The sequence below is a fragment of the Streptomyces sp. MS191 genome (assembly GCF_008042125.1).
Lineage (GTDB): Bacteria > Actinomycetota > Actinomycetes > Streptomycetales > Streptomycetaceae > Streptomyces.
The window spans coordinates 3,886-57,795 of record NZ_RDBI01000058.1; the positions used below are offsets into that span (position 1 = coordinate 3,886).

At 74.3% G+C, this 53,910-nt stretch carries 46 protein-coding genes and 1 pseudogene; 32 read left to right on the top strand and 15 right to left on the bottom strand.

The window, feature by feature from the left end; all coding sequences use genetic code 11:
* Positions 1-1,135: xylose isomerase (xylA, locus tag EAO71_RS25975; RefSeq protein ID WP_147980294.1), on the top strand; the 1,135-nt coding region annotated here is incomplete at its 5' end.
* A 188-nt stretch (positions 1,136-1,323) separates the two neighbouring features.
* Here xylA and EAO71_RS25980 read toward each other — a convergent pair.
* Positions 1,324-2,349: pseudogene (locus EAO71_RS25980) on the bottom strand (LacI family DNA-binding transcriptional regulator); the annotation flags it as partial.
* 114 nt (positions 2,350-2,463) lie between these two features.
* On the bottom strand, positions 2,464-2,796 hold the full coding sequence (locus tag EAO71_RS25985; RefSeq protein ID WP_147980249.1) for a putative quinol monooxygenase: 333 nt from the start codon (positions 2,794-2,796) through the stop codon (positions 2,464-2,466).
* A 247-nt stretch (positions 2,797-3,043) separates the two neighbouring features.
* Here EAO71_RS25985 and EAO71_RS25990 point away from each other — a divergent pair, with 247 nt between their 5' ends.
* On the top strand, positions 3,044-4,711 hold the full coding sequence (locus EAO71_RS25990) for a VanW family protein (RefSeq protein ID WP_147980295.1): 1,668 nt from the start codon (positions 3,044-3,046) through the stop codon (positions 4,709-4,711).
* On the opposite strand, the gene EAO71_RS25995 is transcribed toward EAO71_RS25990, so the two are convergent.
* Complete coding sequence (locus tag EAO71_RS25995; protein ID WP_147980250.1) at positions 4,698-5,552, bottom strand: class II fructose-bisphosphate aldolase; 855 nt, start codon at positions 5,550-5,552, stop codon at positions 4,698-4,700. The two genes, EAO71_RS25990 and EAO71_RS25995, sit on opposite strands and share 14 nt — an antisense overlap.
* On the bottom strand, positions 5,552-6,553 hold the full coding sequence (locus tag EAO71_RS26000) for an SIS domain-containing protein (RefSeq protein WP_261992361.1): 1,002 nt from the start codon (positions 6,551-6,553) through the stop codon (positions 5,552-5,554). Before EAO71_RS26000 ends, EAO71_RS25995 begins: the two co-directional genes overlap by 1 nt.
* A gap of 314 nt (positions 6,554-6,867) precedes the next feature.
* On the opposite strand from EAO71_RS26000, the gene EAO71_RS26005 reads away from it, so the two are divergent.
* Complete coding sequence (locus EAO71_RS26005) at positions 6,868-7,671, top strand: DeoR/GlpR family DNA-binding transcription regulator (RefSeq protein ID WP_147980252.1); 804 nt, start codon at positions 6,868-6,870, stop codon at positions 7,669-7,671.
* 165 nt (positions 7,672-7,836) lie between these two features.
* On the opposite strand, the gene EAO71_RS26010 is transcribed toward EAO71_RS26005, so the two are convergent.
* On the bottom strand, positions 7,837-9,900 hold the full coding sequence (locus EAO71_RS26010) for a phosphocholine-specific phospholipase C (protein ID WP_147980253.1): 2,064 nt from the start codon (positions 9,898-9,900) through the stop codon (positions 7,837-7,839).
* Positions 9,901-10,276: 376 nt separating this feature from the next.
* Between EAO71_RS26010 and EAO71_RS26015 the strand changes: the two genes are divergently transcribed.
* Together EAO71_RS26015 and EAO71_RS26020 are read left to right on the top strand one after the other, a co-directional pair.
* Entirely contained in the window at positions 10,277-11,926 is a 1,650-nt protein-coding gene (locus tag EAO71_RS26015; RefSeq protein ID WP_147980254.1) for a serine/threonine-protein kinase, read from the top strand.
* Positions 11,923-12,681 carry a hypothetical protein gene (locus tag EAO71_RS26020; protein WP_187282829.1) on the top strand — a complete coding sequence of 253 codons (759 nt, stop codon included), beginning with the start codon at positions 11,923-11,925 and terminating at the stop codon, positions 12,679-12,681. Before EAO71_RS26015 ends, EAO71_RS26020 begins: the two co-directional genes overlap by 4 nt.
* Positions 12,682-12,731: 50 nt before the next feature.
* Here the strand turns inward: EAO71_RS26020 and EAO71_RS26025 are convergent, their stop codons facing one another.
* The 5 genes from EAO71_RS26025 to EAO71_RS26045 form a co-directional block, all read right to left on the bottom strand.
* Positions 12,732-13,286, bottom strand: a complete 555-nt coding sequence (locus EAO71_RS26025; RefSeq protein ID WP_147980255.1) for a DUF4262 domain-containing protein — start codon at positions 13,284-13,286, stop codon at positions 12,732-12,734.
* Positions 13,287-13,407: 121 nt separating this feature from the next.
* Entirely contained in the window at positions 13,408-14,847 is a 1,440-nt protein-coding gene (locus tag EAO71_RS26030) for a DEAD/DEAH box helicase (RefSeq protein WP_147980256.1), read from the bottom strand.
* 268 nt (positions 14,848-15,115) lie between these two features.
* Positions 15,116-15,319 carry a cold-shock protein gene (locus EAO71_RS26035; RefSeq protein ID WP_147980257.1) on the bottom strand — a complete coding sequence of 68 codons (204 nt, stop codon included), beginning with the start codon at positions 15,317-15,319 and terminating at the stop codon, positions 15,116-15,118.
* A 298-nt stretch (positions 15,320-15,617) separates the two neighbouring features.
* Positions 15,618-16,193, bottom strand: coding sequence for a hypothetical protein (locus EAO71_RS26040; RefSeq protein ID WP_147980258.1), 576 nt, complete (start codon positions 16,191-16,193; stop codon positions 15,618-15,620).
* Complete coding sequence (locus tag EAO71_RS26045; protein ID WP_147980259.1) at positions 16,159-16,569, bottom strand: PadR family transcriptional regulator; 411 nt, start codon at positions 16,567-16,569, stop codon at positions 16,159-16,161. Before EAO71_RS26045 ends, EAO71_RS26040 begins: the two co-directional genes overlap by 35 nt.
* Before the next feature lie 170 nt (positions 16,570-16,739).
* Here EAO71_RS26045 and EAO71_RS26050 point away from each other — a divergent pair, with 170 nt between their 5' ends.
* The 10 genes from EAO71_RS26050 (at position 16,740) to EAO71_RS26095 (ending at position 26,826) form a co-directional block, all read left to right on the top strand.
* On the top strand, positions 16,740-17,258 hold the full coding sequence (locus EAO71_RS26050; RefSeq protein ID WP_147980260.1) for a nucleotide triphosphate diphosphatase NUDT15: 519 nt from the start codon (positions 16,740-16,742) through the stop codon (positions 17,256-17,258).
* Between the two features lie 246 nt (positions 17,259-17,504).
* Entirely contained in the window at positions 17,505-18,053 is a 549-nt protein-coding gene (locus EAO71_RS26055) for a DUF1062 domain-containing protein (protein WP_147980261.1), read from the top strand.
* A 127-nt stretch (positions 18,054-18,180) separates the two neighbouring features.
* Complete coding sequence (locus EAO71_RS26060) at positions 18,181-19,725, top strand: glycoside hydrolase family 53 protein (protein WP_147980262.1); 1,545 nt, start codon at positions 18,181-18,183, stop codon at positions 19,723-19,725.
* A 209-nt stretch (positions 19,726-19,934) separates the two neighbouring features.
* Complete coding sequence (locus tag EAO71_RS26065; protein ID WP_187282830.1) at positions 19,935-20,531, top strand: DUF4328 domain-containing protein; 597 nt, start codon at positions 19,935-19,937, stop codon at positions 20,529-20,531.
* Positions 20,532-20,826: 295 nt separating this feature from the next.
* Positions 20,827-21,285, top strand: a complete 459-nt coding sequence (locus tag EAO71_RS26070; protein WP_147980264.1) for a cobalamin B12-binding domain-containing protein — start codon at positions 20,827-20,829, stop codon at positions 21,283-21,285.
* A complete protein-coding gene (locus tag EAO71_RS26075) occupies positions 21,282-22,595 on the top strand; it encodes a methylaspartate mutase (protein WP_147980265.1) in 1,314 nt (437 codons plus the stop codon). The genes EAO71_RS26070 and EAO71_RS26075 overlap by 4 nt, the downstream gene beginning before the upstream one ends.
* Positions 22,592-23,533: a transporter substrate-binding domain-containing protein gene (locus tag EAO71_RS26080; protein WP_261992362.1), complete on the top strand. Its 942-nt coding sequence runs from the start codon at positions 22,592-22,594 to the stop codon at positions 23,531-23,533. The genes EAO71_RS26075 and EAO71_RS26080 overlap by 4 nt, the downstream gene beginning before the upstream one ends.
* Before the next feature lie 76 nt (positions 23,534-23,609).
* Complete coding sequence (locus tag EAO71_RS26085) at positions 23,610-24,650, top strand: aspartate-semialdehyde dehydrogenase (protein WP_147980266.1); 1,041 nt, start codon at positions 23,610-23,612, stop codon at positions 24,648-24,650.
* The gene (locus tag EAO71_RS26090) at positions 24,647-25,780 is read left to right on the top strand and encodes an amino acid kinase family protein (protein ID WP_147980267.1); all 1,134 of its coding nucleotides are present in this window, start codon (positions 24,647-24,649) and stop codon (positions 25,778-25,780) included. The genes EAO71_RS26085 and EAO71_RS26090 overlap by 4 nt, the downstream gene beginning before the upstream one ends.
* A 5-nt stretch (positions 25,781-25,785) precedes the next feature.
* A complete protein-coding gene (locus tag EAO71_RS26095; protein WP_222723584.1) occupies positions 25,786-26,826 on the top strand; it encodes a Fe(II)-2OG oxygenase family protein in 1,041 nt (346 codons plus the stop codon).
* 7 nt (positions 26,827-26,833) lie between these two features.
* Here EAO71_RS26095 and EAO71_RS26100 read toward each other — a convergent pair whose 3' ends face one another.
* Together EAO71_RS26100 and EAO71_RS26105 are read right to left on the bottom strand one after the other, a co-directional pair.
* The gene (locus EAO71_RS26100) at positions 26,834-27,742 is read right to left on the bottom strand and encodes a LysR family transcriptional regulator (RefSeq protein ID WP_147980268.1); all 909 of its coding nucleotides are present in this window, start codon (positions 27,740-27,742) and stop codon (positions 26,834-26,836) included.
* A 63-nt stretch (positions 27,743-27,805) separates the two neighbouring features.
* Entirely contained in the window at positions 27,806-28,039 is a 234-nt protein-coding gene (locus EAO71_RS26105) for a hypothetical protein (protein WP_147980269.1), read from the bottom strand.
* A 363-nt stretch (positions 28,040-28,402) separates the two neighbouring features.
* On the opposite strand from EAO71_RS26105, the gene EAO71_RS26110 reads away from it, so the two are divergent.
* Positions 28,403-29,407 (top strand): helix-turn-helix domain-containing protein, encoded by a 1,005-nt coding sequence (locus tag EAO71_RS26110; RefSeq protein WP_147980270.1) that lies wholly within the window; start codon positions 28,403-28,405, stop codon positions 29,405-29,407.
* Here the strand turns inward: EAO71_RS26110 and EAO71_RS26115 are convergent.
* Positions 29,395-29,976, bottom strand: coding sequence for a flavin reductase family protein (locus EAO71_RS26115; protein ID WP_147980271.1), 582 nt, complete (start codon positions 29,974-29,976; stop codon positions 29,395-29,397). The genes EAO71_RS26110 and EAO71_RS26115 overlap by 13 nt on opposite strands.
* Entirely contained in the window at positions 29,973-35,273 is a 5,301-nt protein-coding gene (locus tag EAO71_RS26120; protein ID WP_147980272.1) for a MupA/Atu3671 family FMN-dependent luciferase-like monooxygenase, read from the bottom strand. The genes EAO71_RS26115 and EAO71_RS26120 overlap by 4 nt, the downstream gene beginning before the upstream one ends.
* Positions 35,274-35,437: 164 nt before the next feature.
* On the opposite strand from EAO71_RS26120, the gene EAO71_RS26125 reads away from it, so the two are divergent.
* Genes EAO71_RS26125 through EAO71_RS26155 form a run of 7 tightly spaced genes read left to right on the top strand, consistent with a single transcriptional unit; the run spans position 35,438 to position 41,893 of the window.
* Entirely contained in the window at positions 35,438-36,220 is a 783-nt protein-coding gene (locus tag EAO71_RS26125) for a 2OG-Fe dioxygenase family protein (protein ID WP_187282831.1), read from the top strand.
* A gap of 8 nt (positions 36,221-36,228) precedes the next feature.
* Positions 36,229-37,359 carry a M20/M25/M40 family metallo-hydrolase gene (locus tag EAO71_RS26130; RefSeq protein ID WP_147980274.1) on the top strand — a complete coding sequence of 377 codons (1,131 nt, stop codon included), beginning with the start codon at positions 36,229-36,231 and terminating at the stop codon, positions 37,357-37,359.
* Entirely contained in the window at positions 37,356-38,228 is an 873-nt protein-coding gene (lysX, locus tag EAO71_RS26135) for a lysine biosynthesis protein LysX (protein ID WP_222723585.1), read from the top strand. Before EAO71_RS26130 ends, lysX begins: the two co-directional genes overlap by 4 nt.
* Positions 38,225-38,620: a hypothetical protein gene (locus tag EAO71_RS26140; RefSeq protein ID WP_147980275.1), complete on the top strand. Its 396-nt coding sequence runs from the start codon at positions 38,225-38,227 to the stop codon at positions 38,618-38,620. The genes lysX and EAO71_RS26140 overlap by 4 nt, the downstream gene beginning before the upstream one ends.
* Positions 38,617-39,969, top strand: coding sequence for a DegT/DnrJ/EryC1/StrS family aminotransferase (locus tag EAO71_RS26145; protein WP_147980276.1), 1,353 nt, complete (start codon positions 38,617-38,619; stop codon positions 39,967-39,969). The genes EAO71_RS26140 and EAO71_RS26145 overlap by 4 nt, the downstream gene beginning before the upstream one ends.
* The gene (locus EAO71_RS26150; protein ID WP_261992363.1) at positions 39,966-40,895 is read left to right on the top strand and encodes a transketolase; all 930 of its coding nucleotides are present in this window, start codon (positions 39,966-39,968) and stop codon (positions 40,893-40,895) included. The genes EAO71_RS26145 and EAO71_RS26150 overlap by 4 nt, the downstream gene beginning before the upstream one ends.
* Positions 40,892-41,893 (top strand): transketolase family protein, encoded by a 1,002-nt coding sequence (locus EAO71_RS26155; RefSeq protein ID WP_147980277.1) that lies wholly within the window; start codon positions 40,892-40,894, stop codon positions 41,891-41,893. Before EAO71_RS26150 ends, EAO71_RS26155 begins: the two co-directional genes overlap by 4 nt.
* Positions 41,894-41,933: 40 nt before the next feature.
* Here the strand turns inward: EAO71_RS26155 and EAO71_RS38270 are convergent, their stop codons facing one another.
* Positions 41,934-42,791: a GNAT family N-acetyltransferase gene (locus EAO71_RS38270; protein WP_222723586.1), complete on the bottom strand. Its 858-nt coding sequence runs from the start codon at positions 42,789-42,791 to the stop codon at positions 41,934-41,936.
* Positions 42,792-42,812: 21 nt separating this feature from the next.
* Between EAO71_RS38270 and EAO71_RS38275 the strand changes: the two genes are divergently transcribed.
* From EAO71_RS38275 to EAO71_RS26200, 9 genes are all read left to right on the top strand, one after another.
* Positions 42,813-43,406, top strand: a complete 594-nt coding sequence (locus tag EAO71_RS38275) for a hypothetical protein (protein ID WP_222723587.1) — start codon at positions 42,813-42,815, stop codon at positions 43,404-43,406.
* Positions 43,396-44,412, top strand: coding sequence for a BtrH N-terminal domain-containing protein (locus tag EAO71_RS26165; protein ID WP_147980278.1), 1,017 nt, complete (start codon positions 43,396-43,398; stop codon positions 44,410-44,412). Before EAO71_RS38275 ends, EAO71_RS26165 begins: the two co-directional genes overlap by 11 nt.
* Positions 44,413-44,568: 156 nt before the next feature.
* Positions 44,569-44,739: a lysine biosynthesis protein LysW gene (gene lysW / locus EAO71_RS26170; RefSeq protein WP_147980279.1), complete on the top strand. Its 171-nt coding sequence runs from the start codon at positions 44,569-44,571 to the stop codon at positions 44,737-44,739.
* Positions 44,740-44,742: 3 nt separating this feature from the next.
* Positions 44,743-45,768, top strand: coding sequence for an N-acetyl-gamma-glutamyl-phosphate reductase (gene argC / locus EAO71_RS26175; RefSeq protein ID WP_147980280.1), 1,026 nt, complete (start codon positions 44,743-44,745; stop codon positions 45,766-45,768).
* Positions 45,769-45,856: 88 nt separating this feature from the next.
* On the top strand, positions 45,857-46,729 hold the full coding sequence (locus tag EAO71_RS26180; protein ID WP_147980281.1) for a [LysW]-aminoadipate kinase: 873 nt from the start codon (positions 45,857-45,859) through the stop codon (positions 46,727-46,729).
* A 2-nt stretch (positions 46,730-46,731) separates the two neighbouring features.
* Positions 46,732-50,133 (top strand): non-ribosomal peptide synthetase, encoded by a 3,402-nt coding sequence (locus EAO71_RS26185; RefSeq protein WP_187282832.1) that lies wholly within the window; start codon positions 46,732-46,734, stop codon positions 50,131-50,133.
* On the top strand, positions 50,130-51,359 hold the full coding sequence (locus EAO71_RS26190) for an acyl-CoA dehydrogenase family protein (RefSeq protein WP_147980283.1): 1,230 nt from the start codon (positions 50,130-50,132) through the stop codon (positions 51,357-51,359). Before EAO71_RS26185 ends, EAO71_RS26190 begins: the two co-directional genes overlap by 4 nt.
* On the top strand, positions 51,356-52,441 hold the full coding sequence (locus tag EAO71_RS26195; RefSeq protein WP_147980284.1) for an acyl-CoA dehydrogenase family protein: 1,086 nt from the start codon (positions 51,356-51,358) through the stop codon (positions 52,439-52,441). The genes EAO71_RS26190 and EAO71_RS26195 overlap by 4 nt, the downstream gene beginning before the upstream one ends.
* A 20-nt stretch (positions 52,442-52,461) precedes the next feature.
* Positions 52,462-53,910: M20/M25/M40 family metallo-hydrolase (locus EAO71_RS26200; protein ID WP_147980300.1), on the top strand; the 1,449-nt coding region annotated here is incomplete at its 3' end.

Genomic DNA, 53,910 nt, shown 5'->3' on the forward strand with positions numbered 1-53,910 from the left:
GTTCACCTTCGGACTGTGGACCGTCGGCTGGCAGGGCCGCGACCCCTTCGGCGACGCCACCCGCCCGGCCCTCGACCCCGTCGAGTCGGTGGAGCGCCTGGCCGGCCTCGGCGCGTACGGCGTGACGTTCCACGACGACGACCTGATCCCCTTCGGGGCCTCCGAGGCCGAGCGCGAGACGGCGGTCAAGCGCTTCCGCGCCGCGCTGGAGCGCACCGGCCTGAAGGTGCCGATGGCCACGACCAACCTGTTCACGCACCCCGTCTTCAAGGACGGCGGCTTCACGGCCAACGACCGCGAGGTGCGCCGCTTCGCGCTGCGCAAGACGATCCGCAACATCGACCTGGCCGTCGAACTGGGCGCCACCACCTACGTCGCATGGGGCGGCCGCGAGGGTGCCGAGTCCGGCGCGGCGAAGGACGTCCGGGTCGCCCTCGACCGGATGAAGGAGGCCTTCGACCTGCTCGGCCAGTACGTCACCGAGCAGGGCTACGACCTGCGCTTCGCGATCGAGCCCAAGCCGAACGAGCCGCGCGGCGACATCCTCCTGCCGACGATCGGACACGCCCTCGCCTTCATCGAACGCCTGGAGCGCCCGGAGCTGGTCGGCGTGAACCCGGAGACCGGCCACGAGCAGATGGCCGGCCTCAACTTCCCGCACGGCATCGCGCAGGCGCTGTGGGCGGGCAAGCTGTTCCACATCGACCTCAACGGCCAGTCCGGGATCAAGTACGACCAGGACTTCCGCTTCGGGGCCGGGGACCTGCGGCAGGCGTTCTGGCTGGTCGACCTGCTGGAGTCGGCCGGATACGAGGGTCCGCGGCACTTCGACTTCAAGCCGGTGCGGACCGACGGGTTCGACGGCGTCTGGGAGTCCGCGAAGAACTGCATGCGCAACTACCTGATCCTCAAGGACCGCGCGGCCGCCTTCCGCGCCGACGCCGAGGTCCGGCAGGCACTGGCGGCCTCCCGGCTGCCCGAGCTCGCGGTCCCCACGGCGGCCGACGGGCTCGCCGCCCTCCTCGCGGACCGGTCCGCGTACGAGGACTTCGACGCGACGGCGGCGGCCGAGCGGTCCCTCGCCTTCGAGCGCCTGGACCAGCTGGCCCTGGAGCACCTGCTCGCGGTGCGCTGACCCGTACCCCCCTCAGGGAGGTCCCGCCGATCGGGCCGGCACGCCGGGAGCCCGGCAGGACACCCCCAGGACCGGTCGGGGCGTCGGGTGGATCCCCACCCCGGACGCCCGATCGGGCCGGTGCGACCTCGCTCCGGCCCTGCCCCGGCCCCGCGCCTCGTCCGGACCCTCCCGTCCCGCTGTGGTCKGGACGAGGCGCGGACCACCAGCTCCGTCGGCAGCACGCGGCGGGGCTGCTCGGCGGACTCCTGCGCGATCTCCTGCAGCAGCAGGCGCGCCATGGTGCGGCCCATCTCCTCGATCGGCTGGCGCACGCTCGTCAGCGGCGGGTCCATGTGCCGGGCGACGGCCGAGTCGTCCACCCCGACCAGAGCCACGTCCTCGGGGACCCGGCGCCCGGCCTCCCGCAGCACCGACCGCGCACCGGCCGCCATCACGTCCGAGGCGGCGAACACGGCGTCCAGGTCCGGGCTCCGCTCCAGCAGGTCCCGCATCGCCAGCCGGCCGCCCTCCTCGGTGAAGTCGCCCGTCGCCACCAGCGACTCGTCCGGCGCCAGACCCGCCTCCGTCAGACCGGCCCGGTAGCCGTCGAGACGGCAGCGGGCCACGTACATGTCCAGCGGACCGGTGATGGTCGCGATGCGGCTCCGGCCCCGGCCGGCCAGGTGGGCGACGGCGGAGCGGCCGGCGCCGACGTTGTCGGAGTCGACGAACGCCACCGGCTCCTCCTCGGACCGGCGTCCGTTGAGCACGGCGGGCAGCCCCAGCATCCGCACCTGGTCGGGCAACGGGTCCTCGCGGTGCACGGACACCAGCAGCACGCCGTCGACGCGCTGGGCCGCGAGATAGTGCTCGAAGCGCTGCCGCTCCTTGTCGTCACGGATCAACGTGAGCAGCAACTGCTTGTCGGCATCGGCGAGTTCGACGCTCACGCCGCGGATGATGTCGAGGAAGTACGGCTCGGTGAAGAGTCGGGCCTCGGTCTCGGGGATCACCAGGGCGACCGCGTCGGTACGGCTGCCGGCGAGGGCCCGCGCCGCCCGGTTGGGCACGTACCCGAGCTCGGCGACGGCCCGCTCGACGGCCGTCCTGGCCTGCTCGCTCACCCGGGGCGAGCCGTTGATCACCCGCGAGACCGTGCCCCGGCCCACCCCGGCCCTGGCCGCGACCTCCTCCAGGGTCGGCCTGCCGGTCTGTCGCCCGCTCACCACCATCTGCCGTCTCCCCTCACGTTCCGGTGTGCCGCCGACCCTATCCCTATGGGAGCGCTCCCACGATCTTCTCGCCGCCGGGCCGTCCCGACCCGGCGCGGGCGCCGGGAGCCCTGGTCAGGGGTTGCCCCGCGGCGCGAGTTCGGCCATGGCGCCCCACCCCTGCTGAGGCACCTCGACATTGATGATCTCGGGCGTCGCGGCGATCGCGCCCGCCATGGCGTCGAGGCCCGCCGCGAAGTGGTCGGAGCCGACGTGGGCGGCGCCCGCCTCGGCGTCGGCGAAGGCCTCCAGGAGGACGTACACGTGCGGGTCCTCCACGCTGCGCGACCAGTCGAAGAAGAGGTTCCCCGGCTCCGCGCGGGTGGCCCGGGTGAAGTCGGCCACGAGGTCGAGCCAGGAGTCGGCGACCTCGGGGCGGGCGGTGAAGCGTACGGCGATGAAAATCATGCCTCCAGCCTGGGCCCGCAGGGGCGGCGGGGCCAGTGGACCACCGACGGGACGGTCGGGCAGCGGGATGGGATGACACTCACATTTCCGACAGATCTCACTCCACTGGGCGTATTCTCGTCCGGGTATGTCCCGCCCGTCCCGATCCTCGAACGCAAACGGAGGCCGTGTGCGCCGCCCCTTCAACGACGTCGACACGACCCCCTCGCACCCCTCGGGACGGCGCAGCCGCACACGGATCGCCGTCATGGTCGCCGGGGCCGCCGTCGCCGCCGGCGGCGGTCTGTACGTCGCCGGACTCGTGGCCGCGGGGGACGAGATATCCCAGGGAACGACGGTGGCCGGCGTGGACATCGGGGGGATGAGCCGCGCCGAGGCGCAGTCCAGGCTGGACGCCTCCGCCCCCGACTCCTGGACGCGCGCCATACCGATACGGGTCGGCGAGAGCGCCGGAGCGGTCGCCCCCGGAACCGTCGGCCTGCGGGTCGACACGGCGAAGACCGCCGAGCGGGCCGCCGACCCCTCGCGCGACCCGGTGACGGTGATCGGCCGCCTCTTCTCCTCACGTGAGCGGGTCGTCGAGCCGGTCGTCGCCTTCGACCAGGGACGCGCCGCGGAGGGGCTGACGGCCGCCTCCCGGACGTACGACCGCGAGAAGGCCGAAGGCGCCGTCTCCTTCAAGGCCGGCAAGGCCGTGGTGGCCGAGGCGCGCACCGGGCAGAAGCTGGACACCGCCCGGGCCGTGGACGCGCTGCGGAGCGCCTACCCCTCGACCGGCCGGAGCCCGGTGGCACTGCCGACGGCGGTGTCCCGTCCCACGGTCGGCGAGGCCGAGGTCGCCCGCTTCATGACGGAGTTCGGCACTCCGGCGATGTCGGGTCCGGTGACCCTGACCGTCGACGGCACACCGCTGCGGATCTCCCCCGCGACGCTCTCCGACCACCTGAAGGTGAAGGCGGACGAGCACGGCCGGCTCTCCGCGTCGCTCGACGCGGAGGGGCTCCGGCGCGACCCGGACGTGGCACGTCCGCTCGACGCGCTCGCCACCGGCCCGGTCGAGGCGAAGCTCGGCGTACAGGGCGGCCGCGTGGTGGTGGAGTCCGACGGCCGCGCGGGACACGAGGTGACCGCCGCGGCACTGGGCGACGCCGTCCGCCCTCTGCTGACGAAGACCGGCGACACCGCGCGCACCGCGCCCGTCGCCACCCGGCTGATCCAGCCGGAGCTCACCCGGAAGTCCGTGGCGGAGCTCGGGATCAAGGAGCAGATGTCCAGCTTCACGGTCGAGTTCCCGACCGCGCCCTACCGGACGACCAACATCGGTCGGGCGGTGGAGCTCATCAACGGCTCGGTCGTGAAGCCCGGCGAGGTCTGGAGCTTCAACAAGACCGTCGGCGAACGCACCAAGGCGAACGGCTTCGTGGACGGCACGATGATCCTCGACGGCCAGTACCACTCCGCGCCCGGCGGCGGGGTCTCCGCGGTCGCCACCACGACCTTCAACGCGCTCTTCTTCGCCGGGGTCAAGCCCGTCGAGCACGGTGCGCACTCCTTCTACATCGAGCGGTACCCGGCGGGCCGCGAGGCGACGGTCGCCTGGGGTTCGCTCGACCTGAAGTTCCGCAACGACTCCGGGCACGGCATCTACATCTCGGCCCGCGCCACCGACCACTCGGTGACCGTCAGCTTCCTCGGCACCAAGAAGTACGACCGGGTGGAGGCCGTCGAAGGCCCCCACACCAAGCTCACGAAGCCGGCGGAACGCAAGGGCACGGGCGAGAAGTGCGAGCCGCAGACACCGCTGGAGGGCTTCGACGTCTCCGTGGACCGGGTGTTCCACAAGGGCGGGGCGGAGGTCGGGCGGGAGACCTTCCACACGCACTACACCCCGCGCGACCGCGTCACGTGCGAATGAGCGGCGCCTCCGCCGCCAGTATCCCGAGCAGGTGAGTGACGGCGTCCGCGACGGCCGTACGCGCCGGGCCGAGGTAGCGGCGGGGGTCGACGGTGCCGGCGTGTTCCGCCAGGTGGTCCCGTACGGCCCGGGTGAACGCCTTGTTGAGGTGCGTCGAGACGTTCACCTTCGTCATCCCGGCGTTGACCGCCCAGCTGAGGTCCACGTCCCCGACGCCGGACGAGCCGTGCAGGACGAGGGGCACCGGCACGGTGTCCCGCAGGCGTGAGACGAGGGCGAAGTCGAGGACCGCGTCCCGGGTGAGCATCGCGTGCGAGCTGCCCACCGCCACGGCGAGGGCGTCGACGGCGGTGGCGGCCACGAACTCCCGCGCCTCGCCGGGATCGGTGCGCACACCGGGGGCGTGCGCACCGTCCTTTCCGCCCACCTCGCCCAGTTCGGCCTCCACCCAGACGTCGTGGCCGTGGCAGTACGCGGTCGTCTCGCGGGTGGCCGCGACGTTCTCCTCATACGGGAGCTTCGATGCGTCGAACATGACGGAGCCGAAGCCGAGTCGGACCGCCTCGCGGACGAGCTCGGGCGACTCCGCGTGGTCGAGGTGGACGGCGACCGGGACGCTCGCACGGCGTGCCGTGGCGAGGGTGGCGAGCGCGATCGGTTCCAGGGAGCCGTGGTAGCGGGCGGTGTTCTCGCTGATCTGAAGGATCACCGAGCGGCCGGCCGCCTCGGCGCCGGCGACGATGGCCTGCGCGTGCTCGATCTGGACGACGTTGAAGGCGCCGGCGCCGATCCCGGCCTCGCGGGCCCGGAGGACGATCTCGCCGGTGGGGACGAGCGGCATCAGGCGTCCTCTCCGGCGGACACGGAGAGCACCACGGACCGGGTGAGGTTGCGGGGCCGGTCCGGGTCCTGCCCCTGGGCCTCGGCGAGCAGGACGGCGAGCCGCTGGGCCCGGACGAGGTCGGCGAGCGGATCGAGGGCGGGGGACGCGAACGGGGCACGGCCGCCCCCTCCGGAGCCGGATACCGTCCCCGCGCCCGAATCGGCGACGAGCGTGCCGCCGACGCGGGCGACGTCCTCGGCGAGACCGGCGGGCACGGGCCCGAACACCCAGGCCACCCGGCCGGGTCCGGTGATGCTGATCGGCCCGTGCCGGTACTCCATCGCCGGGTACGCCTCGGTCCAGGKCCCGGCGGCCTCCCGCATCTTCAACCCGGCCTCCAGCGCCAGGCCGTAGGTCCAGCCGGTCCCCAGGAAGGTGAACTGCTCGGCGTCCGTGACCGCGTCGGCCAGGGGTTCGGCGACGGCGCGTTCGGCGTCCTCGGCCGCCCGCGCGACGGTGCGGACGCCGGCCGGGAGCGCGTCCTCGGCCTCCAGGTGCGCGCGGAGCAGGGCGAGCGCGGTGGTGGCGAACCGGGTCTGCACCACCGACTCCTCGTCGGCGAAGTCCAGTACCGCGACGGCGTCGGCGGCCGTCATGACGGGGGTGGCCGGGTCGGCGGTGAGGGCGCCGGTGACGGCGGTGCCCCGGACCTTGGCGAGCAGGTCGAGGACCTCGGTCGTGGTGCCCGAGCGCGTGATGGCCAGGATCCGGTCGTAGCCCCGCCCCAGGGGGAACTCGGAGGCCGCGAAGGCGTCGGTCTCGCCGTGCCCGCCGCTCTCCCGCAGCTGGGCGTAGGCCTGGGCGACGAACCAGGAGGTGCCGCAGCCGACCACGGCGACACGCTCGCCGCGCACGGGAAGAGCGGCGCGGTGACGGGGAAGGGTGTCGGCGGCCTCGCGCCAGCAGGCGGGCTGGGACGCGATCTCGACGGCGGTGCGGGAGGGACCCGTGGTGGGCACGTGCGGCTCCTTCACAGAGTGAGTCATGCTTGCTTGTGCGTGAAACAGCAGACTTTCAAGCACTTCCGAGCATCATGGTGATGCGCAGTATCCATCAGCCAGGGCCCGCGGTCCAGCGTCGCGAACCCGGCGACCGCACGCGTCCGGTGCCCGCGCCCGTACCCTGGCCCTGCTCGCGGGGTGCTCCGGAACTGCTCGGACCCTGCGCGTTCGGTTGGCGCCCCCGGTGCTCGCACGGTGCTCGTTCCGTGCGCGTGCGGCGCTAGACTCGCGATCCCGCACGGCGTGCGGTGCACCGCCCGGAAGGAATCCCGATGTCGAAGCACGAGCGGTGGAACACGCTCCTCGAACTGCTCGCGGCCACCGGCCGGCTGGAGGTCGAGGACGCGGCGGCGACCCTCGGCGTGTCGCCGGCCACGATCCGCCGGGACCTCGACGAGCTCGCCGAGCAGCGGCTGCTCGTCCGCACCCGTGGCGGCGCCGTCCCCCAGGGCGTCTCCTACGAACTTCCGCTGCGCTACAAGTCATCCCGGCACGCCTCCGAGAAGCAGCGGATCGCCGCCGCGGTGGCCGAACTCGTCCACGAGGGCGAGGTGGTGGGTCTCAACGGCGGCACCACGACGACCGAGGTGGCGCGCGCCCTCGCGCTGGGCTTCGGCGCGGGGCGGCCCGAGGCCTCCCCCGGCGCACCCACCGCCCCCGCCCTGACCGTGGTCACCAACGCGCTGAACATCGCCGCCGAACTCGCCGTGCGCCCCCAGATCAAGCTCGTGGTGTCGGGTGGTGTGGCCCGGCCCCAGACGTACGAGCTGGTCGGCCCGCTCGCCGCCGGGGTGCTGGGCGAGGTGGTGCTCGACGTCGTCGTCCTCGGCGTCGACGGCATCGACCCGGGGCTCGGCATCATGGCGCACCACGAGGACGAGGCGGGCATCAGCCGGCTCTTCGCCGAGCGGGCGAGCCGGGTCGTCGTGGTCGCCGACGCCTCGAAGATGGGGCGGCGCGCCTTCGCCCGGATCTGCGGGCTCGACCGGGTGGACGTCCTGGTGACGGACACGGCGATCCCCGCGGAGGCGGTGCGGCAGCTCACGGACGCCGGGGTGAAGGTCGTCACCGTCTGACCGCCTCCACCGTCCGGCCCGGCGTCCGGGCCCACTCCTCGCACCAGCCTCGGGCCCTCCGCTCCCCGCACCCGCGCCCGGGAGGTGTCCCGCCGACCACGCCGATCACGCCGGGCTTCCGGTGACCGGCGCGACCGTCGGGACACTCCCCGGGGACGGCCCCGCTCAGCCGGTGGCGATGCCGGGGTCGCTGACGCCCGCCGCGCCGTTCTCCACGTGGCCCGCGAAGCGGCGCAGGAAGGTGGCGGCGCGGTCGGAGACCACCGACACGTCGTACCAGCGACCGCCGGCGCGCAGGTCGACGGTGTGCCGGACCGTGGCGCCCTTCGCCACCTTGAAGGTCTGCGACCCGCCGCCGTACGCGGCGGCGCGGGTGACGGTCAGGTTGACGTCGACGGCGCCCGGGTTGGTCAGGGTGAGCACCAGGTTGCCGCTGACCGCGTCGTGCCGCGCCGTCACCTCCGGGCCGGCGGTCGTGCCCGGGCCCCGGAAGGTGCGCAGGAATCCGCCGGGGCCGGTCACCGTCAGGTCGTAGACGCCCTTGGAGTACGCGGAGTTCCAGGTGTCCGAGACGGTCCTGCCGGGGCCGGCCGTGTAGGTCCACGGCCCGTCCGTGCGGACCGGCGCCGTGACGTGGAAGAACGCCCCCGCCCTGGCGCCGGCGCCGAACGTGAGGGTGTAGCGGCCGGTGGCGGGGGTGGCCGAGCCGTCGACGACCAGGTCATAGGGCAGCGCCCGGGTGGGCCGCGTGCCGCGCTCCTGCACCGGCAGGGCCGGCTTGGCCGGCGGCTTCGGGACGTAGCTGGGGTGCCGGTCGCCGTCCGGCGGCCGGTAGCCCGCCGTGTCGGGCAGCGCCACCGGGGCGGTGTCCTCGAGCCCGAAGTCGAAGGCCGAGGTCAGGTCGCCGCAGATCGCCCTGCGCCAGGGCGAGATGTGCGGTTCGGCCACACCGAAGCGGCGCTCCATGAAGCGGATGACCGAGGTGTGGTCGAAGACCTCGGAGCAGACGTAACCGCCCCTGCTCCAGGGGGAGACGACGAGCATCGGGACCCGCTGGCCGAGTCCGTACGGTCCGGCGGCGTAGCGGGCGTCGCCGGGGAAGTGGTCCAGGGAGGTGTCGACGGTGGACAGCCCCTGGGCGGCCGAGGCCGGCGGGTAGGGCGGGACGACGTGGTCGAAGTAGCCGTCGTTCTCGTCGTAGGTGATGAACAGGGCGGTCCTGCTCCACACCTCGGGGTCGGAGGTCAGCGCGTCGAGGACCTGGGCGATGTACCAGGCGCCGTAGTTGGCGGGCCAGTTGGGGTGCTCGGAGAAGGCCTCCGGGGCGGCGATCCAGGACACCTGGGGCAGGGTGCCCGCGGCGACGTCGGCGCGCAGGACGTCGAAGAGCCCGTCGCCGTTCCTGGCGTTCGTGCCCGTGCGGGCCTTGTCGTACAGGGGGTCGCCGGGCTGGGCGTTGCGGTAGTTGTCGAAGTACAGCAGCGAGTTGTCGCCGTAGTTGCCGCGGTAGGCGTCCTCGATCCAGCCCCAGGACCCGGCGGCGTCCAGCCCGTCGCCGACGTCCTGGTAGACCTTCCACGAGATCCCGGCCTGCTCCAGGCGTTCGGGGTACGTCGTCCAGCCGTAGCCCGCCTCGTCGTTGCCGAGGACGGGGCCGCCGCCCGTCCGATCGTTGCCCGTGTGGCCGGTCCACAGGTAGTAGCGATTGGGGTCGGTCGCCCCGATGAAGGAGCAGTGGTAGGCGTCGCACACGGTGAACGCGTCGGCCAGCGCGTAGTGGAACGGGATGTCGCCGCGGTCCAGGTACGCCATGGTGCCCGCGGACTTGGCGGGTATCCACTGGTCGTACCGGCCGTTGTTGAAGGCCTTGTGGCCGCCGGCCCAGTCGTGGTTCAGCCCCGCGATGAACTGCATGCCGAGGTCCGCGGCCGCCGGGTGGTAGGGCAGCACCTCCTTGCCGCCGTCGGCCTGGTACCAGACGGGCTTGCCGCTGGGGAGCGTGACGGGGCGGGGGTCGCCGAAGCCGCGGACACCGCGCAGGGTGCCGAAGTAGTGATCGAAGGAACGGTTCTCCTGCATCAGCACGACGATGTGCTCGACGTCGGCGAGAGTGCCGGTGGCGCGCGCGGCGGGGATCGCGGCGGCACGGGCGATGCTGCTGTTCAGAGCCGCGAAACCGGCGGTGGCGCCGGCGATCTGGAGGAAACGGCGCCGATTGAGTTCGGTCATGTGTCTGAGCACCTCTGATGGATTCCGGGGGAACGGTGGTCCGGGCGAGCCCAAGATCAGTGGGGCGGGAGGACGGTGCGTGGCGACGACACGTGGGGGCGCGGTACAGGACGTGAACGGCGGGCCGTGCGGGCGCCCGTACGGCCGGGTTCACCGTAGGGGGACGGCGGTGAGCCGCGGGGGCGGTCGTCGAAGAGTCCATGGAGTCGTACGGGAAGTCCATGCGCGGACAGGTAGGTCCCGGGCGGACCGGATCCCGGACCCGGCCGCGGACCGCGCGTCCCGCGGCTGTACTCCCGGCCGTGGACGGGAACCGCACATGTCCGGAAACTGTCCCCCTAGGGGGCGATCGGCCCGCGACGCCGAGGGGGCGGGGATGAGCACATGGACGGTCCCGGGGTACACCGAGTCCCGGGAGCTGGGATCCGGCGGCAGCGGACGTGTCGTCCTCGCCGTCCACGACGGGACCGGCATTCCGGTGGCGGTGAAGTACCTCAGTGAGCGGATGCGGTCGGACTCCCGCTTCGTCCGCGACTTCCGGGCGGAGGCCCGGCTGCTGGGGGCGCTGCACTCGCCGTACGTCGTCGGACTGTACGAGTACGTGGAGGCGCCGGGCGGCGCGGCGATCGTGATGGAGCTGGTCGACGGCGTCGCGCTGCGCGCGCTGCTGGCGCGGGAGGGCTCGACCGGGCCGGAGGCGGCGCTCGTCGTCCTGAAGGGCTCCCTGCTGGGCCTGGCGGCCGCGCACCGGGCGGGCGTCGTGCACCGCGACTACAAGCCCGAGAACGTGCTGGTCGCGCCGGACGGCTCCTCCAAGCTCGTGGACTTCGGCATCGCCGTGGACCACGGCAGCCGGCCCGGCGTCGCGGGCACGCCCGCCTACATGGCGCCGGAGCAGTGGAACGGCGAGCCCGCCTCGCCCGCCGCCGACGTCTACGCGGCGACGGCGACCTTCTTCGAGTGCCTCACCGGGCGCAAGCCGTACTCGGGCGAGAACTTCGCCGAGCTGGCACTCCAGCACCTCGACGCGCCCGTGCCCGACGACGCCGCGCCCGAGCCGCTGCGCCCGCTGATCCGGCGCGGCCTCGCCAAGCAGCCGGAGGAACGGCCGGGGGACGCCGCGGAGTTCGTCACCGAACTGGAGTCGGCGGCCGCGGCCGCGTACGGACCGGACTGGGAGGAGCGAGGGCAGCGGAAACTGGCCGCGCTCGTCGCCCTGCTGCCGCTGCTCCTGCCGTCCGGCGGAGGGGTGGCGGCCGGCACGACGGCGTTCGCCACGACCCGCTTCCACGACGTCCCCCGGCGCCTCGGCCGGTGGACCCTGCGGGGGCTGCCGGCGGCCGCGGCCGCCCTGGTCCTCGGCCTCCTGATCGCCCTCACCGCGCGCGCCGGCGACGAGGCCCGGGGCGACACCACGGACCGGGCCACGGCCGTCACCACGGCGGTTCCGGTCGCGACACCGGCCGGCACCGGCCCGACGGCCGGGGCACCCGGGACCGCCACCCCGTCGGAGAGTCCGACGGCTCCGGGCGCCGACCCGAGCGCCTCCGGCACCGCGGACACCGGGGCGCCGACTCCCACGGACGCGCCCACGGACACCCCGACGGACGCGCCGACCACCACCGCACCGGGCACGCCGACCGCGACCGCACCGACGGTTCCGACCGCGGAACCCACCTCGTCGAGTCCGAGCCCCCGGCCGGCCGGGGTCCGCTCGGTCGCGGTGACGGGCCTGCGCCAGACCGGCACGAGCACCGCCGAGGCGACGTTCGACGTCACCACCGACGGCACCGGCCCGGTGACGGTGACCGTCGCCTGGTACACCGGCGACGCCAAGGGCGAGCTCGGCGCGCCGGACGGCTCCGCGACCTACCGGCGCAGCGGGGCGACCAGCTACGCCCTCACGCTGACGCACGCCTTCCAGGGCGGCGGCTGCTACTGGGGGGTGCGCGCCACGACGAACCCCGTAGCGGCGAACGGCGGTTCCACCCAGCAGATCCTGATCAGGCGGTGCACGATCCGATGAACGATCCCCGGGTCCCCTACGACTCCGATGAAACGGTCCGCCGGTCGGCGTCCGACCCGGCCGACGGTCCCGCCGAGGGTCCCGCGCCGGGTTCGGCCGCGGGACCGGCGAGCGGGCCCGCGTCCGGCCCGGAGGCGGGCGTCGAGGAGTACAGCGCGACGGTCCTGGGCAGCCACTGGTTCGAGCGCCCGGCGGAGGAGGTCGCGCCGGACCGCGTCGAGGGCGAGGTGCTCCGCTTCGGACCGGGCGTGACCGCCGCGGCGCTCCGGCGCGGGGGCGGTACGTCGACCACGGCCGAGATGATCTGGCACGGCACCCTGCCGGGCGCCGGAGGCGCCGCCCCTCCCCCACCGCGGCGCAGGCCGCGAGCCCTGAGCCGGTACGCGCTCGCCGCGGTCGTCCTGCTCGCGGTGCTCGGCTACCTGGGCTGGCAGCGCCTGGGCCCCACCGTCTCCGTACACCGGGTGACGGTCACCGCCCCACGGGAGACGCTCGGTTGCGACGCGACCGCGGACGTCGTGGCGGTCGTGGCGACCGACGGGCGCCCGGGCACGATCAGCTACCGCTGGGAACGCAGCGACGGGACGACTTCCGGCCCGCTGCGCGAGGTGCTGACCCGAGGTCAGCGGGAGGCGCGGCTGCACCTGCTGTGGACGTTCCACGGGCCGGGCTCCCACCAGGCGACGGCCACCCTGGTGATCACCTCGCCCGCGGGCTCCACGACCACGGGCAGCTTCCGCTACCGCTGCGACTGAGCGGGAGACGACCGGGACCCGCCGCGGCCGTACCGGGGGGCGCCCGGGCGTCAACCGGTGACGAGCGCGGACCAGACTCCCTCGGGATGCTCGGCCGGCCTCAGCCACAGCCGCGGCTGGGACCGCCCGTACGACTCGGCGGTCCCCACCTGCCAGAGGAACCGTCCCTCGGCGTCGGGCCACACCACCTGCAGCACCGGGAACGGAGGGCGCCGGTGGAAGGCGATGGCCCCTCCGAAGAACTCGCGGTACCAGCGGAGATCGGCCGTCCGCAGGGCGACGGGCCGCCCCTCGACGACCTCCTCGTACTCCCGCCCGGGCTCCAGGACCGTCCCGGCCGCGGCCTGGCGGCCGAGGGTGTTCAACAGCACCCGCATCGTCCCGATGTCCAGTCCGAACACGGCCAGCTCCGGCACCCGGTGCGTGTGCCACAGCCCGATCGTGTAGGCGAAACCGGGGCCCTCGGCGTCGGCCGGCACCATCACGACACTCCAGCCGTGGTCCCTGACCTGCTCGATCGTTCGCAGGTCCGTGTGATCGGCCTCGTCGCGGTCGCCGTAGTCGTGGCAGATCACGCAGCGGCAGGCAGGAAGGTCATGCGGCATGCCGACGACCGTACCCCGCCCGGGGCCGGGGCCCTTCGGCCCCTCGGCGGACGCCGCTCACGGCTGCTCGCCGCAGGGCGCGGTCGTCGGGCCCCGCTCCGGCCCCCGGCCGGACCGGAAGTCAGCCGCCGCGGCGGATGCGGGCGGCCTGGCGGGCCTCGGCCGTGCGGCGGGCCTCGGCGGCGCGGCGGGACTCGTTCTTGGCGCGGCCCGGCCGGCCGGGGGTCGTGCCGATGCCGCGGAAGGCGGCGCCGCCGCGCTGGGGGCGTTCCTTCGCGGCCGGGGCGCTGCCGTCGACCGGGACGCCCGAGGGGGCCTGGGCGCCGGTGATGCGGGTGAGTTCGGCCTCGCCCGAGCGGACCTGGGTGATCTGCGGGCGGATCCCGGCGTCCGTCATGACGCGGGCCATGTCCCGGCGCTGGTCGGGCAGGACCAGGGTGACGACGCTGCCGGCCTCCCCCGCCCGGGCCGTCCGGCCGCCGCGGTGCAGGTAGTCCTTGTGGTCGGCGGGCGGGTCGACGTTCACGACCAGGTCGAGGTCGTCGATGTGGAGGCCGCGGGCGGCGACGTTCGTGGCGACCAGCACCGTGATCTCGCCGCGCTTGAAGCGGTCCAGGGTGTGGGTGCGCTGCGGCTGGGACTTCCCGCCGTGCAGGGCGGCGGCCCGGACGCCGCTGCCGAGCAGGTGTCGGGTGAAGCGGTCGACGGCGTGCTTGGTGTCCAGGAACATGATCACCCGCCCGTCGCGGGCGGCGATCTCCGTGGCGGTGGCGAACTTGTCGGCGCCGTGGACGTGGAGCACATGGTGCTCCATGGTGCTGACGGCGCCGGCGGACGGGTCGACGGAGTGGACCACCGGGTCGTCGAGGTACTCGCGCACCAGGTGGTCGACGTTCCGGTCCAGGGTCGCGGAGAACAGCAGGCGCTGGCCGCCCGGGCGGACCTGGTCGAGGAGCGCGGTGACCTGGGGCATGAAGCCCATGTCGGCCATCTGGTCGGCCTCGTCGAGCACGACGGCGTCCACCTGGTCGAGTCGGCAGTCCCGGCGTTCGACGAGGTCCGTCAGCCGGCCCGGGGTGGCGATCAGGACCTCGGCACCGGCGCGCAGCGCGGCGGACTGCCGGCCGATCGACATGCCGCCGACGACGGTCGCCAGCCGCAGCCCGAGCGCGCGGGCGTACGGGGTGAGCGCGTCGGTGACCTGCTGGGCCAGCTCACGGGTGGGGACGAGGACGAGCGCCAGCGGCTTCCTGGCGTCGGCGCGGCGGCCGGCGGTGCGGGTCAGGAGCGCCAGGCCGAAGGCGAGGGTCTTGCCCGAACCGGTGCGGGCGCGGCCCAGGACGTCGCSGCCCGCGAGGGCGTTCGGCAGGGTGGTGGCCTGGATGGGGAAGGGGGTGATCACGCCGAGGTCGGCCAGCGTCGTCCGTACCGCGGCGGGCAGCTCCATGGCGTCGAAGGTCTCGGCCGCCGGAAGTCCGGGCGTGACGGTGACGGGAAGCGCGAACTCCCCCTTCGACGGAACGGGCCGACGGGTGTCGTTCGTGCGGTCCGAGCGGTTCATGGGTGCCTTCCTCGACAGGCCGCGCGTCCCGCGGTTCACGCCGGGAATTCACCGGCTGAATTGCGGGGGCGAGCGGAGGGGTGATGTCCGTGGGAAATCCGTCCGCCGCGCCGCCGCATGACGGGCGGGCGGCAGCGGGAAATGACCGGGCGGACACCGCGGGGAATCCGCGGCCGGTCGATTCCCCGGAGAACGGCGACGAGCCGGCGCCCGCACCCTGAGGGTGGGGGCGCCGGCCTCGGCGCGTGCTTCGGAACGTCGGACGACGTCAGGCGGGGAGGATGTTCTCCGCCTGCAGGCCCTTCTGGCCCTGCGTGACGTCGAAGGTGACCTTCTGGCCCTCGAGCAGCTCCCGGAAACCGGAAGACGCGATGTTCGAGTAGTGGGCGAAGACGTCGGGGCCGCCGCCGTCCTGCTCGATGAAGCCGAAGCCCTTTTCCGAGTTGAACCACTTCACGGTGCCGGTAGCCATGTCTTTTCTCCTTCGGGGCAGTACCCGGGGATTCACACGGTGCGAATCCCGGTGTCGTCGCGATGATTGCCCGTCGGAAAAACACCGAAAAACAAAAATGCCCGGCGGTGTCGCCACCGCCCAGGCACTTGAAGTCATATGGGAACCACAACTGCAACAGATATCGACTGTAGCACAAAACGGACCGACGGCGGGGGCGGAATGCGCCGCCGCCATTTCCGCACCCGCCCGGAATGCCCGGAGGGGGCGTCTTGTCGATCAGGCCGGGAGGCCGGCGGGAGGGGCGGCAGGGCCCCCTCTACCCCGCGGGGGACTCCGCCGCCGGGCGGTTCTTCGCGGCGCGGTGCTCGGCCACGGCGTACACGAGCCCCGGCAGCATCACCAGGACCGTCAGCCACAGCGGCACGCTGAACAGCGTCCCCTCCCCCACCACCCGCTCGGTCAGCACCGCGGCGGGCAGGCCGACGACGAGGCCGACCACCCACGTCCGGCCGAGACCGAGCGATCCGCGACGCAGTTCCAGCAGCACCGTCGCCGCCGCGAGGGCCACCCAGAAGGCCAGCGGGCCGGGGGTGACGTCCACCGCCGGGGACCACCGGCGCAGGTGGACGAGCAGCAGCAGGAGGCCGGCGACCAGCGGGACCAGCGCCGCCATCCGCAGCGCGCGCCGGTACAGGGGGCGGTGGGCCCTCGCCCAGGAGGCGGCGAAGGCCGGCACGTCGTCGCCGACGACGTCCCGCGGGGCGCGGCCGGCCGCCGCGGCGTCCTCGAGGTGGGCGGCCAGCTCCGCCAGCATCTCGCGGACGGCGGCGTCGTCGATCCCCCGGTACTCCCAGTTGCTACGGCAGACGGCGAGTATCCGCTCGTTCGTCATGGTGTCGTTCCCCCGTCGGTGCGTCGGTGTCGGCCAGGATCCGGCCCGTCGCGACGGTGAACTCCCGCCACACGGAACGCCCCCGGTCCAGTGCGGTCCGGCCCTCCTCCGTGAGCCGGTAGTACTTGCGCGGCGCCCCGCCGCTGGAGGACGGGGCGCGGTACGAGGCGACGAGCCCGGCCCGCTCCATCCGTGCCAGCAGCGGATAGATGCTGCCCTCGCTCACCAGCTCCAGGCCGCTCTCGTCGAGGGCCTCCACGAACTCGTAGCCGTACCGCGGACGTTCGGCGATCAGGGAGAGCAGGCAGAGGTCGAGCACGCCGCGCAGGAGCTGGCTCCGCCGTTGGTCGGCGGCGGTCGGCAGCTCCTTTGTCATGCGGTGCACGATAGTGAGGCACTGTCTTGCGCCGCAAGGCAGTGCGGGCGGCCCGGTGGGGTGACCGCCGGGCGGACTCCACCTCGCGCCGCTCACGCCGCCCGCATCATGGTGCGCACCGGGACCCACCCGTCCGCACCGCATCGCATCGCATCGCACGAGGAGACGCCATGACGCCGGCCGAGCAGCCGACCGTGCCCCACCGCAACGTCCAGCCGCCGACGGCGCAGGCCTCCTTCGGCGCGGGCGTGGTCGTGACCGACGAGGCCGGGCGGGTGCTCCTCGGTCTGCACCCGTCGGGGACGTGGGAGCTGCCCGGCGGGAAGGTCGACCCCGGCGAGTCCATCGAGGAGGCGGCGGCGCGCGAGCTGACCGAGGAGACCACGCTCGTGGCGGATCCGGCCGACGTGGAGGTCGTCGCCCTCCTGCTGGACTCCCTCACCTCGAAGGCGCTGACCCGGATGACCGCGGTGGCGGTGGTACGGACGTTCACCGGCACCCCGTCCGTGGCCGAGCCGGACAAGATCGAGCGCTGGGAGTGGACACCGCTCGACCGGCTGCCGCAGCCGCTGTTCCGGCCGTCCGCGCAGGCCCTGAAGGCATGGAACCCCGAACTCCCCCTCGAGGAAGGTCCGTTCCACCACTACCCGTTCGCCGCACGGGCCCGCCCGGCCGGCACCGGGGACTGAGGGGCGTCCCGCCGGGCTCCGGCACCCTCGGCCGGGCGAACCGCCGCGCCCTGGCGTCGACGCCGGTGAAAACCGGTGGAAGGGCGCCGTCGCGTGCCATTACCGTGCCGGCGAACCCAGTCGCCCAGGCAAGGACGTCCCGTTGTACACCCTGTGAGACCTCCCGAGTGCTGATGTGTCGCGCGTCGCGCCTGTGCGCCGCGCTCCTTTCTGCTGCGGACTTCTCACTGGAACCGGTGTGTCTCTGTGCTCGAGAACTGGGTGGTCGCTCCCACCTGCCTGCCCCTCGTCCGCCGACGTTGCCACGCGTGCGCGTCCGATCGCTTCCGGGCGAGCGGCAGGTTTCGCGTCAACGCCCACCACAAGCTCATCGACGTCTGGCTCCTCGTGCTCTGCACGGCCTGCGGGGACACCGCGAAGCTCACGGTCCTGGAGCGGACGAACGTGCGCGCCGTACGGCCTGGGCTGCTGGACCGGCTGCATGACAACGACCTCGGTCTGACGGCCGAGTTGCTTCAGGATCCGGTCGTACGGCGCCGCAATCGCGTCGCCCTCGACTGGGACGGCGCCTGGCGCCTCGACACCGGCGGCTCGGATCACCCGGACCGCGAGGTGGTCGACGTCTCGGTCCGCTTCGCGGCGCCGATACCCGTCCGACCGGTGCGACTGATCGCCGAGGGTTTCGGTCTCCCCCGGGCCGAGGTCGAGAGGATGGTCACGGAGGGGAATCTCGTCGCGGCGGTCCGGCTGGGCGGACGGCTCTCCAGCGACTTCACCTTCACGCTGAAGCGCTGAGCCCTCCTCGGGACCCACGGCCCGTCGCGTGAAGCGCCCGGCGGGCCGTGGGTCCCGGTCCGCGGCAGCCCCGCGTGTCGGTGCGGCGGGGCGGGCCGGGTGAGGGGCCCGGCCCTACCGTGGGGCCATGGTCACCGCCCAGCCGTGGAGGGTCACGCACGCCGGCGCCCCGTCCACGCCGCTTCCCGCGTCCGGCGCCCTTCCGCTCGCCCTGTCGCCCTCCGGCTCCCCCGGTGCGGCGGCCCCGGCGGACCGGTCCGGCTGGTCCGTGGCCGGAGATTGCGGCGCCTCCCTCGTCGAGCGGGGTGGGCGCGACGGGGGCGACGGACTTCGGCTGGCGCACTGGGCGCCCTCCGCGTACCGGGTGGAGACGGGTCGGCAGCTGTCGGGGCTGCCCGACGGGCCGTACACACTGACCGCCTGGGCCCGCTCCGGCGGCGGGCAGCGGGCCGTCCACCTCGTGCTGCGCGACCACGCCGGGGCCGAGCAGCGCACGGACCTGCCGCCGACACCGGCGGGCGAGTGGATCCGCGTGGTCGTCTCCGCCGAGGTGACCGGCGGCCGGTGCACCGTCGCCCTCGGCTCGGACGCCGAGGCGGGCCAGTGGGCGCACCTGTCCGACGTCACGCTGACGCCGGGCACGACCGGGCTTGCGGTGAAGGGCGGCGATCTGTCGAGCCTGCCGCGGAACGAGGAGCGCGGGGCGGTCCACCGGTACGCCGACGGCACCCGCGGCGACGCGCTGGCCGTGCTCGCGGCCGCCGGGATGAACCTGGTCCGGCTGAAGGTCTGGGTGCACCCGGCCGACGGCTACGACGGCACGGCGCGCGTCCTCGCCATGGCGCGGCGGGCCGCGGCCCTGGGCCTGGGGATCCTGCTGGACTTCCACTACTCGGACACCTGGGCCGATCCGCGCAACCAGGTCAAGCCGGCCGCCTGGTCGGCGCGTTCGTACCGCGGGCTCCTCGAGGGGGTGCACGCCCACACGTACGAGGTGCTGAGCGCCCTCGCGGCGCAGGGCACCCCGCCCGGCATCGTCCAGCTCGGGAACGAGATCGACGCGGGACTGCTGTGGGAGGACGGGAGCACCTCGCACTGGGACGGGCTCGCGGGACTGCTGACCGCCGGGGCGCGCGCGGTCGAGGCGGCGTCCCCGGGCACCCGGGTGGCGCTGCACCTCGCGTGCGGCACCGACAACGCGGCGACCCGCCGCTGGTTCGACCGGGCCGTCGCGCACCGGGTGCCGTTCGACGTCGTCGCCCTCTCCTACTACGGCTACTGGCAGTGCGGGCTCGCCGGCCTGCAGGCGAACCTCGACGACGTCGCCGCGCGGTACGGCCGGCCGGTGCTCGTCGTGGAGACGGGCTACCCGCACGCCCCGGGCGACGGCCGCTTCCTGGGGCACCCGGTCGCCGTTCCCGCCGAACCGGTGGCCGGCTATCCGGCGACCCCGGCCGGGCAGGCGGCGCATCTGCGGGACGTGATGAGTGTCGTCGAGGCCGTCCCGGACGGACGTGGTCTGGGCGTCGTCTACTGGGAACCGGCGTGGACGGCGGTCGCGGGCAGCGCCGATCCGGCCGATCCGGCCACGCTCCAAGGCTGGGAGCACCAGGCGCTGTTCGGTCCCGAGGGGCGGCTGCTGGAGGCGGCCCGCTGGTTCCGCCACCGCTGAGCGGCCGGTACCGGTCGACCGGCTGTCCCGCGGTCCGGGGCGGTAGGGCGGCGGGACCGCTGCCGTCGCGTCCCGGGGCTCGTGACCACCGCACGCCGTAGGGACCTTGGACACCGGTACGACGCGTCACTACCATGACGGTGATCACTGCCATGGCGATGATCACCGTCGACGCTCGGACGACGGGGTCCACTCCGGGGGGAGCATCCGTGGATCGGTACGACGTGCCCGTGGGTCCATCGGCCGTACGCGGACCGCGCTACCGGTTCCGCGACCCCGCAGGACCGGCGCTGGTCGCCCAGTGCCTGATCGCCACGTCGGCCCTGGCCGACGTCTTCGTCATCGCCACCGGCGGCGCCGACTCCCCCGCGGTCACGGAGGCCAACGCCCTCCTCGGTGTGCTCCAGATGGCCTGCTGGATCACGTTCCTCTTCTGGTTCCACCGCTGCCGCTGCAACGCCGAGGTGCTCGCCCCGGGCACCCACACGTACGCCCCGGGCTTCGCGCTCGGCGCCTGGATCATCCCGCTCGCCATGTGGTGGCTGCCCCGCCGGATCACCCTCGACATCCGCCGGGCCGGCGGACCGCCGCGGGACGTCGCGCTGATCAACGCCTGGTGGTTCGCCTGGCTCTGCGACGGCCCGGTGTCGGTCGCGGTCCACCTGCTCGTGCTCCATCAGACCGACTACCACACCCCGGTGGACCACGGTCTCGGCATCCTGTCGTCGATCCTGGCGATCGCGGTGATCCGCCGCGTGACGGCGGGCCAGCCGGCAGGTCCTCTGCCGTACTTCAACATGACCTGAGCCCCGGATCCCCCTCGCGGGGAGGCAGCCGCCGTGACCCGGCCGGCCGAGGACGCGCGCCGGACAGGCGGCGGTCCCGGCCGGCCGGAGTCGTCTCCGGCCGGGGTCGTGTCAGGTCCTCCTGCCGGGGGGGCGCGGCTGCCCGCGGGCCGAGGAAGCGGCCTTGCGGGGGCCTCGGTCATCGAAGATTTCGATCGCCGTGATCGAGCATCCCCATCCCCGACGCGTTGAGTGCGGCGCCGGCTGCCGTGAGGATCGGACCACGCCCATCGCGCCTTCCCACACGGGGTGTTCCATGCCGAAGACCAACCGCCGCCCGGGGACGTTCGTCGTCTCCACCGTCTCCTCCGACGCGCACACGTGGAACCTGGTCTTCCTGCAGCTGATGCTGGAGGAGTACGGCCACGAGGTGGTCAACCTGGGGCCCTGCACGCCGGATCAGGAGATCGTCGACGCCTGCCTGGCCACGCGCCCGGACGTGCTGGTGATCAGCACGGTCAACGGGCACGGCCGGCTGGACGGTCTGCGGCTCATCCGCGTCCTGCGCGCCCACCCCGAACTCGCCGCACTGCGCGTGGTCATCGGCGGCAAGCTCGGCGTCGCGGGCGAGGCCGGCCGCGAGGGGCACGGCGACGCGCTGGCCGAGGCCGGCTACGACGCCGTGTTCGACTCCGACGACGCGCTCGACGAGTTCGCCGACTTCCTGGGCGAGTTGCGGCCCCGGCGGCGGGCCCCCGTGGAGTCGGCGGCATGAACGGCACGGTGACGCCCCCCATGGGCCGGTTCTCGCGCCATGTCCGCCGCTCGCGCGAGGCCGGCCGGCTCGTGGTGCAGCCGCGGATGGGCTTCGCGACCCCGGAACGGATGCGCGCGGGACTGGCGGCGGTGCGGGACGTGGCCGTCGGCCCCGCTCCCCGGGCCGTCACGGCGGGCACCGTCACGCTCGACAGCTTCACCCGGGTCGACGACCACCGCGGGGCGCTGCGCGCGCTGCGGTCGGGCGCCGAACTGAACGGCTTTCCCCTGGTGGTCCACGGCCCCGAGGCGACCCGCGCGATGCTCGCCGGGATCGTGGCCGAGGACTTCCCCCTCCAGGTGCGGCACGGTTGCGCCCTGCCGCTGCGGCTCCTGCGGACCATGGCCGCGGCCGGCGTCGACGCCACCGAGGGCGGCCCGGTCTCGTACTGCCTCCCCTACGGCAGGGTGCCGCTGCGGGACTCGGTGCGCGCCTGGGCGCGCTGCTGCGAGCTGATCGCCGCCCAGGACGAGCCGATGCACCTGGAGAGCTTCGGCGGGAGCATGCTCGGGCAGCTGTGCCCGCCGTCGGTGCTGGTCGCCGTGACCGTCCTGGAGGCCCTGTTCTTCCGTGCGCACGGGGTGCCCAGCGTCTCGGTGAGCTATGCCCAGCAGACGCACCCCGGGCAGGATCTGGAGGCGCTGGCCGCACTGCGGCGGCTGGCCGGTGAGCGGCTCACCGGCACGGACTGGCACCTGGTCCTGTACACGTTCATGGGCGTGTTCCCGCGGACGCCGGTCGGCGCCTTCCGGCTGGTCGAGGAGAGCGCCCGGCTCGCCGTGCGGGGCGGCGCGGACCGGCTGGTCGTGAAGACGCCCGCGGAGGCGCACCGGATTCCGACGGTGGCGGAGAACGTCGACGCGCTGGAGTTCGCCGCGGCCGTCGCCGCCGACGAGGCCGGCCGCGCCGCCGCCGACGGGCCGGCGCGCGTCACGGGCGTGTACGAGGAGGCGGCGCTGCTCGTCGACCGCGTGCTGGAGCTCGCCGACGACGTCGGGGAGGCACTGGTGCGCGCGTTCGCGGCCGGACTGCTGGACGTCCCGTACTGCCTTCATCCGGACAACGCCAACCGGGCCCGGGCCCGGGTCGATCCGTACGGGGTGCTGCGCTGGGCGGACCCGGCGGGTGTGCCGGTCGCCGGGGACGCGGTCCCGTCGCGTGAACCCGTCGGCCCCTGGGGGCTGTTGGGCATGCTGAGCTACCACGAGCGGCGCTGCGACGCGGAGGACCTGCTGGGTCGCCGGCCGGCCGAGGGGGTGTCCGCGTGACCCCGCCGACGCTCGCCGCCGTCCGGGCCCGCGGCGCCGTCGGCGCCGTGGTGAGCCGGGACGTGCCGGGGCTCTCGTACCGCACGCCGGAGGGCCGCTGGAGCGGTCTGGACACGGACGTGGCGCGGGCCGTCGCGGCGGCCGCGCTCGGGGATCCGGAGGCGGTGGAGTGGCTGCCCGCCGATCCCGACGCGCGGTTCCGGCCGTTGCTGGCGGGCGCGGCGGAGCTCACCGTCGCCAACGTCACCTGGACCATGGGCCGTGAGGCGGAGTTCCCGGTGCTGTTCGCCGGGGTGACCTGCTACGACGGGGAGGGGTTCCTGGTCCGCGCCGACGACGGCTTCGCGGACGCGTCGGACCTCGCCGGCCGGCCGGTCGCCGTGCAGGCGGGCACGACGAGCGCGGCGAACCTGGCCGCCTGGTTCGGGCACCGCGGCACCGCGGTGCGGACCGTGGTGTCGGACTCGGTGGCCGGCGCGCTCGCCGCCTACGCGGAGGGCCGGTGCGCCGCCCTGGTGCTGGACCGGGTGGCGCTGGCGGGGCAGCGGTCCCGGCTCGCCGCCCCGGAGCGGCACCGGATCCTCGACACGGTCATCTCGCGCGAGCCGATGGCGGCCGCCGTGCGGGACGACGACCCCCACTGGCTGCGGCTGTGCCGGTGGGTGCTGCATCTGCTCCTGGCCGCCGAGCACGAGGTGGCCGAGGCCGGGCCGGACGCGCGGGACCGGGCCCTGACCGGGGCCGCGCGGGCCGCGGGCCGGCACGGGCCGGCCATCGGGCTGGACACCGAGTGGGCGGCGCGGGTGCTCGACGCGGTCGGCACGTACGCCGACGTGTACGAGCGTGCCCTCGGCCCCGGCTCCGGACTCGACGTGCCGCGCGGTCTCAACGCGTTGTGGACCCGCGGCGGCCTGCACCATCCCGTACCCCTGCACTGAACCACCCTGCCCGAGCCGCGCCGCGGGCCCGTACCCCACGGCACCCGGCGGCACCCTCAGATCGGAGACACACCCCATGACACTCGTCAGCGACCCCGCCGCCCCCCGCATCGCCGTCGTGGGGGCGACCGGCGCGGTCGGCGGCACCCTGATCGACCTGGTCGAGGAGCGCGGCCTGCGCTACCGGGAGCTGCACCTGCTGGCCTCGCCCCGGTCGGCCGGGCGCGAGATCTGCGTCCAGGGCCGGTACTACACCGTGCACGACGTGGCGGAGTTCGACTTCGGCTCGGTGGACCTCGCCTTCTTCTCCGCGGGGACGGCCGTCAGCGAGCGCTGGGTCCCGGTGGCGGTGGCCGCGGGCGCCCTGGTCGTCGACAACACCGTCGCGTTCCGGATGGATCCGTCGACACCGCTGGTGGTGCCGCAGGTCAACGCCGGTGCGCTGGACGCGCGTCCGGCGAGCGGGATCGTCGCCAACCCCAACTGCTCGACGATCCCCCTGGTGCGCGTGCTGCGGGACGTGGAGCGCCGCTGGGGGGTGCGCCGGGTGGTCGTCAGCACCTATCAGGCGGCGTCCGGGCTGGGCCACTCCGGGGTGGAGGAGCTCCAGGAGGCGACGGCCCTCGCGCTGCAGGACCCCGGCGCGGAGCCGCTGTCCAAGGAGTTCGTGCCGTCGCTGGCCTTCAACGTGGTGCCCCGGATCGACCGCGTCCTGGACGGCGGCTTCACCCGCGAGGAGGAGAAGCTGCTGCACGAGTCGCGCAAGATCCTCGGGCTGCCGGACCTCGACGTGACCGCGACCTGCGTCCGGGTGCCGGTGATCAACGGCCACTCGGAGGCGGTGTGGGTGGAGTGCGCCGCCGAGGTGGACCGGGGGGAGCTCGTGGCGCTGCTGTCCGGGCTGCCGGAGGTCACCGTGCACGACGGCGGGGGCGGCGCGTTCCCGACGCCTGCGACGCTCGACGACCCGCACCGGGTGCACGTGGGGCGGATCCGTGTGTCGCCGACGGACCCGCGGGGCTTCTGGCTGTGGCTGGTCGCCGACAACCTGCGGATCGGGGCGGCCCTGAACGCGGTGCAGATCGCGGAGGAGCTCGTGGCCAGGGGCACGCTGTGACGGGGCCCGCGGTCCTGAAGTTCGGCGGGTCGAGCTTCCCCTCCCCCGAGGCGTACGACGGCGTGGCGGCGGGTCTGGAGCGGCGGATCGCCCGGGACGGCCGGCCGCTGGTGGTCGTGGTGAGCGCGGGGCCGGGCGAGACGGAGGGGCTGCGGGAGCGGCTGCACCGGATCGATCCGCGGCCGTGCGACGAGAACGCCGCCGGCCTGATCACGCTCGCCGACACCGTGGGTGCCCGGCTTCTCGCGGCGGCCGTGCACCGTCGCGGGCTCGGCGTCGGTGTGCTCACGGGGCACCGGACGGGGCTGGTCTCCGACGAGGTGTTCCTGCGGGCCCGGCTGGCGCGGATCGACCCGTTGCCGCTGCGGGAGGCGGCGGCCCGTCACCATGTGGTGGTCGTACCGGGCGGCCAGGCCGTCGACGGTCACGGCCGGCCGACCTGGCTGGGGAAGAACAGCTCGGACCTGTCGGCGGTGGCGGCAGCGGTGGCGACGGGCGCGGACCGCTGCGAGATCCACTCGGACGTCGACGGCGTGTACACCGGGGATCCGCACCTGGTGCCGGGCGCGCGGCTGGTGCCGAGGATCTCGTACGACGCGGCGGCGCTGATGTCCCGGTACGGGGCGAAGGTGATCCACCGGCGTGCGGTGGAGCTGGCCCGCCGGCACCGGATCGAGCTGGTCCTCCGGGACAACCGGCCCCCGTACGCCGCCGGCACGACCGTCGGGGCCACCGGTGCCCCGGTGGCGTCCGTCGTCCTCGACCGCCGGTCGACGTGCCTGCGCTACGCCTCCGAGCACTCCGCCGACCTGGCGTTCGCGGCACTGCACGCGGCGCACGTCGAGGCGGTGCGGCTGCCGGACGGGCCGCTGGTCGCGGTGGTCGGCGGCTATGTCGACCTGGACGACTTCCACCGCCGGCACGGGCTGCGGCCCGGTGTCCCGGCGGGCGTGCCCGTGACCGTGCTGCGCGGGTCGGCGGGCTCCACCCATCTCGCGGCCGACGGGGACGAGGCGCTGGTCCTCGCCCGCAGGCTGCACGACGAACTCGACGAATCCGGCGGTGCGCCGCGGCGCCTCCGCCCCGCGGGTGCGGGCGCGCCGCGAGCCCTTCGTCTCACGGGAGTGTGAGTCAGATGACCATGACCGTCGCCGACATCCGGGGGGTGCGGCCGGGCAGCGGCTCGGCGCTCGCCGTCCTCGGCCTGTCCGACACCGACCGGGACCGGTTGGGGCGTGAGCTGGCCGGGCTGGCCGACCCGGGGGGCGACGTCGACCGCGTGTCCACCCGCTGCCACCAGGTCTTCGCCGGCCTGCCGCTGGACGTGCTCCAGCGGATCCTGGACTTCGGGCGCCATCCCGACACCCCGGGGGTGGCCCTGATCGGCAACCTGCCCGTCGACCCGGTGCTGCCGCCGACGCCGCGGGACGGGCGTCCGTGCCCGGACAAGCCGGGGTACGTGGCGGAGGGCGTGCTCCTCGGGCTCAGTTCGCTGCTCGGCGAACCGGTCGGGATGCTCTCCGAGAAGGAGGGGCGGATCATCCACGACGTGGTGCCCGTGCCCGGTGGCGAGCGGACCCAGACCAACCAGGGCTCCGAGGCGTCCCTGAACTTCCACAACGACATCGTCCACGACCCGGTGGGCCGCTACGACCTGGCCAACCCGGACTTCCTCGTCCTGGTCTGCCTGCGCGACGACCACGAGCGGCGGGCCGTCACCTCCTACGCGGACGCCCGTGACATCTCCGCGGCGCTCGCCGACGACGTGCTGTCGACGCTGCGCAGCCCGCTGTTCCGGCTGAACGCGCCCGGCAGCTACACCCGGCAGCACGCGGGCGGCGCGGAGGTCCTCTCCGATCCGGTGCCGATCATCAGCGGCAGCCGCGCTTACCCGGAGATCGCCGTGTCGGCCAACGGCGTGCACGCCATGACGAGCCGGGCCGGCGCGGCCCTGGAGCGGCTGCGCGAGACCTGCCGGTCCGTCGCCCAGCCGGTGCGTCTGGAGCCCGGTCAGGCGCTGCTGATCAACAACCGCAAGGGGGTGCACGCCCGTTCGGCGTTCACGCCGCGCTACGACGGGTTCGACCGCTGGCTCCAGCGCACCTACGTGCGGCGCAGCCTGTGGACCATCCGGCACCGGGCCGCCCCGGAGGCGGGTCGACGGATCCATCTCTGAGCCTCCGTCAGGCCGCGACGGGGGTCCGGTAGAACTCGGCCATGCAGCCGACCGCCTGGTCGACGAAGAGCCGCATCTCCCGGGTCAGCCGCTTGCCCCTGCGCCAGGCGATCTGGGTGAACACCTCGAACGGCGGTTCCCAGTCGAGGACGGCCAGGGTGCCGGCGTCGACGGCCTCCGTGACGGTCATGAGCGGGAGCAGCCCCACGCCGAGGCCGGCGGCGACGCCCCGCTTGACGGACTCGATGTTGCCGAACTCCAGGAACGGGGCGGGTTCGCCGGTGCCGTCGGCGAGCTCGGCCTCGAAGAGGTCGCGGTAGGCGCAGCCGGCCTCGGGGGCGAGGACGGGCACCGTGCGCAGGTCGTCGGTCGTCACGTGCCGGGCGTGGGCCAGGTGGTGGCCGGGGGCGGCGACCGCCACCAGCGGCTCCGCTCCGAGGACCACGGACTGCACGCCGGCGTGCTCGGTCTCGGCCTCCATCAGGAAGGCCAGGTCGAAGACGCCCTGGCGCAGCGCGTGGCAGGTCTCGACGCCGAGGCTGGGGCGCAGCACCAGGTGGAGGCGTGGGAAGCGGTGGTGGAAGAGTTCGAGGACCGGCGGCATGCGGTAGGAGGTGAGGCTCTCCATGGTGCCGATCGTCAGGAGTCCGGCGGGGTCGGAGAAGCCGGCGGTGGCGCCCCGGGCCTCGTCGGCCAGGGTCATGATCCGTTCCGCGTAGGGAAGAAGGCGTTCCCCGGCGGGGGTGAGGCGGATCCCTCCCCGGAGGCGTTCGAAGAGCTCGACGCCGAGTGAGCTCTCCAGCCCTTTGATCTGCGCGGTCACGCTGGACTGCGCGTACTTCAGCTCGGAGGCGGCCCGGGTGAAGCTCAGGCGGGTCGCCACCCGATGGAAGGTCGTCAGCTGTCTGATGTCCACGTGGTCTCCGTGAGGTGCCGAGAGGCCGGGGCGGTGCGCGACGGATCGGTGGCGAGCGGCGGGTTACTGCCAGCCCATGTCGTCCTTGGGGCCGTCCGTGGTGGTGCTCGTGCCGCTGGTCTGTCCCGTGGTGGTGCCGGTGGCGCCGTCGGCGAGGACCGTTCCGGCCGCGGTGGAGGCGACGGGGACGAGGAGGGCGGCGGCGAGGGCGGCGGCGGCGGCGGTCGTGGCGATGCGGGCGCGGAACATGACGGATCCCATCCGGTGCTGGTGGAGTGACATGAGGGTGGAGGTCACGTGGCGCGTCCCGCGGTTGACGCGCTCGTTGTCTCCGGGAAGTTCCGGTGGGGCTGCGACCCCGCCGTGCAAGAAGCATCCGCCCGGTCACGGGGCTGAGGAAAGGGAAGACGCCTGGCCCGAAGGGGCCCTGGCCCATAGAGGCCACCGGGCCGCCGACGGCGGGACACCCCGCCGGGGACGCGGGGCGAGGAGCAGCGCGGGCCCCGCGGGCGGCCCCGCGGCGGGGGCCGTCGGGGCGGCGTGGCCGGTTCGGGCCGCGGACGGACGGCACGCGTTCCCGTGATCCCCTCGATCCGCCGTGGCGTCTTTGGCATCATCGACCCGAAGCGATGGCGACGGCGCTTCATATCGGGGGTACGGATGCTGGAATCTCTGGGCCTGGACGGTCCCACCGAAGCCGTGTACCGCTGCATGCTGGCGAATCCGGGGGATGATGCCGCGGCTTTGGCGAAACGTTTGGACCAGGCGGAAGAGGACATCCACCGGGCCTGGGAGCGGCTGACCGAGCTCGATCTCGTGCGCGAGCTCGGGGACGGAACCGGCCTGCGGCACGCCATCAGCCCCGAGCTGGGCCTGGAGTACCTCCTGGCCCGCCAGCAGGCCGAGTTCGCCGAGCACCGCCAGCGCATCGCCGCCTCCCGCGCGGCCGCGTCCCGGCTCATCTCCGAGTACGCGGGACTCCAGCAGCCGGCCACCGGCCACGCCAGCGTCGAGCATCTGAACGGCGTGGACCAGATCCGCGCACGCCTCGCCCAGCTCACCAACGACGTGCAGAGCGAGGTCATGGCCTTCGTCCCGGACGGCGCGCAGACCCGGGAGAACATGGCCGCCTCCCGCCCGCTGAACGAGCGGCTCCTCAAACGCGGCGTGGTGATGCGGACGATCTACGTCGACAGCGTCCGCAACAGCCCCGCCACCGTCGAGCACGCCAACTGGCTGACCAGCCAGGGCGGTCAGGTGCGCACCGTGGCCACGCTGCCCACGCGGATGACGATCATCGACCGGAAGACCGCGCTGATCCCGGTCAACAGCGAGGACAGCAGCGCCGGTGCCGTGGCCCTGACCGGCCACGGCACCCTGACCGCGTTGTGCACCCTCTTCGACACCACCTGGGAGGGAGCCCAGCCGCTCGGCGAGGCGTGCCCGTCACGGGGCGACGACGAACGGCCGAGCCGGCAGGAACTCGCCGCGCTCCGGCTGCTCGCCGAGGGCCACACCGACGAGGGCATCGCCAAGCGGCTCGGGGTCTCGCACCGCACCGCCCGCCGGATCGCGACCGTGCTCATGGAACGCCTGGGCGCGCGGAGCCGGTTCGAGGCCGGCGTCCGCGCGGTCCGCAGCGGCTGGCTGCCCTACGAGCCGTGACCGGCGCGCGGGGCGGCCGGGTCGAGCGGCCGCAGACCGGCGAACCGGCCCGCGTGGTACAGCAGCGGCGGCCTGTCCCCCGGCGGGCAGTCGCCGGTGAGCAGTTCGGCGACGACGATCCGGTGGTCGCCGGCCGGGACTCTTCCGGCCACCCGGCACACCAGCCGCACCGGGCATCCGGTCAGCTGGGGCACGCCCCACGGGCCCGGCTCCCAGTCCGCGCCGCCGAAGCGGTCCGCGCCGCTGCGGGCGAAGAGCGCGGCCAGCGCGCTCTGCCCCTCGTCGAGCAGGTGGACGCCCAGATGGGTGGCGGTGGCGAGCGCGGGCCAGGTCGAGGCGTCGGTGCCGACCGCGAGGGCGAGCATCGGCGGTGCGGCGGACACCGAGACCACCGAGGTCGCGGTGAAGCCGTACGGCCGCCCGTCCCCGCCCCGCACGGTGACGACCGCGACGCCGGCGGGATGGCGCCGGAAGGCCGACCGGAAGAGCCCGTCGAGGGCGGACTGCGGCACGCCGGGGCCGCGGGTGACGGGCTGCCCGGTGGCGCTCGGGGTCGTGGTGATCGTCATCCGACCCGGCTTCCTTCGAGCAGCTCGCCGATCACCTCGGCGAGGGCCGGCGCGCTGCCGGACCGCATGACGCTGAAGTGGTCACCGGGCACGAGCCGGGTGCGCACCGGGCCGTCGCTGTGGCGCGCCCAGCCCTGGGCGAACCAGTCGACGTCGCCGGGCCGGTCCGCGACGAGCAGTTCGACGGGCCCGCGGTAGGGGGTCGCCTTCCATACGGACGCGGCCCTGGTCATGGCGGTGAACATCCGCGCGCGGGCCAGGATCTCGGTCCCCTCCCCGTCCCGTACGAGCCCGGCCTCGGTCATCCGGTCGAGGACCGCCCCGAACTGCGCCTCGGTGTCGAGGGGACGGAGCGCCGCCAGGTCGATCGCGAGCGGCGGCCGGCCCATCGAGAGGGCGAAGCTGTCCGCGAAGGCGCCGACCGACTCGGCGTGCCCGAGCGCTTCGGCGAGTTCGGCCGGGGGCTGGGTGTCGAGGAGCGTGAGCAGTCCGACCGTGTCGCCGTCGGCCTGCAGCCGGGAGGCGACGGCCCAGGCGATGCCGCCGCCGAGGGACCAGCCGAGCAGGTGGTACGGACCCTCGGGCTGGATCTTCCGGATGCTCGCGCAGTAGCGCTCGGCGAGTTCGTCGAGAGACTCCTCGGGTGCGCCCGGCACGATCGGGGCGGCGTCCACGCCGTACACCGGGCGGTCCTCGCCGAGGTGCGCCGCCAGCGGGTAGTACGAGGCGGAGGTGCCGGTGCTGGAGTGCAGGCAGAAGAGCGGCGGGCGGGTGCCCCCGGACCTGATCGGGATCACCGTGGCGCCGGTGGCGGTGACGGCGTTCTCCTCGCCCGCGGACTCGGCGAGTTCGGCGATGGTCTGGTGCTGGAAGAGCTGGCGGGCGGTGATCCGGATGCCGCGCTTGCCGGCGAAGTCGACGGCCCGGATGACGGTGATCGAGTGGCCGCCGAGCTCGAAGAAGTTGTCCCGGATGCCGACGGACTCGATCTCCAGGGCCTGCTTCCAGACCTCGGCGAGCTCCTTCTGCAGCGGGGTGACGGGGGCCTCGGCGGCCTGCGCCGCGTCGCCGGCCGCCGGGTCGGGCAGCCTGAGGCGGTCCACCTTGCCGTTGGCGTTGAGCGGCAGTTCGTCGAGCCGGACGTAGCGGGCCGGGATCATGAACTCGGGGAGCCGGCCGCGCAGATGGGCGCGCAGCTCCTCGGCGTCGGGTGCCCGGTGGTCGGGTGCGGCGACCAGGTAGGCGGCCAGGTACTGGGCGCCGGCGGGGCCGCGGGCGGCGACCACGCACGAGCCGACCGCGGGATGGTCGCGCAGCACGGTCTCCACCTCGCCGAGCTCCACCCGGAAGCCGCGCACCTTGACCTGGTCGTCGCCGCGGCCGAGGAACTCCAGGCGGCCGTCGGGGAGCCACTTGGCGTGGTCGCCCGTGCGGTACATGCGGGCGCCCTCGTGCGGGCTGAACGGGTCGGGCAGGAACCGCTCGCGGGTGAGTCCGGGCTGGTGGAGGTAGCCGCGGGAGACGCCGTCCCCGCCGATGTACAGCTCGCCGGGGACGCCGACGGGAAGGGGTGCGCCGTGGGCGTCGAGCACGTACACCGAGGTGTTGGCCAGGGGGGTGCCGACGGGCACGGTGGGGGCCTCGGTGTCCCGGCCGTCGATGGGTCCGCCGGTGGACCAGACCGTGGTCTCCGTGGGTCCGTACATGTTGTGGAACGCGGCGGCGGTCGCCTCGCGCAGCCGCAGGGCGAGGGCGGTGGGCACCGCCTCGCCGCCGACGAGCAGCACGTCGAGCGCGCCGAGCGCGCGGCGGGCGTCGCCGGTGGGGTCGTCGAGCATCAGCTGGGCGAGCGACGGGGTGCACTGGAGGTGGGTGACGCCGTGCCTGCCGACGAGTTCGGCGAGCGAGGCCTCGGCCGGGGCGTCGTCCGCCGTCGCGCCGTCGGCGCCCGTGGCCTCCTCCCCGGTCCTCTCGTCGACCAGGCGGCGGAGCCGGTCGAGCGAGACGAGTCCGTCGAGGACGTGGTCGGCGTCGATGCCGAAGTCCACCAGGCAGGCCACCTCGTCGACCCCGATCTCGCTGAGCCGGTCCACGAGTTCGAGGCAGTCCTCGGGGGTGCCGAAGAGGCCGCTGGTGTGCACGTAGCGGTCGAAGGAGTGGTTGAGCAGCGCGTCGAGGTCGTCCTCGCCGATGTTGCGCGGGTCGATGTCGACCCCCATCCGCTGGCCGAGCACCCGGACCAGGTCGAGGGAGGTGCGCAGATAGCCGATGAAGGGCTCCCGGACCAGTTCCAGGGCGCGCTCGCGGTCCTCGTCGAGGAACGCGTGCAGCATCAGGGTGACCTTGCCGCCGTCCGTGCCGAACTTCTCCCGCCAGGTGTCGTGGTAGAGCCGGATCGACTCGGCGAGCTGGTCGAGGTCCTGGCCGAGCAGGTGGGTCAGGATGTTGGCGCCCTGCTCGGCGGCCGCCTTGAAGGTGGCGGGGGTGCCGCCGGAGGAGAGCCAGACGGGGAGCTCGGGCTGGATCGGGCGGGGCCGGATGCGGACCTCGACGTCCTTGCCGTTGCCGGCCTTGAGCGTGGCGGACTCGCCGCGCCACAGCGAGCGCACGGTGGCGATGCCGTCGATCATGACCTGCTTGCGGTCGTCGTAGTTCTCGGGCGCGAAGACGAAGTCGTCGTGCAGCCAGCCGGAGGCGAAGGCCATGCCGACACGGCCGCCGGAGAGGTTGTCGACGACCGACCACTCCTCGGCGACGCGCACCGGGTGGTGGAGCGGCAGGACGACGCTGCCGGAGCGGATGGAGACGCGCTCGGTGACCATGGCGAGGGCGGCCGCGGTCACGGACGGGGCCGGGTACAGGCCGCCGAACTCGTGGAAGTGGCGCTCGGGGGTCCAGACGGCCGAGAAGCCGTTGCGGTCGGCGAACTTGGCGCCCTCGATGAGCAGCCGGTACCGGTCGGGGGTGCCGGCTCCCCGCTCGCCGGCGGCCTCCGCGGAGCCGCCGTCGGCTCCGTCCCCGGAGTCGCTGGCGAAGTAGAAGAGGCCGAACTCCATGGGCCGGGTGCGGCGGCGGGGCGCCGTCGGCGCGGAGCGCAGCAGCTCGTGCGGCCGGCCGCTCGCCACGACGACCTTGAAGCCGCGCGTCAGGGTCCAGAACATCTCCACTTCGGACATGTCGAAGGAGATGCTGCTGATGGCGAGCCAGGTGCCGGGCGAGTGCTCGCCCAGCCGCTCGTCGAGGCCCTGGAAGAGGTTGACGAGCTGGGCGTGCTCCACCATGACGCCCTTGGGCCGGCCGGTGGATCCGGAGGTGTACGTGACGTACGCCAGGTCGTGCGGGTCGACGACGGTGTCGGGGGCGGTGTCCGGGACATCCCCGAGGGTGTCCGCGGACAGGTCGACGAGGACCGGGCGCGCCGGCCCGTCGGCGGCCTCGGCGGCGGCGGAGAGCCGCTCCGTGCTGTACGCGTCGACGAGGACGGCGGCGGGGGCCGCGTCGCCGAGGACGTGGGCCAGGCGGGCGGCCGGGTAGTCGGGGTCGAGCGGGACGAACGCGGCGCCGGCCTTGAGGACGCCGAGGAGTCCGGCGGGCATGTCGAGGGAGCGGCCGAGGCAGACGCCGACCAGTGAGCCGCGGCCGACGCCGAGGCCCCGCAGCCGGTGCGCGATGCGGTTGGCGCGCCGGTCGAGCGCCGCGTAGTCGAGCGAGTCGCCGCGGTGGACGACGGCCGTGGCGCCGGGGGTGCGGGCGACCTGCGCCGCGAAGGCGGCGGGGACGCCGCCCGCGTTCTCGACGGGGGTGCGGGTGTCGTTCCAGCGGACGACGGTCTGCTCGCGCTCCTCGGGGGTGAGCAGGGCGAGTTCGCCGAGGCGGGCGTCGGGGTGGTCGACGGCCGATTCCAGGACCCGCCGGTAGTGACCGAGGAGCCGGGAGATGCGGTCGGCGTCGAAGAGCTCGGTGGCGTACTCGGCCATGAGGTCGACGCCGCCCGCGGAGCGCTCGGACAGGCCGATGGTCCAGTCGAACTTGGTGGTGCCCATGTGCAGCGGCAGGCCGGTCATCTCGATGTCGCCCATGCGGACGGTCTCGACCGGGGTGCCGAGCTGGTAGATCGCGTGCTGGAAGAGCGGGTTGCGGCTCTGGTCGCGGTCCGGGCGGAGCTCGCCGACGAGCTGGTCGAAGGGGAGGTCCTGGTGCTTGTGGGCGCCGAAGACCGTGTCGTTGGTCCGGGCGAGCAGTTCGCGGAAGGTCGGGTCGCCGGCGGTGGAGGTGCGCAGCACCACGGTGTTGGCGAAGTAGCCGATGAGCMGCTCGAACTCGGTGCGGGTGCGGCCGGAGAAGACCGAGCCGAGGACGATGTCGTCCTGGCCGGTGTAGCGGGACATCAGGGCGGTGAGTCCGGCCACAGCCACCGGCAGCAGCCGGGTCCGCTCGCTCTCGGCGAGCCGGTTCAGGTCGCGGTGCAGCCCGGGCGGCAGGTGCTCCGCGACGGTGTCCCCGGTCCACCGGGGGTCGGCGGGCCTGGGGCGGTCGCCGGGGAACTGGAGGGCGCTCAGGCCGTCGAGCCGCTCGCGCCAGTACGCCAGCGAACGCCCGCCGTCCGGGCCGGCCAGCCGCTCCCGCTGCCAGACGGCGAAGTCACCGTACTGGATGGGTAGTTCGGGCAGCACCGGGGCCCGGCCGGAGCGGCCCGCGAGGTAGCACTCGGTGAGCTCCTGCACCATGCGGGTGGTCGACCAGCCGTCGGTGGCGATGTGGTGCATGGCGAGGACGAGCACGTGGTCGTCCTCCGCCTGCCGGGCGAGGGTGGCGCGCAGCATCGGCCCGGTGGACAGGTCGATGCGGCGGCGTGCCTCCTCGGCGGCGATGGCCCGGGTCCGCTCCTCCCGCTCGTCCTGCGGCAGGCCGGAGAGGTCGAGGACGCGCAGGGCGGTGTCGCCCTGGGCCGGGTCGACGATCTGGCGGGGCCCGTCCGGGGTGGACGTGTAGCGGGTGCGGAGCGTCTCGTGGCGGGCGGTCACGGTGGTGAGCGCGGCGCGCAGCAGCGGCACGTCGAGCGGACCGCGCATGCGCAGCGCCAGCGGCGTGTTGTAGAAGGCCAGGCCGTCGGACCACTGGTCGAGGAACCACAGGCTCTGCTGGACGTAGGAGAGCGGCAGGGGCTCGGTGCGGTCGGCCACGGGGATGCGGTCGCTGTCTGCCCGGCGCTCGCGGTGGGCGCGCAGCTCCTGGATCAGCGCGGCGCGCTGTTCCGGGCTGAGCCCTGCCAGTCGGTCGTTGACGTTTCGCGGCATACCGGGGCTCCTCGTCGACGTGTGTGTCTCTGCGGCAGCATCCCGGCCGGGCCGCCGGCGGTGGAGTCGGGGGAAATCCGGACTCGGCCGCGCTGCCGCCCGCTGACAGCGTGAGCGCCCGTCAAACGCATCACGTGTGAGGGGCGATCGTGACAACTACGGGAGTGACCGCGACAGCGACCGGCGTACGGCCCGGTCCACCGGTCGACGAGTACGCCGCCGCGTACGGCGTGGGCCGGTACGCCGCGCGGACGGCCCGGGAGGGCTTCGTCGCGCTGCGGCGCGACGCGGTCCGGCCGCTGCTGTCGGACAGCGCGCTGGCGGAGTTCCAGGGCGCCTGGGAGGACCTGGAGCTCGACGCGTGCATTCCTGGCGGCAAGCTGTTCCGCCGGCGCCGCTACGGCCGGATCCGGGTGGACGTCGCGCCCGGCGGTGCCGGCGCGGAGACCACGGTGTCGTTCGCGCCGCTGCCGCACACCGCGTTCCGCCAGGACGTGATCCGCATGTGGCGGGGCGAGGAGCGGGTGTTCGCGCCGATCGCGCCCGAGGTGCTGCTGCACGAGGGCATGCGGGCCCTGGTCGGTCTGGACGCCCGGATCGCGACCGCCGTCTCCGGTGTCACCGCCTGGGAGGTCGGCGTCCACCTCGTACGGATCCTGGCCGAGCCGGGCGGCGAGGGCGAGCCCACGCCGGAGGGCCGGCACCGCGACGGCCACTGCTTCGTCGGCATGCACCTGCTGCGCAGGGAGCGCTGCGGCGGCGGCCTGTCCACCGTCCACCCGGAGGGCGGCGACCCGGTGCGCCTCACCCTGCTGGACCCGCTGGACTCGATGTTCGTCGACGACGCGCGGGTGACGCACGAGGTGTCGCCGATCAGCCCGCTGGGCGGCACCGGCGTCCGCGACATGCTGCTCGTGGACCTCAACCCGGCCCCGGCCGGGGAGTGACGCCGGCGATGGACCGCACAGCGGAGATCGGCCTGCTGCGGGCACTCGTGGACATCCCGTCCGTCTCGGGCACCGAGCGGGAGATCGGCGCGTACCTCGCCGGCTTCATGACGCGGCTCGGCTTCGACACCCGGATCGACGAGGCCGGCAACGTGCACGGCAGCACCGGCGCCGCGACCGGCCCCGAGCTGCTGCTGCTGGGCCACATGGACACGGTGCCGGGCGAGGTGCCCGTCCGCGTGTCGGGCGACGTCCTGTACGGGCGGGGCGCGGTGGACGCGAAGGGACCGCTCGCGGCCATGGTGTGCGCGGCGGCCCGGCTGGCGCACCGCACGGACGCCCGGATCACCGTCGTCGGGGCGGTCGACGAAGAGCGGGCTTCGGCCGGTGCCCGGCACCTGGCCGGCACGCTCCGCCCGGACGCCGTGGTGATCGGTGAACCGAGCGGGGCGCACTGCGTCGGCATCGGCTACAAGGGCGTCTTCCGCTTCCGGATGACGGCCGAGCAGCCGGCCGCCCACACCAGCTCGCCGGAGCCCACGGCCGCCGAACTGGTCGCCGACCTCTGGTTCGCGGTCCGCGAGTGGCTGGCCCTGCGCTACGGTCCGGACGTCCCGGCCGGGGCCCCGTCCGGCCGCGCCTCCGTCCCCCTCTTCGACCAGGCGCTGCCCTCGGTCGTCGGCATGGGGGGCGACCTCACCCGGGCCTGGATCGAGGTGTCCTGCCGGGTGCCGGTGCACTTCGACGCGGCCGCGTTCCGCGCGTTCCTGCAGGAGCGGTCGGCGGGCCGGCCGGTCACGGTGATCGAGCAGGTGCCCGCCGTACGCGCGGCACGCACCGACCCCGTCGTCCGCGCCCTGTCCGCGGCGATCCGGGAGACCGGCGCCCGGCCGGTCCCCAAGCTGAAGCTGGGCACCGCGGACTGGAACGTGGTGGGCCCGGTCTGGGGGGTGCCGACGGCCGCGTACGGCCCCGGTGACTCCCGCCTCTGCCACACCGAGAACGAGCACATCGCTCTGCCGGAATACCTGACCGCCGTCGACGTCCTGACCGCGGCGCTGCCGCGGCTCGCGGCCGCGACGGCGCCCGTCGGCACCGCACCCGGTGCCCTCACTGGAATGGGAGGCGGCACGCCGTGACCACAGTCCGACGACCGCTGGCAGTTCTGACCTCGCGGGTCCGTGTGGAGGAGCGCCTGCTCCTCCAGGAGCTGCGCAGGCGTGACATCGAGTTCGAACAGCTCGACACCCGCCGTCTGACGTTCTCGCTGGACGGACCCGGCCGGCTCCCCTACCGGGGTGCGCTCAGCCGGGAGATCTCGCACACCCGCAACGCCTACGCCAGCCGGCTGCTGGAACACGCCGGGGTCCCGGTGCTGAACAGCTCCCGGATCATCAACCTCTGCGGCGACAAGCTGCTGACCACGCTGGCGCTGCGCGAGGGCGGGCTGCCCACCCCGCGGGCGATGGTCGGCCTGGTGCCGGACGCGGCGCTCGACGAGCTCGACGGCTTCGGCTACCCGGCCGTGGTCAAGCCGCTCACCGGCTCCTGGGGCCGGATGGGGGCCCGGCTGCACGACCACGAGACCGCCGAGGCGATCTTCGAGCACCGCGCCGCGCTGCCGGGCCCGCAGCACCAGATCACGTACGTGCAGGAGTACATCGACAAGCCGGGCCGGGACATCAAGGCGTACGTCCTCGGCGGCGAGGTGGTCGGCGCGATCTACAAGATCTCCGACCACTGGCGCACCAACACCGCGCTGGGCGGCCGCACCGAGGTCTGCCCCCTCACCGACGACCTGGTCAAGCTGCTCACCGCGACGGCGGAGGCGATCGGCGAGGGCGTCCTCGGCGTCGACGTGATCGAGCACCGGGACGGCCGCATGGTCGTCAACGAGGTCAACCACACGCCCGAGTTCCACGGAGCGATCGAGGTCCTGGGCACCGATCTCGTCGGCGCCTACGTCGACTACGTGCTCAAGCGGCTCGCCGTCTGGGACGCCGAGTGAGCACGGACGGGCGCACGAGCGGGGGCCCGGCCGGGGCGCGGACCGCGGACGGCCGGCACGCCCCGGTGCCGCTGGCCGGGCCGCGGGCCCTCGACGGCGGACGGCTGGAGCTGCCGGCCGGCCGGTACGACTGGCTGCACGCGCGGTTCCGCGCCGACGAGGCCGCGACCGTGACGTGGTGGCTGCACTACGCCACCGGCGCGGACCCGGAGACCCTGCACGTGCCGGCCGGGGAGTCGGTGGCGGTACGGGTCCCGGTGGCCCGGCGGGCCGAGCTGCGGGCCGTGGGACTGCCCGAGCACCCGGCGCTCACGCTGCTCGCGGTGACCGCGATACGTCCTCCGGCGACCAGCCGGACCACGCACGAGGCGGACGAGTTGGTGACGACATGACGAAGCTGGCGATGTTCGGCGGGGCGAGGACGCTGCGCCGGCAGGACATGACCAAGGAGCTCACCGGCTGGCCGGTGATCACCGAGGAGGAGCACGCCGCGGTCCGCGGCGTGCTCGAGGGCGGGCTGTTCACCTCCAACGACGCGGGCCGGGGGGAGGTCTCCGCGCTCCAGCGGGACTGGGCCGAGTACACCGGCGTCCGGCACTGCGCCGCCGTGTCCAACGGCACTGCGGCCCTGGAGCTGGCGCTGGCCGCACTGGACCTGGAACCCGGCTCGGAGGTGCTGGTCCCGGCGCTCACGTTCATCGGCACCGCCGTCCCGGTCGTCCAGCGGCTGCTGGTCCCGGTCTTCGTGGACGTCGACCCGGTCACTTTCACCATGGACCCGGAGCGGGCGGCGGCCGCGATCACGCCCCGGACGAAGGCCATCGTCGTGGTCCATCTCCACGGCCTGCCGGCCGACATGACGGCGCTGCGTACGCTGGCGGACCGGCACGGGCTGCGGCTGATCGAGGACGCCGCCCAGGCGCAGGGCGCGCACTACCAGGGCCGCCGGGCGGGTTCGATCGGCGACATCAACGCGACCAGCCTCAACGTGGTGAAGAACCTCCCCACCTGCGGCGAGGGCGGACTGATCACCACCGACGACGACGAGCTGTACGAACGGGTCGTGCTGCGCCGCCAGTTCGGCGAGGACCTGCGGGCCGGCAAGGACCGCGACTACATCTCGCGGATGCTGGCGGGCAACGAGAAGCTGAGCGCCGTCCAGGCCGCCTTCACCCGGCGGCAGCTGGCCCGGCTCGACGAGTACCACCTGCTGCGCGCCAAGAACGTGACGGGCTTCCTGGACCGGATCGGCGGGCTCCCGGGCGTCGTCGCCCCGTACTGCCCGCCGGACCGCACGCACGCCTGGCACATCCTGCGGCTGCGGTTCTCGGCCGCCGCCCTGGGCCACCCGGAGATCTCCGACGGCGCGCTGCGGGCCGTGGTCCAGCGGGCGCTGCGGGCCGAGGGCGTGCCCGTGCAGCCGTACCAGGTCGTGCCGCTGCCCGGCCAGCGGGCGTTCCAGCGGCTGACCGGCCTCGGCGGGTACCCCTGGCGGATCCCGGGGGTGGAGCGTCCGGACCACCGCATCGAGAACTTCCCGGTGTCGCTCGCCGTGATCGACGACTCGCTGACGCTGCAGCGCGTCCACCTCAACCCGGCGGCGGGCCCGGTGCTCGACCGCTGCGCCGAGGCCTTCGAGAAGGTCTGGGCGCGGATCGACGACCTGCTGCCCCTGGCCCGAGCGGCGGAGCACCGGCCTCCGTGGCACGCGGCGATGAACGCCCCCGAGGAGACCCCGTGACCACCGCACTCGACACCGCACCCGCCACGGCGGCCCCGGACGTGACGGGCCCCGTCGACGGCGCGGCGCGTGAGGCCGCCGTGCCCCCCGGTGCCGCCGGACCGGCGGGCCTCGCCGACCTCGCCGACCTCGCCCACGAGGTGCGGGAACTGGTCCTGCGCATGGGGACGAGCCCGCACGGCACCCACGTCGGCGGCAGCCTGTCCTCCGCCGACATCCTGACCGTGCTCTACCACCGGGTGCTGCGGCTGCGGCCGGAGGACCCGGCGTGGGCCGAGCGCGACTGGTTCGTCCTCAGCAAGGGGCACGCGAGCGCCGCCCTGTACGCCGTGCTGGCGCAGCGCGGCTTCATCGACCGCGCGGAACTCGACACGTACAGCAGACCGGGCAGCCGACTGGCCGGCCACCCGCTGCGCCGGCTGCCCGGGGTGGAGTTCCCCACCGGGTCGCTGGGGCACGGGCTGTCCCTGGCGTCGGGTGTGGCGCTCGCCCTGCGCCGCACCGGACGGGCCGGCCGCGCGTTCGCGCTGCTGGGCGACGGCGAGCTGCAGGAGGGTTCGGTGTGGGAGGCGGCGATGACCGCCGGCCACTACGGCCTGGACAACCTGGTGGCGGTCGTGGACCGCAACGGGCTCCAGATCACCGGCTCCACCGAGGACTGCGTCGGCCTCGAACCGCTCGGGGAGCGCTGGCGCTCCTTCGGCTGGGCGACCGTCGAGGTGGACGGGCACGATCTCGCGGCTCTGGACGAGGTGTTCGCCTCGCTGCCGCACACGCCGGGGCGCCCGACGGCCGTCCTCGCGCGGACGGTGAAGGGGCGGGGCGTGCCGCTCTTCGAGGGCAAGAAGAAGTCCCACTCGGTGCAGCTCAGCCCCCGGCTGTTCCAGCGCGCCATGACCGGTCTGAACGCGAGGAGAGCACGATGACGACCCCGACGATCGAGGCGGCGCCTCCCGGCACGGTGCCGGAGCCGGACTGGCAGGAGCGGTACGGGGTCGCCTCCCGCGACGTGTACCGGCGGACGCTCGTGGAGCTGGCCCGGGAGGACCCGCGCGTCTTCTGCGTCGACTCCGACATGGGCGGCCTGGAGACGCTGTTCGGCGAGGAACTGCCCGCGCAGTACGTGAACGTGGGCATCGCCGAGGCCAACCTGATGGGTGTCTCCGCGGGCATGGCGGCCACCGGGCTCCTCCCCTACGCCCACACGATCTCCGGCTTCGCCGCGACACGCGCCTGCGAGCAGCTGAAGGTGGACGTCGCGGGCAACGACCTGCCGGTACGGGTGGTGGTGACCCACGCCGGCCTGTCGGCGGGCCACTACGGTCCCACGCACCACGCGGTGGACGACCTGGCGATCGTGCGGACCCTGCCGAACATGACGGTGGTGGTGCCGGCGGACGCGGTCGAGACCGAGTACGCGGTGCGCGCCACCGCCGATCTGCCGGGGCCGCTGTTCCTGCGCCTGGGCCGGGCGGCGACGCCGCTGGTCCACCACGAGCCGTACGAGTTCCGGCTCGGCGAGGCCCGGCTGCTGCGGGCGGGCGACGACGTCACGCTGGTGGCGACGGGCCCGTACCCGGTCTCGATGGCGCTGGAGGCGCACGAGGCGCTGGCCGGGATGGGGATCTCGGCGCGTGTGCTCAACATGCACACCATCAAGCCGCTGGACCGGGACGCGGTGCTGCGGGCGGCGCGGGAGACGGCCGGCATCGTGACGGTCGAGGACCACCTCGTCGCGGGCGGTCTGGGCGCGGCGGTGGCCGAGGTCGTCACCGAGGAGGCACCCTGCCGCGTGCACCGGATCGGCGTCCCCGACCGCTTCTTCGACCATGTGGCGGACGAGCGCGAGCTGCTGGTCGAGGCGGGTGTGAGTCCGGAGCGGATCATCCGGGCCGCGGCCTCGCTGGTCCGGCCCGCCGGATGACACGGCCGCTCCGGCCGGGGGCGGCGGACCGCCCGGCGGGTCAGCCCCGGGCGGCGGGGCCGCGCCACCAGGCGAGCAGCCCGCCGTGCACCAGCCGGGGCTGGACGAAGGCGGGGACGAGCGCGGCCGGCCGGCCGAAGAACTGCGACCCGTCGTCGTCCACGCGGTCGGCGGCGCGCACCGACTCGCGCTCCAGGAGGGCGCGTTCGGGCTCCGTGGCGGCGGGCAGGCAGTCGACGCCGAGGAGCCCGTCGGCCCCGGCCTCGGGCATGCCGGTCCCGGTCACGCGCCGGGTACCGCCCGGCACGGACCACCAGGTCGCCACCCAGCCGGTGACGTCGCGGTCGTACGCCCCGGCGAACGCGTCGGCGCCGGAGCGGCGTTCGACCGGCTCGCGCGGATCGCGCACCATGTGGACCTCGGAGAGCGGCTTGTCCGGTGCCCCGAAGTGGCGGACCGTGCGGAACCCGACCCGCGCGTAGAACGCGGGATTCCCGCGCTCCACGACCGCGTCGAGCACCACCCGGGCCGCGCCCGCGGTCACGGCGGCGTCCTCGAGCCGGGCCAGGAGGCGGCGTCCGAGCCCTCCGTGCCGCACCCAGGGGGCCACGGCGAGCCGCCGGACCTCCCAGTCGCCGTCGGCCCGGATCGTCGCCCGGACGCTGCCGGCGACGTCGCCGTCGACGGTCGCCACCCACAGCGGCCGACCCGCCGCGAGATCGTCCCGCACGTCCCGGGCGGTCTCCCGCGCCCCGTCGGCCACCGGCAGTCCCGGGACCAGGTCCCCGACCTCGTAGGCCGCGGAGGTCACCGCGGCCACCTGCTCGGCGAGCGGTCCGGAAAGGGATTCGACGTATCGGATTTCGACGGCTTCGGCCGCCGTTTCAGTGGTGAACACAGCCGCAACATACTGGATGTGATGAGATTGGGAAACACCGTCATCGACCTTTCCGCGCACTACGACAACCGCGGAATACAGCCGCCGGACGAGCCCGGTGAATTCGGGTTCAATATCTGGCGCAATACTTTTCCGGCGGAGGAACTTCCGGAGCCGGGATCGCTCGTCGAGGTGGCGGGCACGGCCTTCGTGTTCCCGCCCCGGCCCACCGCCGGGGGCGACAACATCCGCTGCCGCGGCCAGCTGGTCGAGCTCCCGGACGGGGCGGCCGGCGGCCGCTACGACTGGATCGGCCTCGTCGGGGCCGCCGAGCGGCGCACCGAGGACGAGGTCGAACTGCACTACCGCGACGGCTCGGTGAGCCGGGCGTGGCTGCGCATGTCCGACTTCTGGCCCCAGACCGCGGCCTACTTCGACGAGCCCCTGGCCTTCCGCACGGCGAGCATGCGGTACCCGCGCCACACCCACCGCCATCACGCGCCCGCGCTCTGGCAGCAGCGGATCGCGGTGGTCCGCCCCGAGCCGCTGGCCGCGGTCCGGCTTCCGGACAACCCCGCCATGCACGTCTTCGCGATGACCGCCGTAGTGGACGAGGAGAGCCGCCTTGCGCGTTGAACTGGCACCGGTCGGATACTGGCGGCACGAGCTGTCGCACTGCCTGCACACCACCGCCGGGGTCCTGCTGGGGTTCCACGGCCTCGACCCGGTCCACGTCCTGGGCGCGGGCTGGGGCTTCGACTACCGGCCCGGGGACGTCCGCAGCGAGGAGTACTACCTGCCGGGCGCCGCCGAGGACCTCTTCGGCGGGCTCGCCCCGCACCACCGGATCCACTCCCGCTGGCACACCCCCGCAGACGCGGAGGAGGGCCGGCGGCAGGTCCTGGCGGCGCTGGTGGCCGGTACCCCGGTCGCGGTGGCGGCGGACAACTTCCACCTGCCCTTCCGGCCCGCCTACCGCGACGTCCACACCAACCACCTGATGGTGCTCTACGGCTTCGACGACACCACCGGGGACGTGTTCGTGGCCGACCCGGTGCCACCGGCCTTCCAGGGCACCATCCCGCTGGCCGCGCTGACCGCGGCCCGGGACTCGGGCAATCCGGTGGTGCACGACCGGGACATGTTCTTCACCGCGAACCCGATCGGCAACCGCTGGCTGGAGATCGAGGTCGACGAGGACCAGCCCGTCTTCGACCCGCCGTTCGTGCGCGGGGTCGTCACCGCGAACCTGGCGGGCTTCCGCGCGCCGGACACCGCCGGGGCCACCGGGGGCCTCGCGGGGCTGCGCCGCTTCCTCACGGACGCCTTCGACCGGCTGCCGGCCGACCCGGCGGTCGGCGACGAGGTCTTCGTGGTGGTCGGCCCCGTCCTCGCGGTGACCGGGCTGCACGCCGAGTTCCTGCGTGACGCGGGCCGCCGCTTCGGCGACACCCGCCTGCTCGAACTGGCCCGCGAGGTCGACCGGGTGGCGCACCACTGGTCCGCCCTGCGGATCGCGGTGGCCACGGCGGGGCCCGAGCGGGCCTCCTCGGTGCCCGGTCTGCTGCGCCGGACGGCGGCCCTCCTCGACGCGTACGACCACGTCCTCGACGGCCTGGAGCGCTGGTCCCGGACCGCGTAGGGGTTATCCCCGACTGCCTCGCACCGTGGTGTGAGGAGAGGCTCGAACCCGGCGCGGAAAACGAATGCGCCGACCGCACGAAAAGCCCCGGGTGCGGCCCGGGGTCCCGGACGACCACACCGATCCGTTCACCCGTCCCACCGGAAAGGAATTCCCTTGCTCAAGGAAGCGTGCCCCGAATGCGCGGGCGATGTCACCGTGGCCCCCGAGATCGAGCTGAACGAGATCGTGGAATGCGCGGAATGCATGGCCGAGCTCGAGGTCGTCTCGCGCGACCCGTTCATCATGGCCATGGCTCCCGAGGCCGAAGAGGACTGGGGGGAGTAGGAAGTGATCCGCGCCGGAATCGTCGGAGGAGCCGGATACATCGGGGGCGAACTGCTCCGGATGCTGACCGGCCACCCCGAGGTCGAGGTCGTGGCCACCACGTCGACCCGCCTGGCCGGCAGGCGGGTCGACGGCAGCCACCCCAACCTGCGGGGCCGTACCGACCTCAGCTACGTGGCCCCCTCCCAACTCCCCGACTGCGACGTGCTGTTCTTCACGTCCTCCAGCCTGGACGACCTGGCGGGACGGGCCGAGCTGGCCGCCCGTGCCAAGATCGTCTATGACCTGAGTGCCGATCTGCGGCTCAAGGACCCCGCTCTCTACCGCAAGCACTACGGCCGGGAGCACCCCGCGCCGGAGCTGCTTCCCGAGGCGGTCACCGGGCTTCCCGAGACCCATCGCGAGCAGCTGCGCACCGCCGACCTGGTGAGTGTGCCCGGCTGCATGGCCACGGCCTCCATCCTGGCCCTGCGCCCCCTGGCGGCCGAGGGACTGATCGAGTCCACCGTCACCGTCGACGGCCGGGTCGGCTCCAGCGGCTCCGGGGCGTCGGCGGGCGAGATGAACCTGCACTCCGAACGCAGCGGCGTCCTGCGGGTGTTCGCTCCGCTCAACCACCGGCACCAGGCCGAGATCAGCCAGGCGACGGGGCTCGACGCCCTGATGACGGCGACCGGGGTGGACGCGGTCCGCGGCGTGCAGGCGGTCTGCCGGGCCACGGCCCGGCCCGGCGTCACCGAGGCGCAGATCCGGTCGGCGTACCGCGCCCACTACGCGGACGAGCCGTTCGTCCGGGTCGTCGCGCAGAAGCGGGGCAACTACCGCTTCCCCGAGCCCAAGATCCTGCTCGGCTCGAACCACTGCGACGTCGGCTTCGCGTACGACCCCGCCTCGGGCCAGCTCCTCACGATCGGGGCGCTGGACAACCTGGTCAAGGGCGGTGCCGGCAACGCGGTCCAGAGCCTGAACATCCGGATGGGCTGGGACGAGCGGGCCGGGCTCGACTTCACGGGCCTGCACCCGCTCTGAGCCCCGCACGTCGTCCTCTCACGTCGTCCCCTCCCCTCGTCCCGGCTCCATCGGGCCGATCCGATCCGCTTCCGAGAGGCAGCAAGAGATGAATCACCCCGTCACCGTGGTCAAGTGCGGCGGCAGCCCGGAGATCGACCGGGAGGCGATGTGCGCCGACATCGCCGCGCTCGCCGCCGGCGGCCACCGGGTGGTGCTGGTGCACGGCGGCGCCGCCGAGGTCGACCGGCTGGCGGACCGGCTCGGCGTCCCGCAGCGCCGGCTCACCACCCCGAGCGGCTCGTCGAGCCGCTACACCGACCCGGCGACGCTGGAGGTGCTGCAGCTGGCGCTGGCCGGGAAGGTGAAGCCGGCCCTGGTCGCCGCCCTCGGCCGGGGCGGCGCCCGCGCGGTCGGGCTGACCGGCCTCGACGGCCGCACGGTCACCGCCCGGCGCACCGCCGCGCACCGGGCGGTCCTGGACGGCCGGAAGGTCATGATCCGCGACGACCACAACGGGCGGATCAGCCGCATCGACCCGGCCCTGCTGCGACTGCTGCTGGACGACGGGATCGTCCCGGTCCTGTCGCCCCCGGCACTCGCGGAGGACGGGGCGGCGGTCAACGTGGACGCCGACCGGACCGCCGCCGCCGTGGCGGTGGCGCTCGGGGCTGCCCGGCTGGTCCTCCTCACCGGGGCGCCGGGCGTGCTGGCCGACCACCGGGACGAGTCCTCGCTGCTCCCCGGCTACGAGGTCCCGGCGGAGGGACCGGTCGGGGACGCGGCCGTCGGCGGCATGAAGGCCAAGCTCCAGGCCGCCCGGGACGCCCTGCTCGGGGGCGTGGCCGAGGTCCTGGTGGCGGACGGGCGCACCGGCCGCCCGGTCTCCGCGGCGATCGAGGGTGCCGGAACCACCGTGCGGACGACCGCCGCACGGGACACGGGCGGCGCGGCGCCGCTGACCACGGTGGGGAGCCGATGACGATGCGGGACACCACGAACACGGACACCTCCGCGTCGCCGCGGGCGGCGGGTACCGACGGTCCCGCGGACCTGTCGGCCGCGCACGGCACGACGGCACCGGCCGCGCCCGCGGGCGGAACCGGCGGCGCCCGGAGCCTCGCCGAGACGCGCAAGGCACTGCTCGCGCTGCGCGAGCGCCAGCGCGACACGGCCAAGGCCACCACGGACACCATCACGCCCGCCACCCGGGACCGCGCCCTGCCCCTCTCCTTCACCCAGCAGCGGCTGTGGTTCCTCAACCAGTGGTCGCAGGGACAGCCGGTCTACAACGCCCCCTCGGTGCTGCGGCTGCGCGCCCCGCTGGACCTGGCCGCCTTCCGCCGGGCCCTCACGGCCCTGTTCGCCCGGCACGAGATCCTGCGCACCCGCTACCCCGAACAGAACGGCGTGGCCTACCAGCACGTCGACCCGGCTCCGGCCGAGGTCCCCCTGGCGGTCCTCGACCTCACCGGCGCCGCGGACCCCGAGCAGGCCGTGCGCGAGCACGTCCTGACCGAGGTCCGGCACTCCTTCGACCTCGCCGCCGAGCACGCGCTGCGCGCCTCGCTGGCCCGGCTCGGTCCCGAGGAGCACATCCTCGTCCTGGCCATGCACCACATCGCCACGGACGGCTGGTCCACCGACATCCTCACCCACGAACTGGTCGAGCTGTACCGGGCGGAGAGCGCCGGACGGGCTCCCCTGCTGGCCGACCTCCCCGTCCAGTACGCGGACTTCGCCGTGTGGCAGCGCGGCCGGCTGACCGGAGACGTGCTGGACCGCCAGCTCGCCTACTGGCGGGAGCGGCTGACCGGCCTGCCGACCCTGGACTTCCCCGCGGACCGGCCGCGGCCCGCCGAGCCCACCCGGGCCGGCGCCACGCGGGTGGAGCTGCTGCCGCCGGACCTCCTGTCGGACCTGCACCGGCTCGCCCTGAACGAGCGGGCCACGCTGCTGACCGTGGTGCTCGCCGCGTTCAACGGGCTGATGTCCCGCTACACCGGCCAGGACGACATCGTCCTCGGCTCGGTCTTCTCCGGCCGCACCCGCCCCGAGATCGAGCAGCTCATCGGCTTCTTCTCCAACACCCTGGTGCTGCGCACCTCGACGGCCGGGGACCCCACCTTCCGCGAGCTCCTCGCCCGCACCGGCGAGACGGTGATGGGCGCCCACTTCCACCAGGACCTGCCGTTCGGGATGCTCGTGGACGAGCTGGCGCCCGAGCGCGACCCCAGTCGCAATCCGCTCTTCCAGACCTGCTTCACCCTGCAGCACGCCGCGGCCGGCGAGGCCCGGGTGGGCGAGCTGTCCGCCGAGCCGTACCCGGTGGACCCCGGCACGGCCCGGTTCGACCTCGCCGTGCAGCTGACCGAGGTGCCGGGCCAGGGCCTTCGGCTCTGGGCCGAGTACTCCACGGAGCTCTTCGACGCGGACCGCATCGAGCGGCTCTTCGGCCACTACGCGCGGATCCTGCGCGCGGTGGCCGCCGATCCCGGCCTGCGGCTGAGCGAACTGCCCCTGCTGACCGGCGCGGAGCGCCGGCGGCTCCTGTCCGACTGGAACGACACGGGCCGGGAGTTCGGCACCGAGGACCTGTGCCTGCACCAGCTCTTCGAGTCCGCCGCCGACGCCCGCCCGGACGCGGTCGCCCTGACCTACGAGGGCGAGCGCGTCGGCTACCGGGAGCTCGACGAGCGGGCCAACCGGCTCGCCCACGCGCTGCGGGAGACCGGTGTGGGACCGGAGTCCGTGGTCGGCGTGCTGGCCGCGCGCGGTCCCGCCCTGCCCACCGCCTTCCTGGCCGTGCACAAGGCCGGCGGCGCCTACCTGCCGCTCGACCCCGACCATCCGGCGGCCCGCCGGGAGCTGCTGCTGGCGGAGGCCGGCGCGACCGTCGTGGTCACCACGGCGGAGCTCGCCGCGACCCTCCCCGACGCGGTCACCGCCGTCCTCGTCGACGATCCGGCGCTGGGCTCCCGGCCGGCGGACCGGCTGCCCGCCGCGGCGGGTCCGGAGAACCTCGCCTACGTCATCTTCACCTCCGGTTCGACCGGCCGCCCCAAGGGCGTGCAGGTGGAGCACCGCTCGATCGTCAACTTCGCGCGGGCCATCACCGAGCTGTTCCGGATGGGGCCGGACGACCGGGTCCTGCAGTTCGCCAACCCTTCGTACGACGTCAGCCTCTTCGACTTCTTCTCGGCGCTGACGAGTGGGGCGACCCTGGTCCAGGCGCCGCGCACGACGCTGCTCGACCCGGACCTGCTGACCGGGCTGCTGCGCGCCGAGCGGGTGACGGTCGCCGACCTCCCGCCGGCCGTGCTCGGCGCGCTCGACCCGGATCGGCTGCCCGACCTGCGCACCCTGTTCGTGGGTCTGGAGGCGTTCCCCGGGGAGCTGGTCAACCGCTGGAACACCGGGAGCCGCGAGTTCCACAACGGCTACGGCCCCACCGAGGCCACCGTCGCCTGCGTGGACTACCGGTGCGAGAAGACCGAGCACACGGCGATGCCGCCGATCGGTCTGCCCCTGGCCAACTACCAGGCCCACGTGGTCGACCGCTTCGGCGCCCTGGTACCCGTCGGGGTGCCCGGCGAGCTGCTCGTCGGCGGGGTCGGGGTGGCCCGCGGCTACCTCGGCGACCCCGAGGAGACCGAGCGGAAGTTCGTCCCCGATCCGTTCGGGGCGCCGGGTGGGCGGCTGTACCGCACCGGAGACCTGGTCTCCCGCCGGGCGGACGGCCGTCTGGACTTCCTCGGGAGGGTCGACCAGCAGATCAAGGTCCGCGGACTGCGCATCGAGCCGGGCGAGATCGAGCAGGCCGTCACCGCGGAGGCCGAGGTCGCCGAGGCCGTGGTCGTCGCGCACGGCGAGGGCGCCGACGCCCGGCTCGTCGCCTACGTCACCGCCGTGCCCGGCGCGGAACCCGACATCGAGTCGCTGCGCCGGCGGCTGGGCGCCCGCCTCCCCGCGCATCTGGTGCCGGCCGTCTTCGTCCCGCTGGCGGAGCTGCCGCGGGCCGCCAGCGGCAAGCTGGACCGCAAGCGGCTCCCCGAGCCGGACGCGGCCGCGCCCGTGGCCGCCTTCGAGGCGCCCACCACGGCGACGCAGCTGGCGCTCGCCGGGATCTGGACGGACATCCTCGGCCGCGACGGCTTCAGCGTGCACGACAGCTTCTTCGGCGTCGGCGGCAACTCCCTGAAGATCACCCAGTTCGGTGCCCGCGTCCGGGACCGGTTCGGGGTCGAGCTGGAGCTGCGGGACCTGTTCGTCAACAGCACGCTGGGGCAGCTCGCGGACCTGATCGAGCGGCGCGAGCTGGAGTCCGTCGACGAGGCCGAGCTGCTGGCCCTGCTGGAGCTCGCGGAACAGGACGACGCCCGATGAGCGCCCCGGTGGTCCCGACCCGTACCCCCGCTCCGGCCGGCGCGCTGCCGGACGCCGGCGCCCCCGCGGGCACCCTCGCCGGGCTGTCGGCCGGCGAGGCCGCGTTCCGCGCCCAGGTCCGCGAGCTGCTCGCCGACGACTCCGTCCGGCGCCTGGCCGAGGAGATCGCCGCGTACCCCCCGGGGGTCGAGGCCGCCCATCTGGACGTCCGCCGACGCCTCGGGGAACGCGGCTGGCTCGCCCCGAACTGGCCTTCGGAGTACGGCGGTTCGGGTCTGGGCGCCGCCGAGGCGGCGATCGTCACCGAGGAGATGACCCGCGCCGGGATCCCGGACGACGTGCATGTCCTGAGCATCGACATCGTCGGCCGGTTCCTCCTCGAGGTGGGCACCGAGGAGCAGAAGAAGCGTCACCTGCCGCCGCTGGCCGCCGGAGAGGAGATCGCGACCGTCCTGTTCACCGAACCGGAGGCCGGGTCCGACCTGTCCGGGCTGCGGACCACGGCCCGCCCGGACGGCGACGGCTGGCGACTGTACGGCAGCAAGATCTACAACATGAAGTCGCTGTACGGCGAGGTGGCGCTGTGCGCCGCGCGCACGACCGACTCGCCCGTCGCGATGCACGGGATCACGCTGTTCCTGCTGCCCCTGCGCTCCCCGGGCGTCCACGTCGAGCCCGTCCCCGCGATGTGCAACGACCGGTTCAACCTGGTCGTGATGGACGGCGTACGGCTGACCGGGGCGGACGTCGTCGGCGAGGTCGACGACGGCTGGCGCCTGATGACCGAGCTGCTCCAGCTGGAGCGCACCGGGATCGACTTCCACGCCAAGGCACGCCGGCTGCTCGATCTCGTGATCGAGCGCGCCGCGGCCGGCGGACGGCTCGACGACCCCGCCTACGCGCTGCCGATCGCCGCGCTGGACGCCCGGCTCAACGCCGGGCACGCGATGGCCTGGGAGCAGGTCCGCCGGCTCGGCGCCGGCCGTCCCGACCCGGTCTCCTCGGCGATGGCGAAGTGGTACGTCTCCGAGCAGATCCGGCCCGTCCTGGAGACCGGCCTGGAGGTCGGCGGCCTCGACGGCGTCCTCACCGCGTGGGACGGCGGCGCGCCCGACGGCGGCCTGCTGGAGGCGGGGATCCGCCTCGGCCCCTCGCACCGGCTGGCCTCCGGGACCTCGGAGGTCATGCTCTACCTGATCGCCACCAACGGGCTGGGGTTGCTGTGACGACGACCGCGCTGCAGGAGCTGTACACCGACGACCTGGCCCCGGTACTGCGCCGGCTCGGCGAGCGCCCTCGCGGCGCGGGCGCCGACGCGCCTCCGGACGAGGAGGACGCCGGGATCCGGGCGGCCGTGTGGGCCACCCTCGCCGAGCTCGGCGCGCTGCGTCTGGACAGGCAGGCCGACCTGGTCGAGGCCGTCGAGCTCATGGGGGCGGCCCTGCACCAGAGTCCGTTCGCCGACACCGTGACGGCGGCCGAACTCCTGACGGCGACCGGGGCGCCGGAGTACCGCCCGGTGCTCGACGCGATCGCCGAGGGCGCCGCGACGGTGGCCCTCGCCGTCCGTGCCGAGGGACGTACCGGGCCGGGCGCCCCCGGGCCGCTCGTGACCGAGGGGGAGGCGGGCGCGCTCACCGTGAGCGGCGGCCGCGTCTTCGTGGCCTTCGCCGCCGACTGCGGCCATCTGGCCGTTCCGGGCACCGTGGACGGCCGTGTCGTGCTCGCGCTGGTGCCGGCCGGCGGTCCGGGCGTACGGCTGCGCCGCCAGGACGACATCGGGCGGGGCGACCTGTACGAGGTGGTCCTCGACCGGGCGGCGGTACTCGGCTCGGTCCACGCCGTCGACGCCGCCTACCCCGCGGTGCTGGCCCGTGCCCGCGTCCGGCAGGCGGCGCTGCTCGCGGGCTCGGCCCGCGGCGCCCTGGAGCTCACCCGGGACCGGCTCCTCTCCCGCCACGTCTTCGGCGAGCCGCTGGCGCGCCATCAGGCGCCCGCGTACCGGCTCGCCGCGCTGGCCGCCGAGATCTCCACCGTCCTCGCCTTCGCCCGCGCGTGCGCGGCCGCCGCCGACCGGGGGGAGGACGTGCGCCGGCACGGTGCCCAGGTCCTCCATCTGGCGGGCGAGCTGGCCCGCCGCACCGCGGCCGAGGCGGTCCACCTGCACGGCGCGTACGGCATGACCGAGGAGTGCGACGCCCAGCTCTTCCACCGCCGCGCCGCCGTCGACGCCCAGTGGCTCGGCACCGGCACGGAGCTGCTGCGGGAGACGGCCGCGCTGCTGACCGCCGCCCACCGGGCCCCCTGACCCCGAAAGGTCCCCTTTCCATGCCGGCCGATCCCGCCGCGTCCCCGTTCCTCGATCCCGTGCCCCTGCTGCGGGACCTGATCCGAATCGACACCACCAATCCGCCCGGCGACGAGAGCGCCCTGATCGCCCACCTCGAACGCCTCCTGGTGGAGGCGGGCGTGACCGACTACAAGGTGGTGGGCCCGAGCCGGGAACGCGCCAACCTCGTGGTCCGCTTCGCCGGCCGTGGCGAGGCCCCTCCCCTGCTGCTGCACGCCCACGCGGACGTCGTCCCGGTGACCGGGCAGCGGTGGACGCATCCGCCGTTCGAGGGGCGCCTCGTCGACGGCGAGGTGTGGGGCCGGGGCGCCATCGACATGAAGGGCGGCCTGGCGATGATGCTGGCGGCCCTGTTCCGGCTGCGGGAGCGGGGCGAGCGGCCGGCCGGTGACGTGATCCTGGCCGTCGTCGCCGACGAGGAGAACGGCAGCACCGCGGGGGCGACGTACCTCGTGGAGAACCATCCCGAACTCTTCGACGGCGTCCGCTACGGCATCGGCGAGGAGGGCGGCGCGGGCATCGAGCTGGCGGGCGTCCGCTTCCACCCCGTCGTCGTCGCCGAGAAGCGTCCCGGCTGGCTGCGGCTCACGCTGCGCGGCCCGGGCGGGCACGGCTCGCGGCTGGCCGCCCCCGGCAATCCGGTGGCCCGGCTCGGCGGGGTGCTCACGGCGCTGAGCGGGGTGCGGCTGCCCCGCCACCGCACCCCGGTCGCGGACCGGATGCTCGCCTCCCTCGCCGGGGCGCTGCCGGACTCGCTCGCCGACGCCGTCGAGCGCCTGCGGACGGACGACGCGGACGACGCGCCGCCCACCGGACTGCCGCTGGACGAGGCCCTCCAACTGGACTCGGTGCTGCGGCACACGGTCAACCCGACCGTGGTGCGCGCCGGGCGGAAGATCAACGTGATCCCGGCGGAGATCACCGTGGACGTCGACGGGCGGATCCTGCCGGGCGCGTTCGAGGTGGCGGACCTGATCGCCGAGATCCGTCCGCTGATCGGCGAGGACGTCGCCGTCGAGCTCCTCCACGAGGACCCCCGGGTGCGCCAGGAGCTGATCGCGGAACCGGAGTTCGGGGCGTTCTACGACCGCCTGGAGTCGATCCTGCGGACGGCGGACCCCGAGGCCGTGCCGCTCCCCATGATGAGCCCCGCCTCCACCGACGCCGGGATCTTCGCCCGGCTCGGCATCCGCTGCTACGGCTGGCTGCCGCTGCGGCTGCCCGCCGGCAGCGACCACCGGCGGCTGCTGCACTGCGCGGACGAGCGGGTACCCGTCGACGCCCTCGAGTTCGGCACCGAGCGCCTCATCGAGCTGCTGCGCAGCCACCCCCTGACCCGGCCCCTGCGGACGAAGGCCCGTGACCCCATGGATTCCGACCTCCTCTCCCCCCGGCGCGCCGCGCTCCTGAAGCGGCTGCGCGAGCAG

Excerpts from the sequence above, each read along its gene's own strand:
- EAO71_RS25985 (WP_147980249.1), bottom strand. The coding sequence starts at position 2,796 with ATGATTTTCATCGCCGTACGCTTCACCGCCCGCCCCGAGGTCGCCGAC.
- EAO71_RS25990 (WP_147980295.1), top strand. The coding sequence starts at position 3,044 with ATGGTCGCCGGGGCCGCCGTCGCCGCCGGCGGCGGTCTGTACGTCGCC.
- EAO71_RS25995 (WP_147980250.1), bottom strand. The coding sequence starts at position 5,552 with ATGCCGCTCGTCCCCACCGGCGAGATCGTCCTCCGGGCCCGCGAGGCC.
- EAO71_RS26005 (WP_147980252.1), top strand. The coding sequence starts at position 6,868 with ATGTCGAAGCACGAGCGGTGGAACACGCTCCTCGAACTGCTCGCGGCC.
- EAO71_RS26010 (WP_147980253.1), bottom strand. The coding sequence starts at position 9,900 with ATGACCGAACTCAATCGGCGCCGTTTCCTCCAGATCGCCGGCGCCACC.
- EAO71_RS26015 (WP_147980254.1), top strand. The coding sequence starts at position 10,277 with ATGAGCACATGGACGGTCCCGGGGTACACCGAGTCCCGGGAGCTGGGA.
- EAO71_RS26020 (WP_187282829.1), top strand. The coding sequence starts at position 11,923 with ATGAACGATCCCCGGGTCCCCTACGACTCCGATGAAACGGTCCGCCGG.
- EAO71_RS26025 (WP_147980255.1), bottom strand. The coding sequence starts at position 13,286 with ATGCCGCATGACCTTCCTGCCTGCCGCTGCGTGATCTGCCACGACTAC.
- EAO71_RS26035 (WP_147980257.1), bottom strand. The coding sequence starts at position 15,319 with ATGGCTACCGGCACCGTGAAGTGGTTCAACTCGGAAAAGGGCTTCGGC.
- EAO71_RS26040 (WP_147980258.1), bottom strand. The coding sequence starts at position 16,193 with ATGACGAACGAGCGGATACTCGCCGTCTGCCGTAGCAACTGGGAGTAC.
- EAO71_RS26045 (WP_147980259.1), bottom strand. The coding sequence starts at position 16,569 with ATGACAAAGGAGCTGCCGACCGCCGCCGACCAACGGCGGAGCCAGCTC.
- EAO71_RS26050 (WP_147980260.1), top strand. The coding sequence starts at position 16,740 with ATGACGCCGGCCGAGCAGCCGACCGTGCCCCACCGCAACGTCCAGCCG.
- EAO71_RS26060 (WP_147980262.1), top strand. The coding sequence starts at position 18,181 with ATGGTCACCGCCCAGCCGTGGAGGGTCACGCACGCCGGCGCCCCGTCC.
- EAO71_RS26070 (WP_147980264.1), top strand. The coding sequence starts at position 20,827 with ATGCCGAAGACCAACCGCCGCCCGGGGACGTTCGTCGTCTCCACCGTC.
- EAO71_RS26075 (WP_147980265.1), top strand. The coding sequence starts at position 21,282 with ATGAACGGCACGGTGACGCCCCCCATGGGCCGGTTCTCGCGCCATGTC.
- EAO71_RS26085 (WP_147980266.1), top strand. The coding sequence starts at position 23,610 with ATGACACTCGTCAGCGACCCCGCCGCCCCCCGCATCGCCGTCGTGGGG.
- EAO71_RS26095 (WP_222723584.1), top strand. The coding sequence starts at position 25,786 with ATGACCATGACCGTCGCCGACATCCGGGGGGTGCGGCCGGGCAGCGGC.
- EAO71_RS26110 (WP_147980270.1), top strand. The coding sequence starts at position 28,403 with ATGCTGGAATCTCTGGGCCTGGACGGTCCCACCGAAGCCGTGTACCGC.
- EAO71_RS26115 (WP_147980271.1), bottom strand. The coding sequence starts at position 29,976 with ATGACGATCACCACGACCCCGAGCGCCACCGGGCAGCCCGTCACCCGC.
- EAO71_RS26130 (WP_147980274.1), top strand. The coding sequence starts at position 36,229 with ATGGACCGCACAGCGGAGATCGGCCTGCTGCGGGCACTCGTGGACATC.
- EAO71_RS26145 (WP_147980276.1), top strand. The coding sequence starts at position 38,617 with ATGACGAAGCTGGCGATGTTCGGCGGGGCGAGGACGCTGCGCCGGCAG.
- EAO71_RS26155 (WP_147980277.1), top strand. The coding sequence starts at position 40,892 with ATGACGACCCCGACGATCGAGGCGGCGCCTCCCGGCACGGTGCCGGAG.
- EAO71_RS38275 (WP_222723587.1), top strand. The coding sequence starts at position 42,813 with ATGAGATTGGGAAACACCGTCATCGACCTTTCCGCGCACTACGACAAC.
- EAO71_RS26180 (WP_147980281.1), top strand. The coding sequence starts at position 45,857 with ATGAATCACCCCGTCACCGTGGTCAAGTGCGGCGGCAGCCCGGAGATC.
- EAO71_RS26185 (WP_187282832.1), top strand. The coding sequence starts at position 46,732 with ATGCGGGACACCACGAACACGGACACCTCCGCGTCGCCGCGGGCGGCG.
- EAO71_RS26190 (WP_147980283.1), top strand. The coding sequence starts at position 50,130 with ATGAGCGCCCCGGTGGTCCCGACCCGTACCCCCGCTCCGGCCGGCGCG.